Below are 55,741 nucleotides of genomic sequence, written 5' to 3'. Positions count from 1 at the left end.
CTCAGCCGCGGCACGCACGATCTCGGGCAGGCGGGAGATGATCTCCTGCGCGAGCGCCGCCTCACCGTACTTCTTGAGGGCGATCGCCTTGGCGTCGGTCGCCGCGGCATCGGCGAGGCCCTGTGCCTGCACCGCTGCGGCGCGCGCTTCGCCGTCGGCACGGATACCCGCGGCGAGGGCGACCTGTCGGTCGCGCTCGGCCTCGCCCGAGAAGCGCACGGCGGTGGCGGAGGCTTCGGCGTCTTGCACGGCCGCGACCTTGTTGGCTTCGGCGATCTTGGTGCGCTTGTACGCGTCGGCTTCGGTGGCCGCGTTCGCCGCGTCGCGCTGGGCTGTGGCGCGTTGCACCTCCGCGTACGCCTCGGCCTCAGCCGGCTTGCGGATCTCGATGTCGAGGCGCTCCTGCGTCACGAGTGCCTGCTCGGAGAGCGCGTCGCGCTCCTGCACGGCGACGAGCTTGTCTTGCTCGGCCGTGGCGAGCTGGCCGGATGCGTTGGCTTCGGCGTTGGCCCGGTCGGTCTCCGCTTTGATCGTGGCTTGCTTCAGGCTCAGCGCCTTCTGACGCTCGGCGACCTGCTCGGCCGCCTCGATGCGCGCGAACTCGCTCACCCGCGCCGCCTCGGCTTCGCTGACCTCGGCGACCTGTCGAGCACGCGCGGCTTCGGCTCGACCGAGGTTCGCGAGGTATTCGCTGCCGGGGGTGGAGATGTCGGAGATGTTCAGCAGGTCGACCTGGAGGCCCTGTTCGACGAGGTCGGTCTTCGTCTCGGACACGACTCGGTCGGAGAGGCTCTTGCGGTCGGAGATGATCTGTTCGATCGTCATGTCGCCGACGATCGAGCGGAGCGATCCTTCGAGCGACTCCTTGATGATCTCGGTCAGCAGCTCCTGCTGCGAGAGGAAGCGCTGCGCAGCACGCCGCACCCCGTCTTCGGTGCCGCTCACCTTGAAGTTGATCGAGGCCTTGATCGCGATCTTGATGCGGTTCTTGTCGACGCCCTCGACGGTGATGCCGATCTGACGCTGTTCGAGCGAGATTGCGAAGCCCTGCTGCAGGATCGGCCAGACGAAGGTGCGGCCTCCGATGACGACGCGTTGCCCCGACGACTGCTCGGGGGCTGCACGGCCGGCGCCGCGGCCGACGATCACGAGGGCTTCGTTCGGCGGCACACGCCTGATGCGGCGGGCGATGAAGGTGAGCAGTGCGAGCAGGGCGATGACGATCGCAACGACGGAGATGACCTGAATCAGCAGGGGGGAGAGCATCGGGTTCCTATCGGGAGAAGGGGTGGTGGGGCAGGGGCAGGGGGAGTGGAGGGTTGGTGCAAATTGCCACCCGAGAGCAGCCGTGAGGTCAGTCCGCGACGACCTTCACGCGGCTGCCGACGTGTTCGGTGACGCGGATGCGTGTACCTTCGCCGATCGGCTGCTCGGAATACGCGAGCCGGCGTTCGACCTCGCCCGGGCCGTCGAGACTCACCTCGCCGCCGGCGGCGGAGATGTCCGACCTCGCGACGCCCGAGAGCCCCGCGGCCGATGCCGGCGCGCCATCGGAGCTGCGGGTGAGATTGCGAATGGCGAGCACGCAGAGCCCGTAGGCGACGGCGGCGAGCACGATCGAGAGCACGTACACCCAGACCAGTTCGAGCCCCATGCTCGAGACGAGGGCGCCGGATGCACCGAAGACCACCATGCCCACTGCCAATGCAGTGCCCGAGAGTGCGCCGTCACCGATGTCGAGGTGGTCGAAGATGTCGCCGAGCACCAGTGAGATGAGCAGCAGCACGAGGCCGATGCCTCCGACGATGATGAACGGAAGGAGCATCGAGTGCCTCTCTGCGCGCGAAAACCCGGGCCGGAAGGGGCGCTCGGGTCCACTCACCCTATCGGGAGGATTGCTCGCATGCACCAACTCTTCTCGGTGGATCGCCGGGAGTATGCCGTGCCGGGCATCGTGGGCTCAGCCGGCCACCTCATGCCGGATAGACAGGGCGTCGATCGCAGCGTCGCCGCGGATGCGCCGCATGATCGCGATGACCTCGTCGACCGCGGCTATCGTGAGGCTCCGGCAGACGACGCTGTGCGCACCGAGCGGGCCCAAACCGCCCGCCCGAATTCTGATGACCTCCCAGTCGACCTCACGGAGCGCCTCGTCTTTCTCGAGGTCGGAGGCCTCTTTCAGGCCGAGATGCGCTCCCCGCGATCGACCGGGATCGTCGTACTCGACGGCGATGCGCACTTGCGGCACCAGGATGTCGGGCCAGACCTCCTGCTTGCCGTAGAACATGCGGGCGATGCGCACTGCGTTGACGCGATGGTGCAGACGGATGCGCTGGCCGAGGAGCAGTCGCAATCGCTGCTCGACGCGTGAGGTGCCGACCTTGAGCCCCGGCTTCATGAAGGCGAGACCGGCCTCGCGGAGTGCTGCCGGTGCTGCAGCGTTGGCCCGGCACTTCACACAGCTCGGACCGGTGAGCACCTCGCTCACCGTCGCCGGGTAGCGGTCGTGCCCGCGACGGCACCGCCATTCGTAGCTCGCGCCGATGCGCGTCTCGCGGGCGAGCGCGGCTCGTTGCGACGGTACGACGCGGGTGAGCAGTTCGGCGCGCGAACGCTGCGTCTCGTGCACGAGCATGCAGAGCGGGCAGACGCGAGCGAGCGACACTGATTCCGGTGCGCCGGCATCGGCACCGTGGCCGCACCCGAAGCTCACCGCGACCATGTGCACTGCCGCATCTCGTTCATGCAGACGATCCTGTCGTCGACCACCGACATCCGTCGCCGATGTCGGTTGCAACCGGGAGAATGGGACGATGCGGATCGTTGTCGGTGCGATGGGGCCAGGCCTGGTCGGTTTCGTCGATCCGTCGGTTTCGAACGAACCCTTCGACGCGGTGACGCTCGAAGAACTTCCGAGTGCGGTGCGCGCGCTCGAGTCACGACACCCGCGGTGGGTCTGGGCCGACACCCGCCGGTGGTACCCGCGCCTGCTCGCCCAGGGCGTGCGAGTCGAGCGCTGTCACGACCTCGTCCTCGCCGGGGCGATCCTCGACCACTCGACCACGACGGCCGCGGTTCGCGGCACCGGCGAGCTCGCGAGACCGGCCTGGTTGCCCGCCGGCCCCGCTGAGGCCGGGCAGTCGGTCGGCTTCGCACCTGCGGCATCCGCTGCTCGTGCAGCTCTCTTCGACCTCGGCGATTTCGAGGGCGAGACGGATGCCGCCGGGCTGACCGAACTCACCGGCCCGCGTGACGTGCTCGGCGTGCCGGTCGCAGAGATCCTCGCCGAGCACTCCAGGCAGCTCGCCCTCGTGACGGCGTCCGAACGGCCCGGCGCACTTCGGCTGTTGCTCGCGGCGGAATCGGCCGGCGCACTCATCGGCGCCGAGCTGCACGCCGCGGGCCTGCCGTGGCACCGCGGCGTGCACGAGCGCGTGCTCGAGGGTGTGCTGGGTCCGAAACCCGCTCCAGGACGCAAGCCTGTTCGCATGGAGGAGCTCGCCGTCCGGGTGCGCGCGGCGCTCGGCGCGCCATCAGTGAATCTCGACTCGCAAGCGGCGCTGCTGAAGGCACTCCGCGGGGCCGGCATCCAGGTCGAGTCGACCAGCAGATGGGAGCTCCGCGAACACGAGCATCCGGCGATCGAGCCGCTCGTCGCCTACAAGAAGCTCGCCCGACTGCTCAGCGCGAATGCCTGGGCGTGGCTCGACGAGTGGGTGATCGATGGCCGGTTCCGTCCCGACTACGTGCCGGGCGGAACGGCGACCGGCCGTTGGGCGACCGCCGGCGGGGGAGCGCTGCAGCTGCCGAAGAACGTGCGCAGCGCCGTCGTGGCCGACCCCGGCTGGGTGCTGGTCGTCGCCGACGCCGCCCAACTCGAACCGCGCGTGCTCGCCGGTCTGGCGCGTGACGAGTCGATGGCCGAGGCGGGGCGAGGCCGCGACTTCTACAGCGGCATCGTCGGGGCCGGTGTCGTCGAATCGCGCGACGAGGCGAAGGTCGCGATCCTCGGCGCCATGTACGGCGCGACCACCGGCGAGAGCGGCCGGCTCGTGCCGCGGCTCGCGCGTGCGTACCCTCTCGCCATGGCGCTCGTCGATCGTGCTGCCGCCGATGGTGAGCGCGGGTCCAGCGTCACCACACTGCTCGGCCGCTCCTCGCCGCTGCCGGGCGAAGACTGGCGATCGACGCAATCGCTGGCCAGCCAGCCCGAAGCGACAGCGGCCGACGAACGCCGGGCTCGCGCGCGCGCACGAGACTGGGGTCGCTTCACGCGCAACTTCGTAGTGCAGGGCAGCGCGGCCGAGTGGGCGCTCTGTTGGATGGCCGCCCTGCGCTCGAAACTCTCCGCGATCGCCCTCGCGGCACCCGACCCCGGCGAGAGCGCGCACCGTTCCGGCATCGCGTTCGAGAAGGTGCCACATCTCGTGTACTACCTCCACGACGAGATCATCGTGCACACTCCGCGCGAACTCGCCGACGACGTTGCCGCGGCCGTCACGGAAGCCGCGGACGCGGCGGGCCGCCTGATGTTCGGCGAGTTCCCCGTCGAGTTCCCGCTCGACCTCGCGATCGTCGACAGTTACGAACTGGCCGACGCCTGATCCCCGGCGGTCACCGACGGCGCCGTTTGCGCCGCCGGCCTGCGGCCGCGCCGAGGTCGTTCCATGCGTGGCGCGAACGCGAGCTCATGCGTTGCGAGCACCGATTCGACCTCGTCGAACCAGGCGAGTGCCGCTCCGGCGCGGGCGCGCTCGGCTGCGGCAGCGAGCGCGCCGAGCCTCGCGGCCGCGGTCGCATCGGCATCGAGTGCGCTCGCATGGCCGTCGAGCGTCGAGCGAGCGGATGCCGCAGCCCGGCGATCCTCCCAGCGGCGACGCTCTGCGGCGACGATGCTGCCGGCATCGACGCCGGGCAACGACGCGGCGATGAGCACCCGATCGATCGACTCATCCCACGGGTCGCTGCCCGAGGCATCCGTGCCGTTGAACCATGCCGTGGTGGCGGCGGTGCCGTCTGCAGTCGATCGGTACAGCGGGAGGCCGTCGTCGGTCGCGCCGGCGGATTCGACGAGCCCCTGCTTGCCGAGGCGCTCGAGGGTCGCGTAGCTCTGGCCGACGTTCACGCTCCGACGGCCGCCGGTGCGTTCAGCGAGATCGCCGTGGAGCTGGAATCCGTACCCCGGACCAGCAGTGAGCAGGGCGAGCAGTGCATCGCGTACGGCCATGGACTCTCCGATCAGATGTGAACGTCTCACTGAGTATATGGTTCCGAGTCTTGTCAATGAGGCTGATGCGGGGCATAATCGGCGGTGACGGCTCGCTCGTCGACAATCGAATACCGGTCATCCGTCCGTCAGAGGTCGTTGGGGAAGACGCACCTCAAGAACGGAGATCGAGATGACGAAGAATGCCACGCGGGCTGTGCGCGCCGCGCGAGGTGTGCTGTTCGTGCACTCCTCGCCGAGGGCGCTGTGCCCGCATGTCGAGTGGGCGGCCGGCAGTGCCTTGGGCACGCCGGTGAACTTCGACTGGAGCGAGCAACCGGTGTTCCGAGGCGCGATGCGCGCGGAATTCTACTGGGAGGGCGAGGCCGGCAGCGGTGCGAAGCTCGCGTCCGCGCTGCGCGGCTGGGAGCAACTTCGCTTCGAGGTGAGTGAAGACCCCACTCCCGGCTCCGACGGCGCCAGGTGGATGCACACGCCCGAACTCGGCGTCTTCTACGCGCAGACCGACACGGCCGGCAACACCGTCGTGCCCGAAGACCGAATCCGCTACGCGATGGAGGTCGGCGGCACCGACCCGATCGAGTTGCACCGCGAGCTGCGACTCGCGCTCGGGCAAGCGTGGGACGACGAGCTCGAGCCGTTTCGTCACGCGAGCGACTTCGCTCCGGTCGTCTGGTTGCACCAGGTGGGCTGAGCGAGCCTCGGTCCGCCGGCGGCGTGACGCGAGGTCGGAGGAACGATCCCGGCAGCGCGCGAGCGAAACCCTCGGACCGTGCACGAGAGAAGACCCCGGCGCGATGGCGCGACCGGGGTCTTCTCATTCGTGCATCGTCACGCGGGCTTTTCGCCTACGGGGTGCGGATCGCGATGACCGCGTTGTGCCCGCCGAACCCGAACGAGTTGCTGATCGCAAGCTGCGGGCCGTCGGCGAGCGGTTGCGGCTCACCGGAGACGAGCAACGGGATGTCGGGGTCCTGCGTACTGATGTTGATCGTCGGCGGAGCGACGCGGTGCTGGAGCGCGAGGATCGTGAATACCGCTTCCAACGCACCGGTACCGCCGAGCAGGTGACCGGTCGAGGCCTTCGTCGCGGAGACGGGGATCTCGCGCACGCGGTCGCCGAACACGCCCGCGAGTGCCGTGTACTCGGCGATGTCGCCGACCGGCGTGCTCGTGGCGTGCGCGTTGATGTGGGTGACCTCATCGGGAGTGGCACCGGCCTGTGCGAGCGCATCGAGCACGGCGCGGCGCGCGCCTCGGCCCTCGGGGTCGTTCGCCGTGATGTGGAACGAGTCCGCGCTCACGCCACCGCCCGCGAGCTCGGCGTAGATGCGGGCGCCGCGCGCGAGCGCGTGCTCCTCGGTCTCGAGCACGAGGCTCGCAGCACCTTCACCCATGACGAAGCCGTCACGGTCGACGCTGTACGGGCGCGATGCGTGAGCCGGATCGTCGTTGCGACGCGAGAGTGCCTGCATCGACGAGAACGATGCGAGCGTGATCGGGTGGATCGCCGACTCGGAACCGCCGGCGATGACGACGTCGGCGAGACCCAGCTGCAGGTGCTCGTAGGCGTTCGCGAGCGACTCGGTGCTCGAGGCACAAGCCGAGGCGACCGTTCGAGCGAACGCGCGCGCCTCGAAGTGCATCGAAATGGCTGCCGCCGCGGCGTTCGGCATGAGCATCGGCACGGTCATGGGCAACACTCGACGCGGGCCGCGCTCACGCAGCGTGTCCCAGGCGTCGAGTAGTGTCCAGATGCCGCCGATGCCGGTGGCGTAGTCGACGCCGAGTCGCTCGGGGGCGACCTCGGGTGCGCCGGCATCGGCCCACGCCTCCTTGGCCGAGATCAGCGCGAACTGGCTCGAGGGATCGAGCCGCTTCGCGACCGGGCGCTCGAGCACCTCTTCTGGGCGCACCTTCGCCTCGGCGGCGAAAGTGACGGGCAGTTCGAGTTCGGCGACCCACTCGTGTTCGAGCGTGCGCGTGCCGGATTCGCCGGCGAGCAGGGCATTCCAGCTTTCGGGGGCGGTGCCGCCGAGCGGCGAGGTCGCACCGATACCGGTGATGACGATCTTCTTGGTCATTCGAGAAACACTCCGATGGAGAGAACGGTCATGCTGAACGAGCGGGCCGGGCAGAGGCGCCGGCCCGCTCCACGCAGCTGCTAGGCCTGGGCCTTGACGATGAAGTCGACGGCGTTGCCGACGGTCTTCAGGTTCTTGACCTCTTCGTCGGGGATCTTCACGTCGAACTTCTCTTCGGCGTTGACGACGATGGTCATCATCGAGATCGAGTCGATGTCGAGGTCGTCGGTGAACGACTTGTCCAGCTCAACCGTGTCGGTTGCGATGCCGGTCTCGTCGTTGATGAGCTCGGCCAGGCCGGCAAGCACTTCTTCGGTGGACGATGCCATTGTTCTTCTCCTTGTGGGGGTGTCTCGTTTGACCGAGAGACAGTCTAGATGGACAAGGGGGAGGCGGTTCAGGGAAGAACCACCACTTGGGCGCCGAACACGAGTCCGGCGCCGAAGCCGATCTGGAGGGCGAGGCCTCCGGAGAGTTCAGGGTGCTCTTCGAGCAGGCGGTGCGTCGCGAGCGGGATCGACGCGGCGGAGGTGTTGCCCGTCGTCTCGATATCGCGGGCGATCGCGACCGTCTCGGGCAGCTTCAGCTGCTTGGCGAATTCGTCGATGATGCGCATGTTCGCCTGGTGCGGGATGAACGCCGCGAGATCGGCTGACGTCACGCCCGCGGCATCCAGAGCCTGCTTCGCGACCTTCGCCATGTCCCAGACGGCCCAGCGGAAGACCGTCTGGCCCTCCTGACGGAGCGTCGGCCACTCGGCGTTGCCGTCACGGAACTCGGTGAGTGTGCTGTTCATGCCGACGGCACCCGCCTTCGACCCGTCGGAGCCCCAGATGGTGGGTGCGATGCCGGGCGTGTCGCTCGGGCCGATGACGACCGCGCCGGCGCCGTCTCCGAGCAGGAACGAGATGCTGCGGTCGGTCGGGTCGACGACGTCGGAGAGCTTCTCGGCGCCGATCACGAGTGCGTAGTGCGCCGCTCCGGTACGGATGAGCGCGTCGGCCTGCGCCACGGCATATGCGTAGCCGGCGCACGCGGCGTTCGTGTCATAGGCCGCCGCAGGGTTCGCACCGACCCGGTCGGCGACCACGGCCGCCATCGACGGCGTCTGCTGCACGTTCGAGATCGTGGCGATGATCACGAGGTCGATGAGCTCGGGTGAGACCCCAGAGCGTTCGATCGCCTCGACGGCAGCATCCGTTGCGAGGTCGATGGCTGGCACGTCAGCCCCGGCGCGCGCACGGGTGACGATGCCCGTGCGTTGCTGGATCCACTCGTCAGACGAGTTGATCGGGCCGACGAGGTCGTCGTTCGGTACCGCGTTGGCGCCGCGCGCGGCACCGATCGAGTAGATGCGGGTGTACGCGGGCCCGTGGGACTGCTGCAGGGTCGGTCTCGTCATGCTCGGCTTTCTCGTGTCATTCGCCGGCTCAGGCGTGCTGCTCGATGAGCGCGATTGCCGCCGGCAGGTCGTCGGGAGTCTTCACGGCCACGGTCGGCACACCCTTGAGCGCGCGCTTGGCGAGGCCGACGAGGGCTCCTGCGGGGGCCACTTCGATGATGCCGGTGACGCCGGCGGCAGCGAAGGACTCCATGCAGCTATCCCAGCGTACGGGCGAGGAGACCTGGCCGACGAGAAGATCGAGGAAGGCTGCGCCGGATGCGACGGGGCTGCCGTCGCGATTCGTCCAGAGCGGGAGCACGGGGTCGGCCGGGGCGAGGCCGGAGGCGACGTCGGCGAGGCGCTCGACGGCCGGACGCATGTATCGCGTGTGGAAGGCCCCCGCCACCTGGAGCGGGATCACCCGCGCGCCGGTCGGCGGCTCGGCCTTCAGCGCCTCGAGGGCGTCGAGGGCGCCGGCGACCACGATCTGTCCGCCGCCGTTGAAGTTCGCGGGCTCGAGGCCCAGTTCGTCGAGCCGGGGGAGGAGGTCCGTCTCGACCGCACCGATGACCGCGCTCATGCCGGTCGGCACGAGGGCCGCGGCATCCGCCATTGCACGGCCGCGCTCGGCGACGAACCGGATCGCATCAGTGTCGCTCAACACGCCCGACCCGGCCGCGGCCGTGATCTCACCCACCGAGTGACCGGCGATACCGCCGATGCGGGCCCCGCGACCATCTGCCAGGAGTGTTTCAAGCGTGAGGATGCCGGCCGCGACGATGAGCGGCTGGGCGATCGAAGTGTCGCGGATCGTGTCGGCGTCGGCTTCGGTGCCGTAGTGGGCGAGGTCGAGCCCCGCGGCATCCGACAGCGCCGACAGTCGCTCGGCGTAAGCCGGTTCTCCGAGCCAAGGGGAGAGGAAACCAGGGGTCTGGGAGCCCTGTCCAGGGCAGACGACGACGATCACCACACCAGTCTGCCAAGATGACGACCCGCTCGGGTGTGCACACGCGACAAGCTCTTCGCGAAAGCCTTGTACAGACGGTACAGAAGTCGTGTCAGCTCTGCGTGCGGCGACGAGGCGGATGCTCGTGATCGCTCATCGAACCGATGATGAGCGCCGACTGCAGGATGAGCGCCTCGCGCGCGCCCGTGGCATCCCAACCGATGACGTCGGAGACTCGCTTCAGGCGGTACCGCACGGTGTTGGGGTGCACGAAGAGCTCGCGCGCGGTCGCCTCGAGCGAACGGCCGTTGTCGAGGTAGCTCCACAGGGTCGTCAGCAGCTCGGTGGAGTGCGCCTGCAGCGGCCGGTAGATGCGGTGCACGAGCGTCGCCCGCGCGAGCGGGTCGCCGGCCAGTGCGCGCTCGGGAAGGAGGTCGTCGGCGTGAACCGGGCGCGGGGCGTGCCGCCAAGAGCGCGCAACCGCGAATCCCGCAAGCGCCGCCTTCGCACTCTTCGATGCGTCGACGAGGTTCGGCACCGCATGACCGAGCACGAGGTGCCCGGGCCCGAAGTGCGGTTCGAGTTGGTCGGCGATCTCCATGAAGGTGAGGGCAGGGGCGGTGCCGATCGACTCGTCGGCCTCGCGGGCGAGCGGATCGGCGCGCCCGATGACGAGCACGAGCCGGTTGCCCTGCACCCCGATGAGCACATCGGCGTGCATGTGACGTGAGGCTCGACGCACATGGTCGACATCGAGTTGCTTCGGCGCGGTGCCGACGAGCACCGACACCTCGCCGTGACCGTGCCAGCCCAGCGCGGCGATGCGGCTCGGCAGCTCGTCATCGGCCTCGCCCGAGAGGATCGAGTCGACGACGAGCGCCTCGAGCCTCGCGTCCCAGAGCCCTCGGGCTTCCGCCGCGCGCGCATACACGTCGGCCGCCGCGAACGCGATCTCGCGCGAATAGAGGAGAATCGCCTCGCGGAGCAGCTCGCCGCCGTCTTTGACGCGGTCTTCGACGACCTCCACCGTCACGCGGATGAGCTGCAGCGTCTGCTGCAGGCTCACCGAGCGCAGGAGCTCACGTGGGGCGGCCCCGAAGACATCGGCTGCGATCCACGGGGTCGACCGCGGGTCTTCGAACCAGGCGATGAACGAGGAGATGCCGGCTTGGGCGACGAGGCCCACCGCGGAGCGGCGACTCGGCGGCATGTCGCCGTACCACGGCAAGGTGTCTTCGAGTCGTTTGAGCGTCGCAGTGGCGAGCTCGCCCGCGATGGTCCGCAACCACGCGAGCGTCTCCGCCTTCGTCTTGGGCTTCGTCGCCACCTCGTCGACCGCTAGCTCTCTCCGCCGGCCGATCCGGTGGTGCCGGCATTGACCTCGTGCAGCCGGTACTTCGCGATCGCCTGGGCCGGGAGTGAGCGGTCGACCTCGCCGCGGTCGGCGAGCAGCTCGAGCGTGCGCACGACGACCGACGGGCCGTCGATCTTGAAGAAGCGTCGCGCTGCGGGCCGTGTGTCGGAGAAGCCGAAGTCGTCAGCACCGAGCGTCGCGAACGGGCCGGGCACGTAGGCACGGATCTGGTCGGGCACCGCGTGCATGAAGTCGGAGACCGCGACGAACGGGCCGCGCGCCCCGGCGAGCTTCTGCGTGAGGTACGAGACGCGACGCTCGGCATCGGGGTTCAGGAAGTTGTGCTCGTCGGCCGCGAGGCCGTCGCGGCGCAGCTCGGCCCAGCTGGTGACCGACCACACGTCGGCCGACACACCCCAGTCTTCGGCGAGCAGCCTCTGCGCTTCGAGGATCCATGGCACCGAGACGCCGGAGGCGAGCAGTTGGGCCTTGGGCCCGGCGGCGTCGGACTCACCGAGACGGTGGATACCGCGCACGATGCCGTCGACGTCGACACCCTCGGGTTCGACCGGCTGCACGAGCGGCTCGTTGTAGACGGTGATGTAGTACATGACGTTCGGGTCGGCGTGGTTGCCGCCGTACATGCGCTCGAGGCCCGAGCGCACGATGTGCCCGATCTCGTACCCGTAGGCGGGGTCGTACGAGACGACGGCCGGGTTGGTCGACGCGAGCAGCGGCGAGTGCCCGTCGGCGTGCTGCAGTCCTTCGCCGGTGAGCGTCGTGCGGCCTGCGGTGGCGCCGATGATGAACCCGCGGGCCATCTGGTCGCCGGCCGCCCACATGGCGTCGCCCGTGCGCTGGAAACCGAACATGGAGTAGAAGACGTAGACCGGGATCAGCGGCTCGCCCTGGGTCGAGTACGAGGTGCCGACGTTCGTGAAGGCCGCCATCGCGCCGGCCTCGTTGATGCCGACGTGCAGGATCTGACCCTGCGGGCTCTCTTTGTAGGCGAGCAGGAGTTCGCGGTCGACCGAGGTGTAGTGCTGGCCGTTCGGGTTGTAGATCTTCGCGGTCGGGAAGAACGCGTCGATGCCGAAGGTGCGAGCCTCGTCGGGGATGATCGGCACGATGCGGTGACCGAAGTCCTTCGAGCGGATGAGGTCTTTCAGCAGTCGGACGAACGCCATGGTCGTGGCGATCTCTTGAGTACCGGAGCCCTTCTTCGCGATCGCGTAGGCCGAGTCGTCGGGCAGCGAGATCGCGGTGTGGTTCGACCGGCGCTCGGGCAGATACCCGCCGAGTTCGCGACGACGCTCGTGCAGGTACTGGATCGCCTCGTCGCCCTCGCCCGGGTGGTAGTACGGCGGGAGGTACGGGTTCTCCTCGAGCTGCGCGTCCGTGATCGGAATGCGCATCTGGTCGCGGAAGGTCTTCAGGTTGTCGAGGGTCATCTTCTTCATCTGGTGGGTCGCGTTGCGACCCTCGAAGGCAGGACCCAGGCCGTAGCCCTTGATCGTCTTCGCCAGGATGACCGTCGGCTGGCCCTTGTGCTCGCTCGCGGCCTTGAATGCGGCGTAGACCTTGCGGTAGTCGTGACCGCCGCGCTTGAGACCCCACACCTCGTCATCCGAAAGGTGGGAGACGAGCTCGAGGGCGCGCGGGTCGCGACCGAAGAAGTTCTCGCGCACGTATGCACCCGACTCGGCCTTGTACGTCTGGTAGTCGCCGTCGGGGGTGACGTTCATGAGGTTGCGCAGTGCGCCGTCGTGGTCGCGGGCGAGCAGGTCGTCCCACTCGCGGCCCCAGACGACCTTGATGACGTTCCAGCCCGCACCGCGGAAGAAGCTCTCGAGCTCCTGAATGATCTTGCCGTTGCCGCGTACCGGGCCGTCGAGTCGCTGCAGGTTGCAGTTGACGATGAAGTTCAGGTTGTCGAGGCCTTCGTTGGCGGCGACCTGCAATTGGCCGCGGCTCTCGACCTCGTCCATCTCGCCATCGCCGAGGAACGCCCAGACCTGCTGGTCGCCGGCATCTTTGATGCCGCGGTTGGTGAGGTACTTGTTCGTCTGCGCCTGGTAGATCGCGTTGATCGGTCCAAGACCCATCGACACGGTCGGGAACTGCCAGAACTCGGGCATGAGGCGCGGGTGCGGGTACGACGAGAGACCGTTGGGCGCGTGCGACTTCTCTTGGCGGAAGCCGTCGAGCTGGTCGCCCGTGAGGCGCCCCTCGAGGAAGGCACGGGCGTACGGCCCGGGGGAGGCGTGGCCCTGGATGAAGATCTGGTCGCCACCCGACGGGTGGTCTTGACCGCGGAAGAAGTGGTTGAAGCCGACCTCGTACAGCGAGGCGCTCGAGGCGTACGTCGAGATGTGCCCGCCGACGGCGATGCCCGGGCGCTGCGCGCGGTGCACGAGCACGGCGGCGTTCCAGCGGATCCACGCGCGGTAGCGGCGCTCGATCTCTTCATCGCCGGGGAACTCGGGCTCGTTCTCGGGGGCGATCGTGTTGAGGTAGTCGGTGGTCGGCACCATCGGCACGCCGAGGTGCAGCTCTTTCGAGCGCTTCAGGAGGCTCAGCATGATCTCTCGCGCACGCTGGTGTCCCTTCTCAGCGACAAGCGCATCGAGGGACTCGGCCCATTCGGAAGTCTCTTCCGGATCGGCGTCCATCGCCTCGACCGAGTAAGGATCCTGGTCGTTGACAGTCACACTCGACCTCTCTCTTCAGCAGATCATGCCTGCGGGTGTGGGACGTGCGCACGCCGAATGGGCCGGTTCGCGGCCGGGTGGCACCACGCCATCCTAGTGATTCTATGCCTGCAACGTGGAGGCTAGGCTGAGGCCTCGATTCGACCGAACGTCCTGGGAGGGAACCCGTCTCGTGATCCTCGCCACCGGCGCCGCAGCGCCTGATTTCACCCTTCCGAACCAGTTCGGCCAGCCCGTGAGCCTCGCCGGGTTTCGCGGCCGAGCGGTCGCCGTGGTGTTCTTCCCGCTCGCGTTCTCGGGCCTCTGTCGCAGCGAGCTCTGCGAGTTGCGCGAGAACATCGCCATGTTCGAAGAATCGGATGTCGCACTCCTCGCCGTCTCGGTGGATTCGAAGCACACGCTGCGGGCGTGGGCAGAACGCGAGGAGTACGGCTTCGCGTTGCTCTCCGACTTCTGGCCGCACGGAGCTGTTGCGGCATCCTTCGGTGCCTTCGACGACGCCACGGGCCTGGCCGACCGGGCGACGTTCGTGCTCGGTGCCGACGGCGTCATCGCGGCGAGCTTCGCGACGCCCCGGGGCGAGGCGCGCTCCCTCGAGCAGTATCGGCACGCACTCGCTTCGCTCTGAGCCGAGCTCGGTGCATCCGCTCGATTCTCGCGTTCGCACTCACGCGAGGATGTTGACCGATCGGGCGATGACGAGGGCGAGGATCAGGAAGCCGCCGAACGCCTGCAGCGCCATCAGGAGCTTGAACCGCGGCGACAACGGCATCGCGTCCGTCGCACTGAACGCCATCGAGTTCGACAGTGCCGAGTAGAAGTAGTCGACGAACCGCGGCATCCAGTCGTGCACGACGGACGATCGGGCTGCGACCTCGCTGACGGCGTCGTCGTCTTCGTCTTGGGGGAACCGGAAGTCGGCGGGCGGGAGGTCGGCGCGAGCCTCCATGGTGCGCATGACCGGGCCGCCGCGGTCGAGCTCCCAGTAGAGCAGCGTGAACCCGATGACGTTCGCGACCCAGACCTGTACCGCAGCAAGGAGCAGACCGTGCGCGTCGTCGACCCCGCCCGCAGCAAGCGTGACGAGCAGGAGCACGATGGTGAGCTGGTTCGCGATCACGAGCCCGCCGGCGAGGGCGATCGAGACCCACTTCGTGAACGCAGAGCGCCGGGTGAGCCGGTGCGGATTCGTGACCACGAGCGGCACCAGGAGCGCCACGCCGAAGACGACGACGATGAAGCGCTGCGCACCGAGGAATTCGTTCGGCAGCGCCGCGTACAGAGCCAAGGCGATGACGAGCGCGACGACGGAAGGCCAGCGGTGCTCGGTCGGCGTGCTCCGGCTCGGATGCTGCAGCATCGGCTCCATGGCCGTGAGTCTAGGCAGCCCGCGATAACATGGCTGTGCGCCGCGCGCAGCACGCGGGCCTTTAGCTCAGTTGGTAGAGCGCCACGTTTACACCGTGGATGTCGTCGGTTCGAGCCCGGCAGGGCCCACCCAAGCGTCGTTGTTCACACCAACGACGTTCCCGGGCCGAGTCCCCGATTCCGTGTCTTGCCCGATCATCCCTCTTCGTCGCACTCGTCTCGTTGAGAATTGGGAGGACGCAGCCAGCTGAGCTCGCCTGGCGGCATCGGCGCACCCGCGGCGCCATTGGTCTCCTCTCGGCGTCCGAACGCCACTACACCGGGATGTCGTTGAGCGCCTTCTCGATGGCGGCCAGGCGCGAATCGATGCGGTCGAGGCGCTCGGCGATCGCCGTGTTCGCGGCTGCGCTCGCTGCGAGAGCCTCGGTGAGTTCCGAGCTGCCCTGCGCGATCCGTTCCTTCGACTTCCAGGAAGTACGGACGAGTATGTAGACGAAACCGAACACCAGCACGATGAACGGGATCAGGAGGTAGATGGTCGGAAGATCCTCGTTCATGGTCGGATGTTCTCGCTTTCCTGTTGTGCGGCGACGGCTTCTGCGAGCGTCTCCGCGGTGAGTGTGAGTGTGAACGGCAGCAGTTCGAAGAGCTTGAGCGCTTTGCCGTCGTCGGACATCTCGAGATGCCCGGTCACGAATCCGGTCTCTTCGAGCTTGGTGAGGTGCATATAGAGGAGTGCGCGTGACATTCCCATCCGCCTGGCGAGCTCACTGACGTGGAGCGTCTCCGTCGAGAGGATCGCAATGATGCGCATGCGCTGCGGACTCGCGATCGCTGCGAGCGTGGCACTCAGCTTCTCGGTGTTCACGCGTGAATCCTGCACATGTCATTAAAATATTGCATGTGCAGGATTTATGCAAGTTGTCGATCGCGTATTGAGTGCATTCCTGCTACGACCGAGGTCGAGGCATCCGGATGCCTCGGCGTGAGCGAGACCCACCGGAGCACCTCGGCCGCGATCGACTCAAAGGCGAACACGATCCGTGGGTCAGCGCGGTTCGTTAGCGTGGTGCGTCGGCCACGAGTCGCACGCAGCAATACCCGTCGCGAGGCGCGGGGTCCACCCGGCGCATCTCCCCGGCGCCCTCGGCTGCGCCGCGCAGGAGGGCCGCGTTCGCGCTGCAGATCGTCGAGGTGTGATTCCGGGCCACTCGGCGGAAGGGACAGTTCGTCAGCAGCATCCCGCCATCGCCGTCGTCGACAGGCCCGTAGCCGAGGCGCTGCAGCACTTCGGTCATCGAGTCGGAAGCGGCTCCGAGCGCCCGGCCGAGCTTGGCAGAGACGCGATCGAGGGTCGGGCGGATGGGCTCGCCGGTGCGGTCCGACTCTTCGACAGCCCTGGTCAGGAGCTCGGCCGCGAGGTCGTAGTGACGCTCGGGCACCGAGACCACGAGTTCGCCGGGGACGGGTCGATAGAGCTTGGCCGGCCGACCGGCCCCAGGGCCCGACCTGCCGTTGCGTCGCTGGAACTCCGCGACGAGCAGGCCCGCCTCGACGAGTCGGTCGAGATGGAATGCGGCGGTTCCGCGCGTCATGCCGAGAGCGGTCGCCGCATCGTCGCGACCGACGGGCTCTGGATGCCGCGCCACGAACTCGAGCAGGGCCCGTCGCTGCGGGTCTGCGATCGCGGCGACGGCGACCAAGTCGTCGAGACGCGTGGAGTCATCCATGAGACACATGGTACCTCTAAAACAGTGCTTCTCGACAGAAGAAGCGAACTCTAAAACGGCGACGATTGACTTAAGAAAACCGCACTCCTACAGTCGGAACGAGAGGTGCGATCGAGTCGCACGAGAGACGGGTGATCGTGACCACGACGCCGAAGTTCGTGATCGTCGGTGCCGGCCTCGCCGGAGCCACGGCGGCCAAGACCTTGCGAGACGAGGGATTCACCGGCCACATCGACCTGATCGGTGCGGAGGCGCACCACCCGTACATCAGACCGCCGCTGTCGAAGGACTACCTCGCCGGCGACGCCGCCCGCGACTCGGTGTTCGTCGAGCCATCCGCGTGGTACCCGGAGCACGACATCGAGCTGCACCTCGGCACCTCGGTCATCCGACTCGATGCATCCGCACAGAGGGTGGAGCTCGATTCCGGCGACGTGATCGACTACGACGCACTGCTGCTCGCAACGGGGTCGCACGCCCGCCGCCTCGATGCTCCGGGCGCCGACCTCGAGGGTGTGCGCACCTTGCGCACGCTCGACGACTCGGAGGCGCTGCATGTCGAGCTCGCCGGCGGCGGCAGAAGACTCGTGCTGATCGGCTCGGGCTGGATCGGCATGGAGGTCGCGGCGACGGCGCGAACCCTCGGCAATGAGGTGACCGTGCTCGAACGCGACCCGATTCCGCTCGCGAATGCACTCGGCGACGAGCTCGGCAGCATGTTCGCCGAATTGCACTTCTCGCACGGCGTCGGCCTCAGGCCGTCCGTCATCGTCGACTCGATCATCGGGGAGGCCGGCCGGGTCACCGGAGTGCGCCTCGAAGGCGGTGAGGTGATCGATGCCGAACTCGTGCTGGTCGGTATCGGCGCGATCCCGAACCTCGATCTCGCCCGGGGTGCCGGGGCCACGATCGGCTCCGGTGTGCTCACCGACGCGGCGCTCCGCACCGACGTGCCGAACGTCTACGCAGCAGGCGACATCGCCGAGGCCTACCACCCGCTCGTCGACCTGCGCCTCCGAAGCGCGCACTGGGCGAACGCATTGCACGGCGCCGTTGCCGCCGCAAGATCCATGCTCGGGCAGCCGGTCTCCTACGACGACATCCCGTACTTCTACACCGATCAGTACGACCTCGGCATGGAGTACTCGGGGTTCGGGCCGCTCACGCGCGGCGCCGACATCGTCTACCGGGGCGACCGGGCTCGCCGCGAGTTCATCGCGTTCTGGCTCGCGGAGGGTCGTGTCGTCGCGGGCATGAATGTCAACGTGTGGGACGTCAACGAGGCCGTGCAGGGCATCATCAGGCGCGGCGATCGGATCGATCCGCAGCGTCTTGCCGACGAGCGAGTGCCGTTGGAGGAGCTGTGAACGCGAGAGGCGACCGCGACACCAGCACCGAGGCAAGCGCCGTGCCGCCGCACCTCTCGCCGACCGCGGCACTGGTCGCCGCGGGCATCAGCATCTGGCTCGACGATCTCCCGTGAGCGGATCCTCAGCGGCGGCCTGCAGCGCCCCATCGCCGAACGGAACGTCGTGCCAACCGCGAAGGTAGGCTGAACGGGTGACCGCCAGCCTCGCCGACCTCCTGACGACGACCGATCGTCTCTGGCCGATCACAGGCGCCGAGTCATGGGATGCCCCAGGCCTCGTGACCGGCGATCCCGCTGCAGCGGTGCGCCGTGTCGTCCTGACCGTCGACGCGGTCGCCGAGACCATCGACGAGGCCCTCGCCGAGCGAGCAGACCTCATCATCGCCCACCACCCGCTGCTCCTGCGCGGGGTGACGTCGGTCGCCGAAGACCGCTACAAGGGTTCGCTGCTCGCGAGGCTGATCCGGGCCGACTGCGCGCTCGTCACCGCGCACACGAACGCCGATGTCGTCGACGAGGGCACCTCGGCGGTGCTCGCCGAACGCTTGGGCCTCGTCGGGGCGACCCCCATCGTGCCGTCGGCCGATCCGGGCACTGGACTCGGCCGTGTCGGGCGGCTGCCCGAACCCACGACCGTCGGCCGACTGGCCAGACGACTCGCCGAGATCCTCCCGCCGACGGCGACCGGTGTGCGCGTCGCCGGCGGATTCGATGATCGGGTCGAGACCGTCGCCGTGTGCGGTGGCGCCGGCGATTCGTTGCTCGGCGATCCCGCGGTGCGAACGGCCGACGCCTACATCACCGCCGACTTGCGCCACCATCCGGCCTCAGAAGCGCGGGAGCAGGCGAAGCTCACGGGCGGGCCGGCCCTGATCGACGTCTCCCACTGGGCGAGCGAGTGGCTCTGGCTCGACACTGCTGCCGAGCAGCTCCGCGCCGTGCATCCCGAGCTCACCGTCATCGTCTCCGAAACTCGCACCGACCCCTGGGACTTCCAGATCGTGCAGTAAATCAGCACCACCGACCACCGTCCTCACCGACGACCCGATCCCACGAGGAGCACTACGTGAAGGCCAGCCCCGCCGAACAAGAACAGTTGCTGCGGCTCCAATCCATCGACACCAGGTTGACGCAACTCGCTCACCGGCTCGGCACGTTGCCGCAGGCGGGCCCGCTCGCCGAGCTCGCCGCTCGTGACCAGGCGGTGCGGGGCAAGCGGGCCGAAGCGATCGGCGCCCTCGAAGACGCGCAGGTGGAGCTGAAGCGCCTCGAGTCCGACGTCACCGTTGTCGAGGCGCGCATCGTGCGCGACGGCGATCGCCTGCAGCACACCTCATCGGTGAAGGATGTCTCGGCGCTCGAATCCGAACTCGCATCGCTGCGGCGGCGCTTGAGCGACCTCGAAGAGCAGGAACTCGTCGTGATGGAGCGGGTCGAAGAGGCCGAGGTGGCCGTCTCCAGCATCGATCTGCAGCGCGCGGCGATCGACGCCGACGTAGCGAAGCTCGAAGCCGAACGTGACGAGGCCGCCGGAGGGCTCGGCGTCGAACGCGAGCAGACCGAGCGTGATCGCGGGGTCGTCGCCGGCGGCATCGCCGAGCCGCTGCTCGCCTTCTACGAACAGCGTCGAGTGCGCGGCGGGGGAGTCGGAGCCGCCTTGCTCCAGGCGCGCACCTGCGGTGGCTGCGGCATCACGCTGACCGGCTCCGATCTCGAGTCGGTGCGCCGTGCGGCCCCCGATGATGTCGTGCAGTGCCCCGAGTGCGACCGCATCCTGGTGCGCACCGAAGAGTCGGGTCTCTGACCGCGCACAGTCCGAGACGGCGTGCGACGGGGGCGGATGCCTCGGCGATCCGCCAGCGTCCGCGGCCGGTAGACTCATGGTGCGAGTGGGTCGGCAAGACGGTCGCGTCGCACGGTTTCGATCGTGCGCCGAGGAACGTCCGGGCTCCACAGGGCAGGATGGTGGGTAACACCCACCCGGGGCAACCCGCGAGACAGTGCCACAGAAAGCAGACCGCCCGGTGCGCAAGCACCGGGTAAGGGTGAAACGGTGGGGTAAGAGCCCACCAGCGGCCGCGGTGACGTGGTCGGCTCGGTAAACCTCGTCCGGAGCAAGGTCAGACAGGGAACGATGGGGCTGCCCGTCCCGTTCCCGGGTAGACCGCTGGAGGGCTGCGGCAACGTAGTCCCGAGAGAGATGGCCGTCCAGCCGGTGTCGCGCAAGCGCCCGGTGAACAGAACCCGGCGTATCAGCCGGCCCACTCACACCGCGGCATCGTCGAACGGTGAATGCGAGCGCCGAGACTCAGTGCGCGGCGAGCGACGCGGCCCCGAGGATGCCCGCGTTGTTGCGGTGCATCGCGGGAACAATCGGCGTCTGCAGTTCGAGCAACGGCAGGAACTGCGGGTGGTGCTTCGAGACACCGCCCCCGACGACGAAGAGGTCGGGCGAGAACAGGAACTCGACGGCTGCGTAGAACCGTTGCAGTCGGGCCGCCCAGTCCTGCCAGCCGAGCGATTCCCGTTCCATGGCGGAGTACGCGGCGCGCTTCTCGGCCTGCACGCCGTCGACCTCCATGTGGCCGAGTTCGGTGTTCGGCACGAGCACGCCGTCGTAGAGGAATGCCGAGCCGATGCCGGTACCGAGGGTCGTCAGGATCACGAGACCCTCGGCGTCGACCGCGGCGCCGTACCGGGATTCGGCGTACCCCGCGGCATCCGCGTCGTTGATGAAGTGGATCTCGCGACCGAAGGTGTCTTCGAACAGCTGCTCGGCCGGCAGGCCGATCCACTCGCGTGAGATGTTGGCCGCCGACAGCGTGCGCCCGTGCTTGACGACCGCCGGGAAGCACACGCCGAGGGGGAGCGCATCGCCGAACTCGTTCGAGAGTGCGTCGAGCAGCTCGCCGGTCGCGGTCAGGATGTCGGCAGGGCGACCGCCCTCGGGAGTGGCCACCTTGCGGCGCTCGGAGACGAGCTCTCCGCTGGCGAGGTCGACGACCGCGCCCTTGATACCCGTGCCGCCGATGTCGATGCCGATCGCGTGCTCAGTCGCCATATTTGTCACACTATCGCGGGTCGTTCGGGTGGTGTTCAGGGAAGTGTCAGGATCTCGGCGCCGTGCTCCGTGACGACGAGGGTGTGCTCGAACTGAGCGGTGAGGGAACGGTCGCGCGTGACGACGGTCCAATCGTCGGCCCAGACATCCCATTCGGTGCCGCCGAGGGTGAGCATCGGCTCGATCGTGAAGACCATGCCCACCTCGATGACGGTGTCGTATTCGGGCGCGTCGTAGTGGGGGATGATGAGCCCCGAATGGAATGCCCTGCCGACGCCGTGGCCCGTGTAGTCGCGCACCACCCCGTAGCCGAACCGTTTCGCGTACGCCTCGATCGCGCGACCGACGACGTTGATCTGCCGACCGGGTGCGACGGCACGGATGCCTCGGCGGAGCGCTTCCCTCGTGCGCTCGACGAGTTGCGCGGCCTCCTCGCTCGCCTCGCCCACCAGGAAGGTGTGATTGAGGTCGCCGTGCATGCCGTCGAGGTAGGCGGTGACGTCGATGTTGACGAGGTCGCCGTCGGCCAGCACGGTGTCGTCGGGGATGCCGTGGCAGATGACCTCGTTGACCGACGTGCAAGAGGACTTCGGGAAGCCGCGGTAGCCGAGCGTCGACGGATAGGCGCCGTGGGCGACCACGTGCTCGTGCACGATGCGGTCGAGCTCGTCGGTCGTCACGCCGGGCCGGATCGCGGCCGACGCCGCCTCGATCGCGCCTGCGGCGACCCGCCCCGCCGCACGAATGCGGTCGACTTCCTCGGGGGAGTAACGGTCGCCGCCACTGTAGGGCGCCGGCGCCCGCTTGCCGACGTACTCGGGGCGTGCGATCGAGGCGGGCACGGTTCGCGTCGGCGACAAGCGGCCGGGAATCAGGTGGCCGGAGGCGTCCTTGGGCATAGGATCAGCCTATGGCCGAGGATGTCGAACACATGTTCTGGTACAACCTGCGCACCGGTGAGGTGGAGCAGGGATTCGAGTCGCCCTCGACCGACCGGGTTGGCCCGTTCGAGACACGCGCCGAGGCGGAGCGGGCACTGGACATCCTGCGTGCGAACAGCGCGAAGTGGGCCGAAGAAGAAGCCGCCGAAGACTGAGCCTTACTCGTAGGAGTGCTCGGCGTTCGGGTAGACGCCTGACTCCACGTCGGCTCGCCACTCCTTCGCGGCCGCGCTGAGGATTCCGGACAGGTCGGCGTACTGCTTCACGAACTTCGGCACGCGTCCGATGGTGAGCCCGGCCCAGTCGGTCCAGACGAGCAGTTGGCCGTCGGTGTGCGGCCCGCCGCCCACGCTGATGGTCGGGATCTCGAGGAGTTCGGTGACTTGTCGCGCGGCATCCGCGGGCACCATTTCGAGCACGACGGCGAACGCGCCGGCCTCTTGCACGGCCTTCGCATCGGCGAGCAGTTGCTTGACGCCCTCACCGCGACCCTGGATGACGTGGCCGCCGAGGCCGTGCTCGCTCTGCGGTGTGTAGCCGATGTGCGCCATGACCGGGATGCCGGCACCGACGATGCGACGGATCTGCTTGTGACTGCGCTCACCGCCCTCGAGCTTCACGGCGTGCGCGCCCGCCTCTTTCATGAACCGCACCGCGGTGTGCAGCGCGTCTTCAGGGCCGTTCTCGTAGGAGCCGAACGGCATGTCGGCCACGACGAAGGCTCGCTTGACGGCGCCCGCGACGGCGCGAGTGAGGGGGATGAGTTCGTCGACCGTGACGGGCAGCGTCGTCTCGTAGCCGAACACGTTGTTGCCGGCCGAGTCGCCGACGAGCAGGAAGTCGATGCCGGCCTCGTCGAAGATGCGCGCCGTGAGCTGGTCGTAACTCGTCAGGCCCGTGATCTTGATGCCGTCGCGCTTCGCGTTCTGGAAATGTCGCGTGCGAACGCGCTTCGGCCCACCGGTTGCGGCGGCGCCGCCGTAGGGGTTCTGCTCGGCGCCGGCCGAGGAGTCGGATGCTGCGGTCTGGGGCTCGCCTGACATGGGGCAAGTCTGGCACACGCGGCATCCGCTCTCGGCCTTGCGGGCGCGTGCGAGCCAGTACGCTGAGAGGTGCGAGAGAGGGTGTGGATGGATAAGCAGCGCGACTTCGTACTTCGCACGATCGAGGAGCGAGGGGTCAAGTTCGTCAGGCTCTGGTTCACCGACGTCGTCGGCACCCTGAAGTCGGTGGCGATTGCTCCCGCCGAGGTCGAGGGGGCGTTCACCGAGGGCATCGGGTTCGACGGTTCGGCCATCGAAGGGCTCAGCCGCACGTTCGAGTCCGACCTGCTCGCTTACCCCGATCCCACGACGTTCCAGACGCTGCCGTGGCGCGGTGACATCGACCCGACCGCGCGCATGTTCTGCGACATCACCACGCCCGACGGCGAACCGGCCGTGTCTGACCCGCGCAATGTGCTGAAGCGCACGCTCGCGCGTGCTGCCGACCGCGGGTTCACGTTCTACACGCATCCCGAGATCGAGTTCTACCTGCTGAAGTCGTCCAAGTACGGCGGGGCGGGCCCCAAGCCGGTCGACTCGGCCGGCTACTTCGACAACGTTCCGGGCGGCACGGCCCACGACTTCCGTCGCCGTTCGGTGCGCATGCTCGAAGACCTCGGCATCTCGGTCGAATTCAGCCACCACGAGGCCGGTCCCGGTCAGAACGAGATCGACCTGCGCTACGCCGACGCGCTCACCACCGCCGACAACATCATGACGTTCCGCACCGTGATCAAAGAGGTTGCGATCGAGCAGGGCGTCTACGCGACGTTCATGCCGAAGCCCTTCTCGCAGTACCCCGGCTCCGGCATGCACACGCACCTCTCGCTCTTCGAGGGCGACGCGAACGCCTTCTACGAAGCCGGCTCGCAGTACCAGCTGTCGAAGATCGGCCGGCAGTTCATCGCGGGCCTCCTTCGCCACTCCGGCGAGATCTCCGCCGTCACCAACCAGTTCGTGAACTCCTACAAGCGGCTCTGGGGCGGCGACGAGGCGCCGAGCTTCGTGTGCTGGGGGCACAACAACCGATCCGCGCTCGTGCGGGTTCCCCTCTACAAGCCGAACAAGGGCCAGAGCGCAAGGGTCGAGTACCGTGCGATCGACTCGGCGGCCAACCCCTACCTCGCGTTCTCGCTGCTGCTCGCTGCGGGCATGAAGGGCATCGAAGAGGGGTACGAGCTTCCTCCCGAGGCCGAAGACGACGTATGGGCTCTCACCGACCGCGAGCGCAGGGCGCTCGGCTACGACTCCCTTCCGGCGAGCCTCGATCACGCGATCCAGCGCATGGAGGAGTCCGAACTCGTCGCCGAGACGCTGGGGGAGCAGGTCTTCAACTACGTGCTGGCGAACAAGCGCGCCGAGTGGCGCGACTACCGTTCTCAGGTCACGCCGTTCGAGTTGCAGCGCAACCTCGAGATCCTCTGACCTCGCAGCGGATGTCTCGGCAGACTCCCACGCTCGGAAGAGTCGCCCGTGCGGGCTTCGCCGACCTCGAGGGCGCTGCGACCGCACTCGCGGGGCTCTCGCTCGAGACCGGGTTCGACGTCGAGCGACTGCTCGACGTCTTCGCGCAGGCCGCCGATCCCGACGAGGCGCTCGCGGTCGTACAACGGCTCCATGAACAGGCGCCGGTCGAGCTGGCGCCAGTGCTCGCGCATGAGAGCGCTGCCGCGCGCCTGACCAGGCTCGTCGGCGCGTCGCGCGGGTTCGCCGAGTTCATGTTGCGACACCCGTTGGAGCTCACCGTCTTCGAACAGGTGCCCAGCGCACCGCCGAGCGTCGGCGAGGCACGCGGGTCGTTGCTCGCCGCGCTCGACGAGGTCTCGATCGCACCCGGCGACTCCGAGGCCGCCGCCAGGGCCATCCGCATCCGGTATCGCCGATTGCTCGCCCACATCGCCGTGTTCGACCTCACACGGAGCGACCCGGTCGACGTCGTCGACGTCGTTGCGGCGGGGCTCGCCGATCTCGCCGGAGCGACTCTCGACGCCGCGCTCGAAGCCGCTCGGCGCGTGGTCACCCGCGATCCCGGTGCGGCTGCGGCGCCCGGCCGATATCCAGCCGCCGAAGTGGAGGCGACACGGCTCGCGATCATCGGCATGGGTAAAGCTGGGGCCCGCGAGCTCAACTATGTCAGCGATGTCGACGTGATCTTCGTCGCCGAATCCACCGACGAGACCGTCGTCTCCACGCCGCGAGCCCTCGAGATCGCGACGCGTCTCGCGATGCTCACGATGCGCATCATCGGTGAGCCCGGCGTCGAACCGCCGCTGTGGGAGGTCGACCCGAACCTCCGGCCCGAAGGCAAGGACGGTGCGCTCGTGCGCACGCTCGAGTCGCATCTGCAGTACTACGAGCGCTGGGCGAAGAGCTGGGAGTTCCAAGCCCTCTTGAAGGCCCGCCCGCTCGCCGGCGACCGCGAGCTCGGACGCCGCTACACCGATGGCGTTTCGCCGAAGGTGTGGACGAGTTCCAGCCGCGAGGGCTTCGTCGAGTCGGTGCAGGCCATGCGCGAGCGGGTCACCCAGCACATCCCGGCCGATGAGGTCGACGTGCAGATCAAGCTCGGGCCCGGTGGCATCCGCGACATCGAGTTCACCGTGCAGTTGCTGCAACTCGTGCACGGCGCGAGCGACGACGGCATCCGTCAGGGCGGGACCCTGCCCGCCCTCGCTGCACTCGCGGAGCGCGGCTACGTGGGTCGTGAAGAGGCTGCCGAGTTCGCCCGCGACTATCGGGTGCTGCGGGTGCTCGAGCACCGAATGCAGCTCGAGCGGCTTCGTCGCACGCACCTGATGCCACGCGACGAGCATCGCCTGCGGGTGCTCGCGCGCGCCTCCGGCCTGGGGCGCACCGCCGAACAGATCACGGCGGTGTGGCAGAGCACACGCCAACGGGTGCGCGGCCTGCACGAACGCCTTTTCTACCGTCCGCTGCTCTCTGCGGTCGCGGCGTTGCCCGCATCCGGCCTCGGGCTCACGAGCGACCAGGCCGAGGCGCGCCTGGCGGCGATCGGCTTCCGCGACCCGAGGGGAGCGCTCGCGCACATCGCCGCACTGACCACCGGTGTGTCGAGGCGCGCGCAGATCCAGCGGCACTTGATGCCGGTGCTGATCTCGTGGTTCGCCGATGGTACGGACCCCGACTTCGGGCTGTTGTCGTTCCGTCGCCTGAGCGACACCCTCGGCACCACGCACTGGTATCTGCGGCTGCTCCGCGACTCGTCAGACGCCGCACTCCGATTGACGAGGGTGCTGACCGGTTCCCGTTTCGCGGCAGAACTGCTCGAACGCAGCCCCGAGGCGGTCGCCTGGCTCGAAGACCTCGACGAGTTGCGCCCTCGATCGCTCTCAGCGCTCGAAGACGAGACTCGCGCAGTGCTCCGACGGCACGAGCAGCCCGATGCCGCTGCGAAGATCTTCCGCGCCATCCGCCGCCGTGAGGTGCTGCGGTTGGCGCTGTCGGCCATCCTCGACGTCTGCACCGTCGAGGAGCTCGGGCATGGGTTGAGCGACGTGACCGAGAACCACATCGCCGCGCTCGTCGCGGCGATCAGGGCGCCCGAGCCCGACGGCATCGAGTTCGCCGTCATCGGCATGGGGCGATTCGGCGGTCGCGAACTGGGCATCGGCTCGGACGCCGACATCATCTACGTCTATCGGGCGGCCGACGCCGCGCATTCGCGGGCGTTGCGCATCGTCGCCGAGCTCGTGCGTCTCAGCGAAGACGCTCGCCTGCCGTTCGAACTCGACGCAGACCTCCGCCCTGAAGGACGAAACGGGGTCGTCGCTCGCTCACTCGACGCGTACCGCGCGTACTACGCGAGGTGGTCGCTGACGTGGGAGGCGCAAGCGCTGCTGCGGGCCAGAGGCGTCGCTGGCGACCGTGCGCTGGTCGCTGCGTTCACGCAACTCGCCGACACCGTGCGATACCCGATTTCGATCAGCGAGCGCGATGTGCGAGAGGTGAAGCGCATCAAGGCGCGCGTCGAGAACGAGCGCTTGCCGCAGGGCGCCGACCCGACCCGGCACCTCAAGCTCGGGCGAGGCTCGCTCTCCGATGTGGAGTGGTTCGTGCAGCTTGTGCAGTTGCAGCACGCTGCTGATGTGCCCGCGCTTCGCACGACCTCGACGCTTGACGCATTGGCGGCCGCTGTCGAGTACGACCTCGTCGAGGCATCCGACGCTGAAACGCTTCGCGCAGCCTGGGTGTTCGCCTCGCGAGCGCGCTCGGCGCTCACCTTGTGGCTCGATCGCACGACCGACGTTCTGCCGGTCGAGCGGTCGCAGCTCGAGGGCGTCGCCCGCATCATGGGCTACCCGCCCGGTTCGGCCACGCAACTCGAGCAGGATTACCTGCACGTCACCCGTCGCGCGCGCGCCGTGTTCGATCGTGGCTTCTATGGCATCGAGGTACGGCGCGAGCCCACTTCCGGTTGAGGTGTTCGGCGGATGCATCAACCGTGGCTGTGAACGGCGAATGGGCCCGCCCCGCCGAAGCGGTGCGGGCCCATTCAGTTGCTGCTGGGGGGATGCAGCGTACAGATTCTGGGGACTGCAGAGGGGGCTGCCGTGAATCAGACGCCGTCGTAGAGCTCGAACTCTACCGCTGTGAATGGCGATGGTTGGGAGTGCCCGACATCCCCGTGATGTCGGGCTCCAGAATGTTGTCCGTGATAGGGCGGCATGGTTACATTTCCCCGTTCTTGCGGACTAGCGGCGGACTAGACCATGAAGTGGTGGTGGCACTCCACACAAGACGCATTGGTGCCTGATGTAAGCCTTGCGTCATGCATCAGCTCGCCCCCGCAGTCAGGACACTTCGTCAGGATCGGCGCAGCCACCGATCAGCCCTTCGGTGGATGGTCGTCGTTGCCGTAGGAGTTCCTCTGGCCGATCGTGCCGTCCAACTTGGAGATGGTGTGCTCGACGCCGCGGTCCTGAGCCATCTGCCGGCCAGTGGCCTGCTGCTCCGCCTTCGTGCCGCCCACGTGCGCAGCCCTCGTGCTGCCCTCTACCTTGCTCTTCCAGACGCCGTGGTCGTTATACGTCCTGATGTCGCCTTTGGCCATAATTGGAGCCTTGCTTCCTTGTCGGGAATCGACTCAAAGTGAGCCGCCCTCAATCATCTCAGGAGCCGCCGACACGTCCCGAGTATGCTCGCGCTCATGAGCCCATCCCGTGTTGATCCCCATCTCGCTCAGACCGCGGCGGAAGTTGCCCGCGTCGTCGCGACGGTGTCACCTATCCAGCTCACGACAAGACCGCTGGGGACGGGAACGCGAACGCACCGGTCGGGCAGCTACTACGCGATGGCCTCCGAGTTTCCGAACCCGGCGCTCAGAGCTTGTCTCGTGGACCACACCGATCTCGGCCCGTTCCGGTGCCCAGACTGCGCTGACTTTGGCCGCTGGCGTGAGGCGTACGCGCAACGGTGTGCCGAGCTCGGCCTGGATCCGCTTCCGCCGATGGTCGGCGCCGCCGAACTCGTGCGTTCTGGGGTCGCATTCCCGGAGTATGACGCGCCACCGCGCGCGTATCTCAGCTTCATCGCGGCGATGATCGAAACCGCCCGCCAGTAGCTAACTGCACCCGCCCCTGACTGGGGGATGCACCGCCACCATCCTTGGTGCACGCTCGAACCCATGAGCGTTCCCGACGAACACCGACCCACGGCAAGCACGATCAACGAGGCGCTGCAAAACATTTCGAGCTTCTACGCACTCAGCACCAGCGGGCGCCTTCCTCACTGGTACGGGCGCATGCTCACAGAACTCGTACTGCTCACGATCGACGAGAACATCACGCATGTCACCGCGGGCGCGGCCGACGGCCGCGCTCGCGTGGTCATCTTTACGGATCGCAGCATCGTCACCGTGAGTATTGCGAACATCAACGCTGACGACGCCGACGTCATCACGACTGTCCTGTCGCGGGGCCGGCTTCGCGCGCTCGAGGTCAGCGCATCTGAGGGTGTGTTCTCGGATGCCGCATTCTCGTCGTGGCCTGGGCACCTGGAGATCACGGCCCACTATGACGGCCTCGACGAACCGATCGTGGCGCCGCTTGATTCGCCGATGAACGGCAACTGGGGGGCACCCCTTGGGACGCTGCTCACATCGCTGCGAGCGGACCTCAATTAGAGGGTCGCCGCTTCGCCGGTCTGCACCTGGATACCCTGGGCAGGAAGCCGGCGAGTACGCTCAATGCAATTCCGTGAGGAATCATGGACTAGCCCGCGTTTCCCGTCGCTACAGCGCTCCAGTTCGATCGTTGCGTTCACTCATCTCGGCGTCGGGCGGATCGATGCGATAGCCGAGCCGAACGAGCTCACGGGCAGCCGCTGCAGGGTTATCTGAGACAGCAGCTGCGAGCTGCTTCTCACGCCATTCTCGACGCCCCTCCGCTATGAGCTTCAGGCCGCCAGGGCGGGAGTCAACGCCGAACTCGAGAATGAGCATCTCGAGAACGTCCTCTACGCACGGACGGAATCGATGCCCACCCACCGGAAAATGCACCTGTCCGAGCCTCGTCGGCTTGCCCGCTACGGAATTCTTGCGGTGCTGCTTGCCGCGGTGCTTGTTTCCTGCCGATCGGAGCGCATGCTCAACGTCCTCGCGTTTTGCGTGGACGTTCCAGTGAGCGGATGGAATGTTGGAGCCGCTGTCGCGAAGGTAATCCATCGTGAAGACCGGTGCGTTGCTCTCATCGACGAACAGCTTGAAGGTCGACGAACGCACCGTCATGAACTTGCTGACCGAGCTCACGACGAAGGTGTACTCGACGATCAGTCTGAACAGACTGCGACCATCCACACATAGCTCCAGCCCAAGATCCTCGGCTTGCGCAACGACTACATGAGTCGTGTCGTCCTTCTGCGGGGCGAGCGCACTCGTAAAGCCGAGATTCCCCGTCGGGATGACCAGAGCGAGCCTCTCCATGAGGTCAAGCGCGAAGTCGTATGCTTGCGCTTCGATGGAGCCGGTCTGAAACGTGTGGTCAGGCGCGACCGGCAAGGAACTCTAGCTCCTCCAAACGACGCAGCACTGCCTGCTCCTCCTGAGTGAGCTCGTACGACGTCGCAAGCTGGCGGAGCTCGTCGAGGTTCTTGTCGGTGCGAGAGAGCAGCTCGGCTTCGCGCGATCGGATCTCATCCTTGTCCATGACCAGTAGCGTCGGAGCCATCGAGGTTCCCTCCTGAGGTTCGGCGTTCTACGCATCATGGCACCGACTTCTGACAATGTGGTGCTGCATCACCGCGACGAAGAGATCCGGCCAGTGATCATGGGCGCTTCGTCGGCCGCTTGAACCGCGTGGCTCGCCGGATACGCGGGGAAGAAGCCCTCGACGTATCGTCAGGCGACCGTGCACGTGAAGCGCATCGACGCGAAGTTTGGCGGACGCATACTCTCGAGTATCCGACCATCCGAGGTGAAAGCGTGGATGGGCGAGCTGAACGACGATGGGCGGTCTGACACCTTCGTCTACGCCATCCACTCGCGACTGTCGCAGCTGTTCTCCGATGCCGTACATGACCTCGTGTTTACCCGCTCACCGGTCTCTAGGCGCACGTCACCCGGCGCCGCGAAACAGCGACCTTACGTTGTCGCGACAGCGCAGGTGGGCGCTCCACGGCGCCCTGCCTGAGCACTTCCGACCTGTCGCGCTACTCGGTACGTTCGCAGGCATGAGGGTCGCTGAGATCACCGCACTGCGCGTCTCCGACCGTCGACCTCACGCGCGGGATCATCGCGCCGGCTCGAGCTGAACCGGAATCCAGCGAAGTGGGGGAGTGACGTCGTCGTCGTCGGTGCGGTCGGGCGGCCGGTGGTGCCGTACACGATCGAGACTGCGTGGCGCGGCATCCGCGACCAGATCGGCGGGCTCCCCGCGGGCTTCCGCATTCACGATCTACGGCAATATTGCGCCTCGCTGCTCATCGCCTCAGGCCTCGATATCAAGACCGTGCAGGCCCGACTGAGCCACGCTTCGGCGAAGACCACGCTCGACACCTACGGCCGCATGTGGCCGGACAAAGACGAGTCCGCCCGAGATGCCATCGCTGATGTTCTGACGGCCCGAGCGGACTCTTTGCGGACTATGGGAGAGGGGGACAGAAAGCCCGATCAGGGGTATTTTCTGAACTAGACGCCGTAGTAGAGCTCGAACTCGAACGGGTGCGGACGCTGGGCCAGCGGCTTCAGCTCCTTCTCGCGCTTGTAGTCGATCCACGTCTCGATGAGCTCCTTGGTGAACACCCCGCCCTCGAGGAGGAAGTCGTGGTCGGCCTCGAGCGCTGCGAGAGCTTCGCCGAGCGAACCGGGAACCTGCGGGATCGACTTGGCCTCCTCGGGCGGGAGTTCGTAGAGGTCCTTGTCGACGGGCTCGTGCGGCTCGATGCGGTTCTTGATTCCGTCGAGACCGGCCATGAGCTGCGCGGCGAATGCGAGATACGGGTTGCCCGAGGCATCCGGAGCGCGGAACTCGATGCGCTTGGCCTTCGGGTTCGTGCCCGTGATCGGAATGCGGATCGACGCCGAGCGGTTACCGGCCGAGTAGACCAAGTTGACGGGAGCCTCGAAGCCGGGCACCAGGCGGTGGTACGAGTTCACCGTGGGGTTCGTGAACGCGAGCACTGCCGGCGCGTGCTTGAGCAGACCGCCGATGTACCAGCGTGCGAGGTCGGAGAGCCCGCCATAACCGGCTTCATCGTAGAAGAGCGGCTTGCCCTCGCTCCAGAGCGACTGGTGGGTGTGCATACCCGAGCCGTTGTCACCGAAGAGCGGCTTCGGCATGAACGTCGCCGTTTTGCCCCACTGCTCGGCGGTGTTCTTGACGATGTACTTGAACTTCAGGATGTCGTCGGCCGCGTGCACCATCGTGTCGAAGCGGTAGTTGATCTCGGCCTGGCCGCCTGAACCGACCTCGTGGTGGCTGCGCTCGAGGATCAGGCCGGCGTCGATGAGCTTCAAGCAGATGTCGTCGCGCAGGTCGGCCTGCTTGTCGACGGGGGAGACCGGGAAGTATCCGCCCTTGTAGGGGGTCTTGTTGGCGAGGTTGCCGCCCTCTTCGGTGCGGCCCGAGTTCCAGGCACCCTCTTCGGAGTCGACCGAGTAGAAGCTCGAGTGCTGGTTCACTTCGTAGCGCACGTCGTCGAAGACGTAGAACTCGGCCTCGGGGGCGAAGAACGCGGTGTCGGCGATGCCCGTCGAGGCGAGGTACTTCTCGGCCTTCTTGGCGACCTGGCGAGGGTCTTTCGCATAGATCTCGCCGTTGCGGGGGTTGTAGATGTCGAACACCATGATGAGGGTGCGCTCGGCGCGGAAGGCGTCGACGTATGCGGTCGTCACGTCGGGGATGAGCTGCATGTCCGACTCGTGGATGTTCGCGAAGCCGCGGATCGAGGAGCCGTCGAAGAGCTGGCCGACGGTGAAGAACTCCTCATCGACGGTGGATGCCGGGATGTTGAAGTGCTGCTGCACGCCCGGAAGATCGGTGAAGCGGATGTCGAGGAACTTGACATCCGTCTCTTTGATGAACTTGAGCACTTCGGACGAATCACTGAACATGTGACGGAATCTCCAAGGGGGCGGGTGGACCGGAGTGGACCGGACGGACTTTTCACAGCCGGTAGTGACGCTAGCCGGGTGCCGTTTCCCTGCCGTGACCGGAATGTTTCGGCCATGTTACGCCGAGACCGGCTCGGTAGACTCATCGGGTGCCTGACGCGAAACCCCCGACTTCCAGAGATCTCGAGCCGAATCGGTGGCCCGGAGAACGACTCGGACTTCCGGCCGAAGGCCGAGGCTCAGTCGCCCGCGCAGGCCGGCGCATCGCTGCACTCGCGATCGATTGGGCGACCGCGATGCTCACCGCCCTGCTCTTCACGCCGTACGAATCTTCCGTTTACACGTGGGTGACGACGCTGGCGTTCGCAGTGCTGCAGATCGTCTTCATCCCGACACTCGGCGGAAGCCTCGGCCACCGTCTGCTCGGCATCTACGTCGTGCCGCTCTCGGGCGGTTGGGTCGGTCTCTGGCGCCCGCTCGTGCGCACCGCGCTGCTCCTACTGGTCGTGCCCGCGCTCATCTGGGACGCCGATCAACGCGGCTTCCACGACAAGCTCGCCGGAACGGTGCTCATCCGGTCTTGACAGTGCGCACCCGGTCTGAGTGATCCTGACTTGAGTCGATGAACGTGGCCGACGGTCGGATCAGCGCATCTTGCCGCGCTGCGGGCGGGCCTTCATCGGGTCGATGCCCTTGGGGATCGGAAGCGACGTCTGCAGCGAGTTCAGCCGGTTCGAGACGGCGAGCACTTCGGGCTTGGTGAGCGAACGCTTCGTCTTGCGCAGCGCGGCGGGAAGCTTGTGGAGCTCGATCGAGCCTTCGTCGTTCCCCACCGAGATGAGGGTGATCGGCACGTTGGGCAGAATTCGAGTCACCTTGCGTTGCTCGTCGTCGAGCATGCGCTTCGTGCGCGACGTCGGACCCTCGCTGATGAGCGCGACACCGCCTCGGCCGACCGCGCGATAGACCGCATCCTGCGTCTTGCCGTTCACGGCGACGGGCATCTCGTTGCCCAGCCAGCCTCCGCGGAGCCCGCTGCGAAGCACAGCTCCGACGGCACCGGGCTGGCCCTCGATCTGGGAGTACGCGGCACGCTCCGCGCGGCGGCCGAGGATGACGAGGGCGATGAGCAGGCCGGCGAGCACGCCCGCGACGACCCAGAGGGCGATCGTGAGACCGTTGCCTTCGCCGAGCCAGAGGGCCAGACCGAGGCTGACGAGCACGGGAGCGAGGAAGCCGAGGAGCATGAGCCACTGCGCGGTGGGGTCGTAGCGGCGGGTCATCTGGAAGACCTGCCACATCTGCTTCATGCGGCCGGGCTCCTTCTGAGCCTTCGATGCGTCCTTGGTGCGTGCCATGTTCTCAAGGATACCGGCGCAGCGAGCCGTCTCGGACCGCAATATTCGAGCGGCCCGAGACGGCGGATGTCGCTAGCCGACCGCCTGCGCGAATCCGAGAGACGTGTCTGCGAGATGCGCGAGCGTTGGCGGCAGTTCCCTGCCCTTGGCGTTCATGGACTGCGCCCAGAGTCGGCCCGCCCGGTACGACGAGCGCACCAGCGGTCCGGCGAGCACGCCGAGGAATCCGATCTCCTCGGCCTCCTCCTTGATCTCGACGAACTCTTCGGGTCGCACCCATCGTGCAACCGGCAGATGTCGGGGACTCGGGCGCAGGTACTGGGTCAAGGTGATGATTTCTGTGCCGGCGTCGTGCAGGTCGCGGAGCGCCTGCGAGACCTCCGCTCGTTCTTCTCCCATGCCGAGGATGAGGTTGGACTTCGTGATCAGACCCGCCTCGCGGCCCGCGGTGAGCACGCCGAGCGAGCGGTCGTAGCGGAACGCCGGTCGAATGCGCTTGAAGATGCGCGGCACCGTCTCGACGTTGTGGGCGCACACCTCGGGCCTCGCCGAGAACACCTCGGCGAGGTGCACCGGGTTGCCCGAGAAGTCGGGGACGAGGATCTCGACCCCGGTGCCGGGTGTGCGGTCGTGGATCTGACGGATCGTCTCCGCGTAGAGCCAGGCGCCCTCGTCGGATAGATCGTCGCGCGCCACGCCGGTCACCGTCGCGTACCGCAGGCGCATCCGCTCGACCGACTCGGCGACTCGACGCGGCTCGTCGATGTCGTAGTCGGCCGGCTTGCCCGTGTCGATCTGACAGAAGTCGCATCGACGAGTGCACTGCGAGCCTCCGATGAGGAACGTCGCCTCGCGGTCCTCCCAGCACTCGTAGATGTTCGGGCAGCCGGCCTCTTGGCACACGGTGTGCAGGTCTTCGCTCTTGACCAGCGCCTGCAGTTCCCGATACTCGGGTCCCATCTTCGCGCGCGTCTTGATCCACTCGGGCTTGCGCTCGATCGGCGTCTGGGCATTGCGGACTTCGAGGCGCAGCATGCGGCGCCCATCTGGTGCTGTGCTCATGCGGCGACCGCCGCCTCGGCGCGGAACCGTTCGGTGATCGGGTCCACGAGATCGGCCGGGGTCACGGTGCGACCCAGTTCACGGCTGATCGTCGTCACCCCGGCGTCACGGATGCCGCAGGCCACGATCCTGCCGTACGGTTCGAGGGAGTTGTTCGCATTCAGGGCGAAGCCGTGCATCGTCACGCCTCCCTCGACCCGGATGCCGATGGCGGCGATCTTGTTCTCTGCTCCCGGGGGTCCGACCCAGACACCCGATCGGCCGTCGACACGACGACCGTCGACGTCGAATGCGCGGAGCAAGTCGATGAGGATGCCCTCGAGTCGGCGCACGTAGCCGACCACGTCGGTGGGCTCGGGCAATCGAAGGATCGGGTATCCGACGAGTTGGCCCGGGCCGTGCCACGTGATCTTGCCGCCTCGATCGACGTCGATGACGGGAGTACCGTCGGTCGGTCGTTCGTCGGGCGCTGTGCGCTTGCCGGCGGTGTAGACGGACGGGTGCTCCAGGAGGAGTACGGTGTCGGGGCGTTCGCCCCTGACGACCGCGCGATGGACGGCGCGCTGAAGGTCGAGACCCTCGATGTACGGCACGGAGTTGGCGCTTAGCCCCGCGACGACGAAGTCGAGCATGGTGTTCAGCCTAGGTCACTCGTCCTCAACACCCGGCGCTCCGCGCCCGGGGCCACAATCGACGGGCGATCGCGATTCGCAGGGTCTCTGCAGATGCAGGCTGTCTCCATGGTTCGACATGGCAGAGAAGTTCCCGCCGAGACGGTGCCCGAAGGGCCGCCGCCAACGTCTTCGACGCTCGCGGGCTATCGTCTGCTGCGCCGCATCGCCTCCGGTGACCGAGCCGACGTGTTCCTCGCCACCGTCGATCGGCCCGCCGATACCGACGACGCCGAGCCTGCGCCCTTGGTTGCCGTACGGGTCTACGGCCCGGAGGTGCCCGGCGTCTCGATCGCGACCGAGATCGAGGCGATGTCGACGGATGCCTCGGGTTCACTGCCCGAGCTCTTCGATATCGCCTCCCTCGACGACGGCCGCTGCGCGGTCGCAGTCGAGCGGCTGAGCGGGCCTTCGGTGGCTCGGATCATCGGCGAACGAACCCTCACGCCCGGCGAAGCGGTCACGATTCTCGCGCCGATCGTGGTCACCGTCGCCGAGCTCGCGCGACTCGGCTTCGTGCATACACGGCTCTCACCCGGTGACGTGGTGCTCGACGACCTGGGGCGGCCCCGCCTGATCGGTCTCGGGAGTCTCGAGCGTCTGCCCGCCGCGGCGCACGTGCGCACTCCCGTCGTTCGAGCCGGGCACGTCGCCCTGTCGGCGTTCGTCGACGAGGTGGTCGATGCGACTCGGCCGTCCGACGAACTCGCTGCGGCGGCCGAGCTCCTGCGCAGCCGGCTGGCCGCGCGGCCGTTCACACCGTGCGAAGCCGAGCTCGAGCGCGCGCTGTTCGCCGCCGCCGCACCGACTCCGATCGGCGGTCACGTCATCCGTGCTCGCCGTCAGAGTCTGCCGGCGCGGATGACTGCGCCGCTCGAGGCGCCGCCGACTGCGACAGACCTCGACGACGGCACCCCGGTCGATCCTGCCGGGCCCCAACGTCGGAGGGGCATCCAGACGCTGCTCGAGCTGGCCCAGTTGCCGGGCTTCCTCGCCCGCAACGCAGAAGGTGCTCAGCGTGGCGCCGACCGCGATGGCCGGTCCGGCGGTCGGGGTCGCGTCCGTGACGCCGTGCGTCGTCGTCGGCCCGCGTTCCTCGTCGGCGGGCTCGTCGGTGGGGGAGTGCTCGTGCTGTTACTGACTCTCGTTCCACCCGCGACGGCCGGCTCGGCCGAGGCTCCAGTCGCCGGAAGCGGCGCCAGCACTGCCCCCGCTCCACCAGCGGCGGGTGGCGACACCGGTGCCGCGAACATCGACGTCGCGCCCAGTGCAGACCCCTCGACCGATCCCGAGTCACCGCCATCCGACGCACTCACCGGCGACGACGTCGTCGCGGCCGCCGTCTCCCTGCTCGATCGTCGTGCTGAATGCTTTGCCGCCCTCGACCTGGCGTGCCTGTCGGAGGTGCTGCAACCGGCGTCAGCGATCGAGGCGGAAGATGTCGCCGACATGGCCGTCGCCCGAGACGGAGGCGGCACCCCGCCGGCATTCGACTCGAGTCGCATCACGGTCGCTGCGGAGATGGGCTCAGCGGTACTGCTGACGGTTCCTTATGCGGTCGACGAACGAGAACCGGCCTCGCTCCTCGTGATGAGGGGCGAGGCCGGCTGGCGACTGCGTGAGATCTTCGACTAGATACCGAGATCGGCTTCGAAGGCTCCCTCTTCGAGGCGATTCTTGACCGCCGTGAGGAAGCGGGCAGCGTCGGCGCCGTCGATGATGCGGTGATCGTACGAGAGGGCCAGGTAGACCATCGAGCGCACGGAAATCGCGTCGGCGCCATCGGTCGAGACGACAACCGGCCGCTTGACCACGATGCCGGTGCCGAGAATCGCCGACTGCGGCAGGAACACGACAGGTGTGTCGAAGAGCGCCCCGCGCGATCCCGTGTTCGTCAGGGTGAACGTGCCACCCGAGAGCTCATCGGGCTTCAGCTGGTTGTTGCGCGTCCGGTCGGCGAGGTCTGCGATCTGCGCGGCGAGCCCCGCGAGGTCGAGTTCGGCGGAGTCTCGGATGACCGGAGTCAGGAGGCCACGCTCGGTGTCGACCGCGATGCTCATGTTCTCTTGCGCCGGGTAGACGATGGTGTCGCCATCGACGGTGGAGTTGATGATCGGGTAGGCCCGGAGCGCCTCGGCGGCGGCCATGGCGAAGAACGGCAGGAAAGAGAGCTTGTTGCCGGTCTTGGCGAGGAAGTCGCCTTTCACCTTGTCGCGCAAGCGCGCGACGCGAGTCACGTCGACCTCGACCACCGTCGTCAGCTGCGCGGTCGACGTCATCGACACGACGGCGCGTTCGGCCACGACCTTGCGCAGTCGCGTCATCGGCACCGTGGTGCCGCGCAACGGCGAGATCTCGAGCGGCTGATGGGTCGCGACCGGTGCAGCGGATGCCGGGGGTGCGGTGTTCGCCGAGATGACATCCTGCTTGCGGATGCGCCCGCCGACACCGGTTCCGGTGACGCTCGCGAGGTCGACGCCCTGCTCGTTCGCCAGCTTGCGCACGATCGGCGTCACGTATCCGGCGGAGCCGGCGTGGGCACCGCCCGACGGAGCAGTCTCGGGCACAGGTGCGGCAGATGGGGCAGCGGGTGCAGCCACGGCTGCCGGAGCTACGGGCGCCGCCGCGGGTGCGGGCGCTTCGACCGGCGCGGCGGGAGTGGGTACGGGCTGCTGGGCAACCGGTGCAACCGGCTCAGCGACAGGGGTCGGTGCAGGAGCAGCCTGCTCGGCCACAGGGGCAGGTGCCGGCGCAACAGGCTGGGCCGGGGGCGCGGGGGCCAACGGCTCTGCAGCCGGTGCCGGCGCAACGGGTTCGGCCGGCGCTATTGGCGCAGCCGCGGGCTCCGGCGCAGCCGCGGGTGCCTCTGCCTCAGGAGCAGCGGGCGCTGCACCCGACCCGGAACCATCGCCGATGGTCACGAGTGCGGTGCCGACCTCGACGGTCTCGTCCTCTTGGACGAGGATCGCCTCGATGACACCCGCGACGGGTGACGGGATCTCGGTATCGACCTTGTCGGTCGAGACCTCGAGCAGCGGCTCGTCGACCTCGACACGGTCGCCGACATTCTTCAGCCAGCGGGTGACCGTGCCCTCAGTGACACTCTCTCCGAGTGCCGGGAGGCTGACGGATTCGCTCATGCGCTTGTCTCCTTCACAGCGTGGGAACGCTTTCTAGCTTATTGCAGTCGTTGATTCGTACGACGTGGTTCAGATGGCGTGAAGCGGCTTGCCGGCCAGCTTCAGCACTGCCTCGCCGAACGCTTCACCCTGGGTCGGGTGGGCGTGGATGAACGGGGCGATGTCTTCAGGGTAGGCCTCCCAGTTCACGGCGAGCTGGGCCTCGGCGATCAGCTCGCCGACTCGGCCGCCGATCATGTGCACGCCGACGATCGGACCGTCGTTGACGCGCACGACCTTGACGGAACCGGTGGTGCCGAGGATGCTGCTCTTACCGTTGCCTGCGAGGTTGTACTCGTAGGCCGACACCTGGTCGGCGCCGAACTTCTCGGCCGCCCTCGCTTCGGTGTAGCCGACGGAGGCCACCTCGGGTTCGCAGTAGGTGATCTTCGGAATGTTGACATCCTCGACGATGATCGGGGCGAGGCCTGCGATCTCTTCGGCGATGAAGATGCCCTGCTGGTAGCTGCGGTGCGCGAGTTGGAGGCCGGGCACGATGTCGCCGGCAGCGTAGACGCCGGGCACACTCGTCTCGAGACGATCGTTCGTGATCACGAAGCCGCGATCGATCGTGACGCCCGCCTCTTCATAGCCGAGGTTCTGGGTGACAGGACCGCGCCCGACGGCTACGAGCAGCAGCTCGGCCTCGTACGTGGTGCCGTTCTCGAGCGTCACGACGACGCCGTCGTCGTTCTGGGTCACGCCCTGGAAGCGCACCCCGAGCGAGTATTCGATGCCGCGCTTGCGGAAGGCGCGCTCGAGCTGCTTCGAGATCGACCCCTCTTCGTTGGGCACGAGGTGGGGGAGCGCTTCGACGATGGTGACCTCGGCGCCGAAGGAGTTCCACACGCTCGCGAACTCGACGCCGATGACGCCGCCGCCGAGCACTGCGACCTTCTTCGGGATGAAGTCGAGCTCGAGCGCCTGTTCGCTCGTGATGACCCGGCCGCCGATCTCGAGGCCGGGCAGCGAGCGCGAGTACGAGCCGGTCGCGAGCACGACGTTCTTGCCGACGTAGCGGTCGTCGCCGACGGCCACGGTGTTGGCGCCGACGAGTCGGCCCTCACCGGCGACGACGGGGATGCCGCGGGCCTTCAGCAGACCCTGCAGGCCCTTGAACTTGCTCGCGACGATGCCCTCGCGGTACGCGGAGACCCCGGCGATGTCGATGCCCTCGAACGCGGTCTTCACTCCGTACTTCGCGGACTCTCGCGAAACCTCGGCGACCTCGGCCGAGTGCAGCAGTGCCTTCGTGGGGATGCAGCCGCGGTGCAGACATGTGCCGCCGAGTTTGTCCTTCTCGATCACCACGGCCGTGAGGCCGAGTTCAACGGCGCGGATAGCAGCCGCGTAGCCCGCGCTGCCTCCGCCCAGGACGACAATGTCAAAGTTCTGCTCGGACAACCGCAATCTCCCTTGCGCACCAGATCTGCGACACGGACTGTCTCCGGTTGGTTGCCGGGACAGGCTGTATGGGCGACGTTCTCGCCCATATGACCTTACTACTTGGCGGCGAGCCGCTCGCCCAGCCGAACGAGGGTGCGAACCGCGACGCCGGTGGCGCCCGTGCCGGTGAATCCGTAGCCGCCACCGGTGTTGTTCGACGGCCCCGCGATGTCGATGTGCGCCCACGGAATGCGTTCGTCGGTGCCCTCACGCATACCCACGAACTCGCGCAGGAACACGCCGGCGAGGAGCATCCCGGGCACCGTCATGCCCAGCTTGGTGTTCGTCAGGTCGGCGACATCCGACTTCAAGTACTGCATGAGATCACGGGGAAGGGGCATCGGCCAGGTGCGTTCGTCGACCTGTTCCGCTGCGTCGCGCACCTGCTCGACGAGGTCGTCGTCGCCCATGAGGCCGGCGATGCGATGTCCGAGCGCGACGACCTGCGCGCCGGTGAGCGTCGCGACGTCGACGATCGCGTCAGGCTGTTCTTCGCTCGCCGCGACCAGGCCGTCGGCGAGCACGAGACGGCCCTCGGCGTCGGTGTTGATCACCTCGACCGTCTTGCCGCCACGGATGCGCAGCACGTCGTTCGGCCGCAGCGCGGTCGAGGACGGCAGGTTCTCGGCGAGGCAGAGCCATCCGGTGATGCGGATCGGCGCCTCGAGTTCGGCCAGTGCCACCATGGCCGCCAGGATCGCCGCGGCCCCGGCCATGTCGGTCTTCATGCCGACCAGCGAGCCCATGGGCTTGAGCGAGATGCCGCCCGAATCGTAGGTGATGCCCTTGCCGACGAGTGCCAGGTGAACGGATGCCCCGACCGGTCCATACTCGAGGCGTACGAGCCGTGGGCCACGGCTCGACCCCCGGCCCACCGCGAGGATTCCGGAGAAGCCGTCGGCGGCGAGCGCCTCTTCGTCCCACACCTTGGAGGTGATGCCGACGGTGGCCGCCGCCTCCACGGCGAGCTCGGCGAGACGCGCCGGGAACAGGTCGGCAGGCGGCATGTTGACGAGGTCCTTGGTGCGGGCGACCGCAGTGACGACCGCGCGCACCCGGTCGATGCCGACTGCGCGCTCATCGAAGGCGGTGTGAAGCGTGATCTGCGTCGGACGCGGCTTCGGGTCGGAGCGGTATTCGCCGTAGCCGTAGGCACCGAGCGCCGCGCCTTCGAGCAGAGCTGCAGCCGCATCGGCGTCGTCGGTCGGGATGGCGATCGCCACGGAGAGCGGGCCGTTGAGCTGGCGCAGCGCGCTGCCGGCGGCGAGACGGAGGCTCGCGGCATCCGCTCGGTCGCCGATGCCTGCCACGACCACGATCCGCGGTCCGCCCTCGGGAGCGGGCAGCCGCACGAACTCGTCGGGTGCACCGCCGATGTCGAACACGCCGAGCAGCGGTGTCACCCACTCGAATCCGGGCGCAGCGAGGAGCTCTGGGCCCTCCGCGCCCTTGCGTGCGGCGAGCACGACGACGTCGGCGTCGGAAGATGCTGCGGGGGAGTCGGTCACGGAAAGGGTCGGAACGGGCATGCAGCCGATCGTACGTGTTCGCTCTCGGCATCACGCCGACGGAGCCGATCCGGAGGAGGTCTCCGTCGACCTCAGTAGGCTGAAGACATGCGCGAACCTCGTTCCCTCTACGAGCTGAACCCCGATGTTGTGGTGCCCTCGGGTCTGCCGCTCGTCGCGGGCCTCACGGGCTTCGCCGACGCCGGGGCGGCCGTCGCGCAGACGGCCGAGTACCTGCTCGCAACCCTCGACAGCACCGTGGTCGCGACGTTCGACGCCGACGAGCTGCTCGACTATCGCGCGCGCCGCCCGATCATCCTCTTCGAGGGCGACCACCTGTCCGACTACACGCCGCCGCGACTCAGTATCGACCTCGCGACCGACGAGCTGGGGCAGCCGTTCCTGCTCCTCACCGGCTACGAGCCCGACTTCCAGTGGAAGCGGTTCAGCGCCGCTCTGCTCGGCCTGATCGAGCAGTTCGAGGTGTCGTCGACGACCTGGATCAACTCGATCCCCATGCCGGTGCCGCACACGCGCGCGATCGGTGTCACCGTCAGCGGCAACCGTGCAGAGCTCATCGAGGCGATGTCGATCTGGCGGCCCACGACGCAAGTGCCCGCGAACGCGCTGCACCTCGTGGAATACCGACTGCAGGAGCTCGAGCACCCGACGACCGGATTCGTCCTGCTCATCCCGCACTACCTTTCCGACGCCGAATACCCATCGGCGGCGATCGCCGCCCTCGAGGCGATCAGCGCGGCGACCGGCCGCATCTTCCCGACCGATGCGCTCCGCGAACAAGGGCGTGATTTCGTCGCGCGCATCGATGAACAGGTCTCCGAGAACCCTGAACTCGCCAAGCTCGTGGGCACCCTCGAGCAGCGGCATGATTCCTACATGGAGGGCACGACGCTGCGCTCACCGCTCACCGACGAAGACGGCGAACTGCCCTCCGCCGATGAGATCGCGGCGGAGCTCGAGAAGTTCCTCGCGTTCCGGCGCACGAACGACGGCGACACGCCGCGCGGGGTCTGAGCGACCAGGGAATTCCCGTCACGTCGCCGATGTTGACATTGAAGAGGGCGCGGGCTGCCTGCATCGGGCGCGATGCGGTGTGTCGGTCTGTATAATGGTGATCAGGACCCGTTCTGGTCCGCCGGCGTGACATCCTCGCACCGAACAAGCGGACTTGACATGGGTCCTCATAGTGTCCGAAAACGACATGATGTCCGAAAACGACCGGCCGAGTGCACGAGCCGCGCCTCCAAAGGGCACACGCCGCACGACGGTAGGAGAGGTTCAACGAATGGCAACGACGAAAGCCCCGACGAAGGCTGCGAGCGAGGCGGACAAGCCTGCTGTGAAGCGCGCGCCGGCCGCGAAGTCGACCGCCGCGAAGACGACGGCGAAGGCGGCGGCAACGCCCGTGGCGAAGACGCCGCGCACGGCCACCGCGAAGGCACCGGCCAAGCCGAGAGGCAAGGCCAAGGCCGGCGAAGAAGAGACTGAAGAACTCGAGGCGGTCGACGTCGAGGCCGAAGCGGCCGACGACGACGACACGAAGCCCGTTGCGGTCGAGCCGCACCCGACGGGTGCGCTCGTGCTGCGAGCGGTCGACGACGAAGACGAGGTCCCGGTCTACTCGAGCGCCATCACCGGTGCGACGGCCGACCCCGTCAAGGACTACCTGAAGCAGATCGGCAAGGTCGCGCTCCTGAATGCGGCCGAAGAGGTCGAGCTCGCGATGCGCATCGAGGCGGGCCTGTTCGCCGAAGAGAAGCTCTCGCACATGTCCGACGCCGAGAAGCGCTCGCAACTCGGTCGTGAGCTGCAGTGGGTCGCGAAAGACGGCCAACGCGCGAAGAGTCACCTGCTGGGTGCGAACCTGCGCCTCGTCGTCTCGCTCGCGAAGCGCTACACCGGCCGCGGCATGCAGTTCCTCGACCTCATCCAAGAGGGCAACCTGGGTCTCATTCGTGCGGTCGAGAAGTTCGACTACACCAAGGGCTTCAAGTTCTCGACCTACGCGACGTGGTGGATCCGCCAGGCGATCACGCGCGCCATGGCCGACCAGGCGCGTACCATCCGCATCCCGGTGCACATGGTCGAGGTGATCAACAAGCTCGCCCGCGTGCAGCGCCAGATGCTGCAAGACCTGGGTCGCGAGCCCACGCCCGAAGAGCTGAGCCGCGAGCTCGACATGACCCCCGAGAAGGTCATCGAGGTGCAGAAGTACGGCCGCGAGCCGATCTCGCTGCACACACCGCTCGGTGAAGACGGCGACAGCGAGTTCGGTGACCTCATCGAAGACACCGAGGCGGTCGTCCCGGCCGACGCGGTCGGCTTCACGATGCTGCAGAAGCAGCTCGAGTCGCTCCTCGACTCGTTGAGCGAGCGCGAGGCCGGCGTCATCCGTATGCGCTTCGGCCTGGGTGACGGCATGCCGAAGACCCTCGACCAGATCGGCGACACGTTCGGGGTCACCCGCGAGCGCATCCGCCAGATCGAGTCGAAGACGATGGCCAAACTCCGCCACCCTTCGCGCTCGCAGTCGCTCCGCGACTACCTGGAGTAGGCCGCCAGTGCGCTACGCCCCGGCGATCCTCGTCGGCAGGCTCACGCGATTCGCCGCTCGGCTGCGCAAGCCGGGCGGCGGATCGGCTGTTCCGGGCCTCGTCGTCAACCGCATCGCGCCCGGCTACCTGAAACGCACCCTCTCGGGGTTTCCCCGAGGACTCGTCGTCGTTTCGGGATCGAGTGGCAAGTCGACGACGACGAAGATGCTCGTTGCGATCCTTCGCGCCCACGGCGTCGACGTGTTCACGAATCCGTCGACCGCCAATATCAGCCAGGGGCTGACGTCGGCACTGCTCGAGCGGGCCGACTGGCGTGGGCGGGTACCCGGCGACGTCGCGGTACTCGAGATGGACGAGGGCCATGGCGCCCTCGTCATGCAGGGTGTCGATGCGCGCGTCGTCACGCTCATGAACGTCATGGTCGACCAGATCGACCGATTCCACGACTCGGAGATGGTCGCGGCGATGCTCGAGCGCATCGCCGCACGGGCCGGTGAGGCGGTCATCGTGAACGCTGACGACGCCTACCTCGAGCGCATCGCCAACCGCGTGCCGCCGAATGTCGCCGTCCATCGATTCGGGGTCGCACCCGAAGTGCTGGCTGCCGCACCTCGTGGGCTCGGCTACACCGAGACGAGTGCCGCGCGACTGCCGACTGGCTCCGGCGTGCGCGTCGACTCGGTCGACGGCGCGGCCGCGGTGCTCGACGATGCCGGGTCATCCGTGGCGATCGGGCTTCCAGCGCGTGGCATCCACTACGCGGTCGATGCTGCCGCCGCGTACGCGACGGCCAAGGCGGTCCTCACCGACCGGTTCGCGCCCGAGACGGCGTCGGCCGCGCTCAGCGCGATTCCTGCGGTGTTCGGGCGAGGCGAGCGCACACGTGTGCGTGGCCACGAGGTCGAGTTCGTGCTCGTGCAGAACCCCGCAAGCTATCAACTCAACGTCGACAGCATCGCGCCGGGCACCGAGCAGGTGCTGTTCGCGATCGGCTCCGACGTGCGCGACCCGTCGTACTTCTGGCCGACGGATGCCTCGTCGCTCGGCCGCGTCTCGATCGTGAGCGGGTCGAAGGCGGCCGAGGCTGCGCTGATGCTCGCCTACGACGGCGTCGACATCGACCGCGTCGAGCCCGACCTTTCACGTGCGCTCGACGACTTCCTCGCGATGCCGGAGCCCGACGTCGGGGTGAAGACCATCGTCTTCACGGCTGATGCGATGCGCCGCACACGCGCCCATCTCGGACTCGCGGGAGCAGAATGACCCTCACCATCGTCTCGCTCCTGCCCGGGCTGGCGAACACCAACGGCGACGCGGAGAACGCGCGAGTGCTCGCATCCCGTGCGAACTGGGCCGGCGTGGCTGCTCAGGTCGTCGACGTCGAGGGGCCCGACGACCTGCCCGAACGAGTCGATGCGGTCGTACTCGGTTCCGGCAGCGACGCCGCGCTCGATCGGAGCCGAGCCGCGCTCATCACGATGCACGACGAGCTGCGCCGTTGGGGCACCGAAGGTCTGCCCATCCTCTCGATCGGCACCGGATGGGAGCTCTTGAGCTGGGGCATCGAGCTGGCTGACGGCCGCACTGTCGAGGGGCTCGGCATCCTCCCCGGCAGGGCCGTGCCTCGCGCGGGCCGAGTCACCGGCGACCTCGTGGTGAAGATGCCTCGCTTGGGAACCCTCGTCGGCTTCGAGAACCACGCCCGCGACTACCTCGGCGCGGAGGGCTCTCCGCTCGGCCGCGTGCAAGCCGGCCACGGCAACGGACGCGAGTCCGGTCAAGAGGGTGTGGCCATGGGCGGCGTCTACGGCACGCACCTGCACGGACCAGTACTCGCGAAGAATCCAGTGTTCGCCGACCATCTGCTCGGCATCATGGCCTCTCGTGCCGGCCTCGAGTACACCCCCGGAGAGCGGACCCGAACCGTCGACGGGTACGCTTCGGCGGCTCGGGCGGCGCAGCTCGCCGCGGCTGGAGTACCCGTCCCCGCGTCCTGACGGCGGTTGGCCGGGTCAGTGTGGTCGGACGCGAGCGAGGTCGGACACTCAGCGCCGATCAGTGCCGGTAAACGACGAACGCCCCGGGTGAGCCCGGGGCGTTCGCGAGTTCGTATCAGTTGCGGTCGTCGGCCTGCAGCTTGCTCGACTCGTCGTGCCAGCTGTGGGCGATCTGCGAGAGCTTCTCCTGGTGCTTGCGGCCGTGGTGGGCGCAGAACAACAGTTCGCCGCTCGCGACGACGACGCGGATGTACGCCTGCGCGCCGCACGCGTCGCATCGATCAAGCGCGGTGAGCTCGTAAGGGGTCTCGAGTTCATCGACCGCACCGGTGGTCTCGGTGTATTGGGTCATGGCTCCTCCTTCGTCGCTCATGCTCGGTGTTCCGTTCATCAATGAAAACACGGGTGAGGCCTCGTTCCTTCCGTTGGGCCGGGCATTTCGCTCAGCGCGTAGCGCCTGACCGGATGTGTCGGTGCGGCTCAGTAGGCTTGACCGACGTGAGCTCCGACTATTCCGCCCGCCATCTCTCCGTGCTCGAAGGCCTCGAGGCCGTGCGCAAGCGACCCGGCATGTACATCGGTTCGACCGACTCGCGCGGCCTCATGCACTGTCTCTGGGAGATCATCGACAACTCCGTCGACGAGGCGCTCGCAGGCCATGGCACCGACATCGGCGTGACGCTGCACCCCGATGGCAGCGTCGAGGTGCGTGACCGTGCACGCGGCATCCCGGTCGACATCGAACCCAAGACCGGGCTCTCGGGTGTCGAGGTCGTCTTCACCAAGCTGCACGCGGGCGGCAAGTTCGGCTCGGGCTCCTATGCGGCCTCGGGCGGTCTGCACGGTGTCGGCGCCTCAGTCGTCAACGCGCTCTCCGAGCGGCTCGATGTCGAGGTCGATCGCGACGGCAAGACCTGGGCGATGTCGTTCCACCGCGGGGAACCCGGCAACTTCGCCGATACGGGAGCCCCGTCACCCGACGCGCCGTTCACGCCGTTCGAACAGCGCAGCGAGCTTCGGGTGGCAGGCAAGGTCGCAAAGGGCGTCACCGGCACGCGCATCCGCTACTGGGCCGACCGGCAGATCTTCACCAAAGGCGCAGAGTTCCAGACCGAGGAACTGCTCGGACGCGCGCGACAGACGGCATTTCTCGTGCCCGGCCTCGCGCTCGACGTCACCGACGAACGAGGCGAGGCACCGAAGACCACCTCGTTCCAGTTCGACGGCGGCATCTCCGAGTTCGTCGAGCACCTGGCATCCGATGCTCCGCTCACCGATGTCTGGCGTCTGACCGGCACCGGCCACTTCACCGAGACCGTTCCCGTGCTCACCGACGGCGGCGCCATGGTGCCTACCGAGCTGAAGCGCGAGTGTGCGGTCGACATCGCATTGCGATGGGGCACCGGTTACGACACCGTCATCCGCTCGTTCGTGAACATCATCGCGACGCCGAAGGGCGGCACCCATCAGGCGGGCTTCGACCAGGGTCTCCTGAAGTTCCTGCGTCAGCAGGTCGAGCAGAACGCACGACGTCTGAAGGCCGGCAACGACAAGCTCGAGAAAGACGACGTGCTCGCGGGGCTCACTGCGGTCGTCACCGTGCGCCTGCCCGAGCCGCAGTTCGAAGGCCAGACGAAAGAGGTGCTCGGCACGCCGGCCGCGCGTGCCATCGTCTCCGGTGTGCTCACGAAAGAGCTCGGCGCGCGCTTCACCTCCACGAAGCGCGACGACAAGGCGCAGTCGGCGCTGCTGCTCGACAAGGTCGTGGCCGAAATGAAGTCGCGCATCTCCGCGCGAGCCCACAAAGAAACGCAGCGCCGAAAGAACGCACTCGAGAGCTCGTCGTTGCCGGCGAAGCTCGTCGATTGCCGATCGAACGACGTTGCCCACAGTGAGCTGTTCATCGTCGAGGGCGACTCCGCGCTCGGCACGGCGAAGCTCGCTCGGGACAGCGAGCACCAGGCGCTGCTGCCGATTCGCGGCAAGATCTTGAACGTGCAGAAGGCCAGCGTCGCCGACATGCTCGGCAACGCCGAGTGCGCCTCGATCATCCAGGTGATCGGTGCCGGGTCCGGTCGCAGCTTCGATCTCTCAACGGCGCGATACGGCAAGGTCATCCTGATGGCCGACGCCGACGTCGACGGTGCGCACATCCGCACATTGCTCCTGACTCTCTTCTTCCGCTACATGCGACCGATGATCGAGAACGGCCGTGTTTTCGCCGCGGTGCCGCCGTTGCATCGCGTCGTGGTCATGAATCCGGGCTCGAAGCCCAATGAGACCATCTACACGTACTCCGAGGCCGAGTTGCAGGGGGTGCTCAAGACGCTCGACAAGCAGAAGAAGCGATACCAAGACCCGATCCAGCGCTACAAGGGCCTCGGCGAGATGGACGCCGATCAGCTGGCCACGACCACGATGGATCGTCGGCACCGGACCCTCCGCCGTGTCGGTATCGGAGATGCCGAGAATGCAGGACGCGTGTTCGAGCTGCTCATGGGCAATGAGGTCGCCCCTCGCAAGGAGTTCATCATCGAGAGTTCCGACACGCTCGAGCGTGACCGCATCGACGTCTAAGAACCCGCCGCGACTCGCGCGACGGCCGACTCCAGCATCGCAGCGCCCGGAGCCCATGCCTGCGATGAGGGCCCGGGTCGCATCACCGTAGAAGTCAGTCGCCGGAACGTCGAGGCGCGCCATGGCATTGACCACCGCGTCCGCATCGGCGGTCAACCGCCGCACGTCGGCGACATCGGTGATGTCGCCCTCGACCGCATCCAATCCAGGGCGTGCGCCCGGATCTCGCACGACCGCTCGCACATCATGTCGTCGTCTGCGCGCCACCTCGAGTGTCGGCTGAGCGCACGGCGAACCGGGCCTCAACCGATGCGCACGCCGATCGTGCTGACGACGGCGTCGAGCGGCTGGCCCGACGCATCGCGTTTGGCACCGACATCTGGCAAGGTGCGCGTCGAACCATCGGGCCCGACGGCGAGCGCAGGGGAGCGGCCGACCCACGCGAGATGCAGCGCGTCTTCACCTTTCAAGAAGCGTTGAGCTCGCACACCTCCCGTCGCACGGCCCTTCGCCGGGAACTCTGCGAACTCGCTCACCTTCGCGCTGCCGGGGTCTGCGCCGAGCAGCGTGTCGGTACTGGCCGCGATCGTCACGACAACCGATTCAGCTGCAGCATCCGCTGCGAGGCTCGTGAAGTGAATGACGTGCGCACCGCCGCCGAGGTTGATGCCGGCCATGCCGCCCGCGGCGCAGCCCTGGGGGCGAACCGTGGAGGCCGCGAACCGCAGCAACTGCGCATCGGATGCCACGAACACGAGCTCATCGCTCTCATCGCCCTGCACTGCGCCGATGACCTCGTCGCCCGCCTTGAGCCCGATCACCTCGAACTCGGGCTTGCTGGGGTACGCGCCCGTCGCCACGCGCTTGACCACCCCTTGCTTGGTACCGAGCGCGATCGAGCGGTCGGAGTCGAGTGAGACGATCGCGAGCACCTTCTCGTCGCGGTTGGGGAGCGTGAGGTAGTCGCCGATCTTCACGCCGGCTCCCAGCTGCACCGACGTCGGCGGCAGCATCGGCAGGTCGACGGGCGTGAAGCGGATGAGCCTGCCGAGACTCGTCACGGCGCCGATCTCGGCACGGCTCGTCGTGTCGAGCGTCGACCGAATGGCATCGTGCTTGCTGCGGCGCGCCGGCGCAGTGATCACCGGCGGGCCGTCGTCGCCGACGGGGAGGTCGACCCGCGCGATGCGCCCGGTCGCGGAGAGGAAGACCCGGCACGGGACATCCGCGACTTCGAGCACTGCGGCGGCGCGCTTCGCCGCCGCGCCCGCGATGCTGGGCCGCGCATCGGTGAGCAAGGTGCGTCGCGGCGTGCCGAAGCGCTCGGCGATCTCGGCCAATTCGTCGGAGACGAGGGCCTCGATGCGATGCCGGCTCGAGAGCAGGGCCTCCAGCTCGGCGATCTCGGCGCGGAGCTTGTCGCGTTCGGTTTCGAGGTCGATGCGCGAGAACTTCGTGAGTCGCCGCAACTGCAGTTCGAGGATGTAGTCGGCCTGCACCACGCTGAGGTCGAAGACCTCGATCAGGCGCGCTCGGGCGGCGGCGGTGTCGTCGCTCGAACGGATCAGTTGGATGACCTCGTCGATGTCGAGGATCGCGATGAGCAGGCCGTCGACCAGGTGGAGGCGCTCGCGCTTGCGGGCGAGCCGGTATTCGGAGCGGCGAGTCACCACCGAGATGCGGTGCGCAACGTAGACCTGCAGGAGTTCGCGGAGCCCGAGGGTCTGCGGGCCGCCGTCGACGAGCGCGACGTTGTTGATGTTGAAGGAGTCTTCGAGCGGTGTGAGTCGGTAGAGCTGTTCGAGCACGGCGTCAGGACTGAACCCGGTCTTGATGCCGATGACGAGTCGCAGGCCGTTGGTGCGGTCCGTCAGGTCGGTGACATCCGAGATGCCGCTGATCTTCTTCGCGTTGACGCCGTCTTTGATCTTCTCGATGACCTTCTCGGGGCCGACGAGGTAGGGCAGCTCGGTGACGACGAGCCCGGTCTTGCGGGCCGTGATGGATTCGACGCTGACCTTCGCGCGGGTCTTGAAGCTGCCGCGGCCTGTGGCATAGGCATCTGCGATGCCGGCGAGCCCCACAATCGTGCCGCCCGTGGGCAGGTCGGGGCCGGGAACGAACTCCATGAGCTCTTCGAGCGTCGCGTTGGGATGGGCGATGAGGTGCCGGGCCGCCCCGACCACCTCGATGAGGTTGTGCGGCGCCATGTTCGTGGCCATGCCGACGGCGATGCCGCTCGCACCGTTGACCAGCAGGTTGGGGTACGCGGCGGGCAGCACCTCGGGCTGCGTGAGCTGGTTGTCGTAATTCGGCACGAAGTCGACGACATCCTCGTCGAGGCCGTCGGTCATCGCGAGGGCGGGGGATGCGAGCCGCGCCTCGGTGTACCGCGGCGCGGCGGGGCCGTCGTCGAGTGAGCCGAAATTGCCGTGGCCGTCGATCAGCGGCACCCGCAGCGTGAAGGCCTGTGCCATGCGCACGAGTGCGTCGTAGATCGCCGTGTCGCCATGGGGGTGCAGCTTGCCCATGACCTCGCCCACGACGCGGGCCGATTTCACGTGCCCGCGGTCGGGCCGCAGGCCCATCTCGGTCATCTGGTAGAGGATGCGCCGCTGCACGGGCTTCAGCCCGTCACGTGCGTCTGGGAGCGCTCGTGAGTAGATGACCGAGTACGCGTATTCGAGGAACGAACCCTGCATCTCGGTGGCGACGTCGACGTCTTCGATGCGTTCGACGATCGTCTCTTCAGCGGGCTGATTCTTGGCTCGGCTCATCCGTCGTCTCTATGGCAAGCGTGCGAACACGCAGGAACAGGGGCGCGCCCGGCCTGTGCCAGACTGGGCGCGATGTCTGCCATGCTACCCGTGCCCGCCGACACCGTTCCGCGCCTTGCCGGGGTGCTCGGCAGTTCGATCTCGAGCCTCCGAGCTGCTCCGAACGACTTGGGGCTGCCCGTGGCGTCGAGCGTCGTCGTCGTGGTCGTCGACGGACTGGGCGCATCGAACCTGCAGGCGCGCGCCGGCCATGCGAGATTCCTCGCCTCCCGCATGGGCAAGCGCGACGTCATCCGCACGGTGTTCCCCTCGACGACGGCTGCGGCCCTTGCGACATTTGCCACCGGGAAGGCGCCGGGCGAGCACGGACTCGTCGGCTACCGAGTGCTCGACGCCGCGCACGACCGCGTCGTCAACCAGTTGAGCGGCTGGGATGACGACATGCGGCCCGAGAGCTGGCAACGCGTTCCCACCGTCTTCGAGACCGCACGTGCGGCCGGAACCGCCAGCTACGCGATCGGCGCTGCACGCTACGCCGACTCGGGCTTCACGCGCGCGGTGCTCCGCGGGGCGGAATATCGCCCCGCAGCATCCGTCGTCGACCGCTTCGCCGAGGCCGCGCGTCTCATCTCGTCCGGCGAGCCGGCCCTGGTCTACCTGTATGTGCCCGAACTCGACCAGGCGGCGCACTCGCACGGCTGGCAGTCCGACCGGTGGCTCGGCCTACTGGAAGAACTCGACGCCGAACTCGCTGCATTCGAGGGTCGGATGCCTCGTGGGGCGGGGCTCCTCGTCACCGCCGACCACGGGGTCATCGACGTTCCATCGCACCGGCACGTGTACATCGACGCCGATCTCGCCCTGCTCGACGGTATCCGGCACGTCGGCGGTGAGCCGCGCTGTCTCTCGCTCTATTTCGAGCCCGAGTTCGATGCGAGCTCCCGGGCGGCGCTCCTCGAGTCCTGGCGCGCCGCCGAGGCGTCTCGGGCCTGGGTGCTGGGTCGCGACGAGGCGATCGACGCCGGACTCTACGGAACGGTCGACCCTGCGGTGCGCGAGCGGATCGGCGACATCGTCATCGCGGCTCGTGCAGGCATCGCCTACTACGACCGGCGCGAAGCCAACCGGCAGGCCGAATCGATGATCGGCCAGCACGGCTCGCTGAGCGACGAGGAGACGCGAGTGCCGCTCATCCGCGGGGGAGTGTTCGCACGCGCGTGATTCCGCGGCGCGGCGAGCGCGGCCGAGGGGTCATGGGTGTCGTCACCGGACAACGCCCGCGCCGCGACATCCGTCTCAGGAGGGGTACTGTCCGCGCTTGACCTGCGGCTTCGGAAGGCGCAGCGGGCGAAGCTGCAGCGCCCGCATCGCGGCGTACCAGCGCACCCGCTCCACCTTGTCGGCTCCGAACTTCGCACCGAGCTTCTTGGTCAGGATGAAGCCGAGCACGACCGAGTCGATGACCGCGACGAGGAAGAACGCCCAGAGCGAGAGGATGCCGATCGATTGCACCTCGGGGCTCGGCACGAACGTCAGCAGGATGACGGCGAACATCACCGGGATGAGGATCTCACCGATGCTGAACCGCGCGTCGACATAGTCGCGCACGTACCGCTTCTGCGGGCCGCGGTCGCGGGCGGGCAGGTAGCGCTCGTCGCCGACGGCCATGCCGACCCGAGCGCGCTCTCGCGACTCGGCGGCCTTCGCGCGCGCCTGCTTCGCTGCTTCTTTGCGGTCGTTCGGCACGAGCGGCCGCTTGCGGGCCGCCTCCTGCTGCGCACGACTCGGCGTGGGCGCGCCCTTGCCCTTCAGGCGAGCCTGGGTCTCTTCGAGCGTCTCGGCGCTCGGTTCATCGGTGTTGTTCGGCTGCTTGGCCACGGGAGTCCTCGAATCGGTTCCCCTTAAGATTACCGGCATGACCGAGACTTCTCCCGCTTCCGGCGGAACCTCCGACACCCCGACGACGAGCGACGCCCTGCGCGGTGCCGTCGAAGCCGCCTTCCCGACCACCATCGCAGACCTCACACGTCTCGTGAAGATCCCGTCAGTCTCATGGGCCGCGTTCGATCCGGCCCACGTCGACACGAGTGCAGAGGCGGTGGCGGAGCTCGTGCGCGGGCTCGGCGTCTTCGACCTCGTCGAGATCCGTCGCGCGGCGATCGGAGAAGGCGACGCCCCGGATACCCCGCTGGGCAAGCCGGCCGTCGTGGCACGCCGGGCGGCGCGCAACGGGCGACCCGCCGTGCTGCTCTACGCCCACCACGACGTGCAGCCGCCCGGCCAAGACGAGGACTGGGAGACCGCCCCGTTCGAACCGACGCTTCGCGGAGATCGCCTCTACGGGCGCGGCGCCGCCGACGACAAGGCCGGGGTGATGGCGCACATCGGTGCCATCCGTGCGCTGACCGAAGTGCTCGGCACGGAGTTCGATCTCGGCATCGCACTGTTCATCGAAGGGGAGGAGGAGTCCGGATCGCTCTCGTTCGCCAACTTCCTCCGCGAGAACCGCGACGTGCTCGCCGCCGACGCGATCGTGGTCGCGGACTCCGGCAACTGGGATCTCGAGACGCCGGCGCTCACGGTCGCGCTCCGGGGTGCCGTCGCCTTCCGTCTGCGCGTGTCGACGCTGGCACACGCATCGCACTCGGGCATGTTCGGCGGCGCGGTGCCCGACGCGATGCTCGCGGCCATCCAGCTGCTCGCGACGCTGCACGACGCCGACGGGGCCGTCGCCGTCGAGGGCCTCACCTCGGCCGATCTCGAGACGCCCGCCTACGACGAGGCGCAGTTGCGTTCCGAGACGGGACTCCTCGACGGTGTGACGCCGATCGGACGCGGAGAGATCCTCTCGCGCATCTGGGCGCAGCCATCGATCACGATCACGGGCATCGACGCCCCGACGGTCGCGAACGCCTCCAACACCCTGGTGCCGAGTGTCGCGGTGCGGATCAGTGCACGCGTGGCGCCGGGGCAGAGCGATGTCGACGCACTCGCGGTGATCCGCGGCCACCTCGAGCGTCATGCGCCGTTCGGTGCGCACCTCGAGTTCGATGCGTTCGAGCTCGGCAACCCCTTCCTCGTCGACACCTCGGGCTGGGCGGTCGCCGAGTCCAATGCGGCGATGGCCGAAGGATGGGGCAAGGAGCCCGTCGAGATCGGCGTCGGCGGCTCCATTCCGTTCATCGCGGAACTCGTCGCCGAGTTCCCGTCGGCGCAGATCCTCGTCACCGGCGTCGAGGACCCGGACTCTCGAGCTCACAGCCCGAACGAGTCGCTGCACCTCGGCGTCTTCCAGCGTGCGCTGCTGAGCGAGGCGCTGTTCCTCGCCCGCCTCGACGCCCGCACTGAAGATTCCTGAGAGCGCGCCGGACGCACTCTCCGTTTCGGGAGTTACCATGGAGACAGGTTCCGTTTGACGCACCGAGGAGAGACATGAGCGACACGATCATCGAGACCACGCACGGCGTGAAGCTGAGCGACCCCGCCGCCGACAAGGTGCGCAATCTCCTCGCACAAGAGGGGCGAGACGATCTCCGCCTCCGGGTGGCCGTGCAGCCCGGTGGCTGTTCGGGACTCATTTACCAGCTCTACTTCGACGAGCGCCTCCTCGACGGCGATGCCGTCGTCGATTTCGAGGGTGTCGAGGTCGTCGTCGACAAGATGAGCGTGCCCTACCTCGATGGCGCCGCGATCGACTTCGAAGACACCATCCAGAAGCAGGGTTTCACGATCGACAACCCCAACGCAGAGGGCAGCTGTGCATGCGGTGACTCGTTCCACTGAGTCACTGACGTCTACTCCGAA

The 55,741-nt window shown here is 67.7% G+C and carries 52 protein-coding genes, 1 tRNA gene, 1 other RNA gene and 1 pseudogene (1 of these 55 running past the window's edge); 24 read left to right on the top strand and 31 right to left on the bottom strand.

Annotated elements, in window-relative coordinates; genetic code table 11:
• From AC1C2S_RS18730 to AC1C2S_RS18720, 3 genes are all read right to left on the bottom strand, one after another.
• Positions 1-1,266, bottom strand: partial view of a flotillin family protein gene (locus AC1C2S_RS18730; RefSeq protein ID WP_495354106.1) — the 5' portion only. The gene continues 195 nt to the left of window position 1, outside the view; only the first 1,266 of its 1,461 coding nucleotides appear in the window; the start codon lies at positions 1,264-1,266; its stop codon lies off the left edge, out of view.
• Positions 1,267-1,354: 88 nt separating this feature from the next.
• Positions 1,355-1,825 (bottom strand): NfeD family protein, encoded by a 471-nt coding sequence (locus AC1C2S_RS18725; RefSeq protein ID WP_495354105.1) that lies wholly within the window; start codon positions 1,823-1,825, stop codon positions 1,355-1,357.
• Positions 1,826-1,960: 135 nt separating this feature from the next.
• Entirely contained in the window at positions 1,961-2,728 is a 768-nt protein-coding gene (locus AC1C2S_RS18720; protein ID WP_495354104.1) for a hypothetical protein, read from the bottom strand.
• A gap of 85 nt (positions 2,729-2,813) precedes the next feature.
• Here AC1C2S_RS18720 and AC1C2S_RS18715 point away from each other — a divergent pair, with 85 nt between their 5' ends.
• Positions 2,814-4,604 (top strand): bifunctional 3'-5' exonuclease/DNA polymerase, encoded by a 1,791-nt coding sequence (locus tag AC1C2S_RS18715; RefSeq protein ID WP_495354103.1) that lies wholly within the window; start codon positions 2,814-2,816, stop codon positions 4,602-4,604.
• Here AC1C2S_RS18715 and AC1C2S_RS18710 read toward each other — a convergent pair.
• The gene (locus AC1C2S_RS18710; protein WP_495354102.1) at positions 4,583-5,227 is read right to left on the bottom strand and encodes a PadR family transcriptional regulator; all 645 of its coding nucleotides are present in this window, start codon (positions 5,225-5,227) and stop codon (positions 4,583-4,585) included. The two genes, AC1C2S_RS18715 and AC1C2S_RS18710, sit on opposite strands and share 22 nt — an antisense overlap.
• A 172-nt stretch (positions 5,228-5,399) precedes the next feature.
• Between AC1C2S_RS18710 and AC1C2S_RS18705 the strand changes: the two genes are divergently transcribed.
• On the top strand, positions 5,400-5,921 hold the full coding sequence (locus AC1C2S_RS18705; protein ID WP_495354101.1) for a DUF3145 domain-containing protein: 522 nt from the start codon (positions 5,400-5,402) through the stop codon (positions 5,919-5,921).
• A 154-nt stretch (positions 5,922-6,075) separates the two neighbouring features.
• On the opposite strand, the gene AC1C2S_RS18700 is transcribed toward AC1C2S_RS18705, so the two are convergent.
• From AC1C2S_RS18700 to aceE, 6 genes are all read right to left on the bottom strand, one after another.
• A complete protein-coding gene (locus tag AC1C2S_RS18700) occupies positions 6,076-7,311 on the bottom strand; it encodes a beta-ketoacyl-[acyl-carrier-protein] synthase family protein (RefSeq protein WP_495354100.1) in 1,236 nt (411 codons plus the stop codon).
• Between the two features lie 80 nt (positions 7,312-7,391).
• A complete protein-coding gene (locus AC1C2S_RS18695; protein WP_495354099.1) occupies positions 7,392-7,640 on the bottom strand; it encodes an acyl carrier protein in 249 nt (82 codons plus the stop codon).
• A 68-nt stretch (positions 7,641-7,708) separates the two neighbouring features.
• Positions 7,709-8,713, bottom strand: coding sequence for a beta-ketoacyl-ACP synthase III (locus AC1C2S_RS18690; protein ID WP_495354098.1), 1,005 nt, complete (start codon positions 8,711-8,713; stop codon positions 7,709-7,711).
• A 28-nt stretch (positions 8,714-8,741) separates the two neighbouring features.
• On the bottom strand, positions 8,742-9,662 hold the full coding sequence (locus tag AC1C2S_RS18685; RefSeq protein WP_495354097.1) for an ACP S-malonyltransferase: 921 nt from the start codon (positions 9,660-9,662) through the stop codon (positions 8,742-8,744).
• Positions 9,663-9,753: 91 nt separating this feature from the next.
• A complete protein-coding gene (locus AC1C2S_RS18680) occupies positions 9,754-10,968 on the bottom strand; it encodes a PucR family transcriptional regulator (RefSeq protein ID WP_495354096.1) in 1,215 nt (404 codons plus the stop codon).
• An 11-nt stretch (positions 10,969-10,979) separates the two neighbouring features.
• The gene (aceE, locus tag AC1C2S_RS18675; protein ID WP_495354095.1) at positions 10,980-13,706 is read right to left on the bottom strand and encodes a pyruvate dehydrogenase (acetyl-transferring), homodimeric type; all 2,727 of its coding nucleotides are present in this window, start codon (positions 13,704-13,706) and stop codon (positions 10,980-10,982) included.
• 172 nt (positions 13,707-13,878) lie between these two features.
• Here aceE and AC1C2S_RS18670 point away from each other — a divergent pair, with 172 nt between their 5' ends.
• Positions 13,879-14,334 carry a peroxiredoxin gene (locus AC1C2S_RS18670; RefSeq protein WP_495354094.1) on the top strand — a complete coding sequence of 152 codons (456 nt, stop codon included), beginning with the start codon at positions 13,879-13,881 and terminating at the stop codon, positions 14,332-14,334.
• A 39-nt stretch (positions 14,335-14,373) separates the two neighbouring features.
• Here the strand turns inward: AC1C2S_RS18670 and AC1C2S_RS18665 are convergent, their stop codons facing one another.
• The gene (locus AC1C2S_RS18665) at positions 14,374-15,075 is read right to left on the bottom strand and encodes a hypothetical protein (RefSeq protein WP_495354093.1); all 702 of its coding nucleotides are present in this window, start codon (positions 15,073-15,075) and stop codon (positions 14,374-14,376) included.
• A gap of 55 nt (positions 15,076-15,130) precedes the next feature.
• Here AC1C2S_RS18665 and AC1C2S_RS18660 point away from each other — a divergent pair.
• A tRNA-Val gene (locus AC1C2S_RS18660) sits at positions 15,131-15,203 on the top strand.
• A 185-nt stretch (positions 15,204-15,388) separates the two neighbouring features.
• Here AC1C2S_RS18660 and AC1C2S_RS18655 read toward each other — a convergent pair.
• The 3 genes from AC1C2S_RS18655 to AC1C2S_RS18645 form a co-directional block, all read right to left on the bottom strand.
• Positions 15,389-15,631, bottom strand: a complete 243-nt coding sequence (locus AC1C2S_RS18655) for a hypothetical protein (RefSeq protein ID WP_495354092.1) — start codon at positions 15,629-15,631, stop codon at positions 15,389-15,391.
• The gene (locus AC1C2S_RS18650) at positions 15,628-15,942 is read right to left on the bottom strand and encodes an ArsR/SmtB family transcription factor (RefSeq protein WP_495354091.1); all 315 of its coding nucleotides are present in this window, start codon (positions 15,940-15,942) and stop codon (positions 15,628-15,630) included. Before AC1C2S_RS18650 ends, AC1C2S_RS18655 begins: the two co-directional genes overlap by 4 nt.
• Positions 15,943-16,135: 193 nt before the next feature.
• The gene (locus AC1C2S_RS18645; protein ID WP_495354090.1) at positions 16,136-16,804 is read right to left on the bottom strand and encodes a helix-turn-helix transcriptional regulator; all 669 of its coding nucleotides are present in this window, start codon (positions 16,802-16,804) and stop codon (positions 16,136-16,138) included.
• 137 nt (positions 16,805-16,941) lie between these two features.
• Between AC1C2S_RS18645 and AC1C2S_RS18640 the strand changes: the two genes are divergently transcribed.
• The 4 genes from AC1C2S_RS18640 to rnpB all read left to right on the top strand — a co-directional run bounded on the left by AC1C2S_RS18640 (position 16,942) and on the right by rnpB (position 20,441).
• The gene (locus AC1C2S_RS18640) at positions 16,942-18,171 is read left to right on the top strand and encodes an NAD(P)/FAD-dependent oxidoreductase (protein WP_495354089.1); all 1,230 of its coding nucleotides are present in this window, start codon (positions 16,942-16,944) and stop codon (positions 18,169-18,171) included.
• 193 nt (positions 18,172-18,364) lie between these two features.
• The gene (locus AC1C2S_RS18635) at positions 18,365-19,183 is read left to right on the top strand and encodes a Nif3-like dinuclear metal center hexameric protein (protein ID WP_495354088.1); all 819 of its coding nucleotides are present in this window, start codon (positions 18,365-18,367) and stop codon (positions 19,181-19,183) included.
• A gap of 56 nt (positions 19,184-19,239) precedes the next feature.
• Complete coding sequence (locus tag AC1C2S_RS18630) at positions 19,240-19,977, top strand: zinc ribbon domain-containing protein (protein WP_495354087.1); 738 nt, start codon at positions 19,240-19,242, stop codon at positions 19,975-19,977.
• Between the two features lie 86 nt (positions 19,978-20,063).
• An RNA gene (rnpB, locus tag AC1C2S_RS18625) (RNase P RNA component class A) lies at positions 20,064-20,441 on the top strand.
• Positions 20,442-20,481: 40 nt separating this feature from the next.
• Here rnpB and ppgK read toward each other — a convergent pair.
• Both ppgK and map read right to left on the bottom strand, forming a co-directional pair.
• Positions 20,482-21,234, bottom strand: coding sequence for a polyphosphate--glucose phosphotransferase (gene ppgK, locus AC1C2S_RS18620; RefSeq protein WP_495354086.1), 753 nt, complete (start codon positions 21,232-21,234; stop codon positions 20,482-20,484).
• A gap of 35 nt (positions 21,235-21,269) precedes the next feature.
• Entirely contained in the window at positions 21,270-22,133 is an 864-nt protein-coding gene (gene map, locus AC1C2S_RS18615) for a type I methionyl aminopeptidase (RefSeq protein WP_495354085.1), read from the bottom strand.
• An 11-nt stretch (positions 22,134-22,144) separates the two neighbouring features.
• Here map and AC1C2S_RS18610 point away from each other — a divergent pair, with 11 nt between their 5' ends.
• Positions 22,145-22,330, top strand: a complete 186-nt coding sequence (locus AC1C2S_RS18610; protein ID WP_022894454.1) for an SPOR domain-containing protein — start codon at positions 22,145-22,147, stop codon at positions 22,328-22,330.
• Between the two features lie 3 nt (positions 22,331-22,333).
• Here the strand turns inward: AC1C2S_RS18610 and panB are convergent, their stop codons facing one another.
• Entirely contained in the window at positions 22,334-23,218 is an 885-nt protein-coding gene (gene panB, locus AC1C2S_RS18605) for a 3-methyl-2-oxobutanoate hydroxymethyltransferase (protein ID WP_495354084.1), read from the bottom strand.
• A gap of 87 nt (positions 23,219-23,305) precedes the next feature.
• On the opposite strand from panB, the gene AC1C2S_RS18600 reads away from it, so the two are divergent.
• Both AC1C2S_RS18600 and AC1C2S_RS18595 read left to right on the top strand, forming a co-directional pair.
• On the top strand, positions 23,306-24,643 hold the full coding sequence (locus AC1C2S_RS18600) for a glutamine synthetase family protein (protein WP_495354083.1): 1,338 nt from the start codon (positions 23,306-23,308) through the stop codon (positions 24,641-24,643).
• An 11-nt stretch (positions 24,644-24,654) separates the two neighbouring features.
• A complete protein-coding gene (locus AC1C2S_RS18595; protein ID WP_495354082.1) occupies positions 24,655-27,657 on the top strand; it encodes a bifunctional [glutamine synthetase] adenylyltransferase/[glutamine synthetase]-adenylyl-L-tyrosine phosphorylase in 3,003 nt (1,000 codons plus the stop codon).
• A gap of 407 nt (positions 27,658-28,064) precedes the next feature.
• On the opposite strand, the gene AC1C2S_RS18590 is transcribed toward AC1C2S_RS18595, so the two are convergent.
• Positions 28,065-28,289, bottom strand: a complete 225-nt coding sequence (locus AC1C2S_RS18590; RefSeq protein WP_495354081.1) for a DUF2188 domain-containing protein — start codon at positions 28,287-28,289, stop codon at positions 28,065-28,067.
• A 282-nt stretch (positions 28,290-28,571) separates the two neighbouring features.
• Here AC1C2S_RS18590 and AC1C2S_RS18585 point away from each other — a divergent pair, with 282 nt between their 5' ends.
• Together AC1C2S_RS18585 and AC1C2S_RS18580 are read left to right on the top strand one after the other, a co-directional pair.
• Positions 28,572-28,799, top strand: coding sequence for a hypothetical protein (locus AC1C2S_RS18585; RefSeq protein ID WP_495354080.1), 228 nt, complete (start codon positions 28,572-28,574; stop codon positions 28,797-28,799).
• A 63-nt stretch (positions 28,800-28,862) separates the two neighbouring features.
• The gene (locus AC1C2S_RS18580) at positions 28,863-29,360 is read left to right on the top strand and encodes a hypothetical protein (RefSeq protein WP_495354079.1); all 498 of its coding nucleotides are present in this window, start codon (positions 28,863-28,865) and stop codon (positions 29,358-29,360) included.
• Positions 29,361-29,468: 108 nt separating this feature from the next.
• On the opposite strand, the gene AC1C2S_RS18575 is transcribed toward AC1C2S_RS18580, so the two are convergent.
• Together AC1C2S_RS18575 and AC1C2S_RS18570 are read right to left on the bottom strand one after the other, a co-directional pair.
• Positions 29,469-30,233 (bottom strand): hypothetical protein, encoded by a 765-nt coding sequence (locus AC1C2S_RS18575; protein ID WP_495354078.1) that lies wholly within the window; start codon positions 30,231-30,233, stop codon positions 29,469-29,471.
• On the bottom strand, positions 30,217-30,381 hold the full coding sequence (locus AC1C2S_RS18570) for a hypothetical protein (protein ID WP_495354077.1): 165 nt from the start codon (positions 30,379-30,381) through the stop codon (positions 30,217-30,219). Before AC1C2S_RS18570 ends, AC1C2S_RS18575 begins: the two co-directional genes overlap by 17 nt.
• 600 nt (positions 30,382-30,981) lie before the next feature.
• On the opposite strand from AC1C2S_RS18570, the gene AC1C2S_RS18565 reads away from it, so the two are divergent.
• The gene (locus AC1C2S_RS18565; protein WP_495354423.1) at positions 30,982-31,365 is read left to right on the top strand and encodes a tyrosine-type recombinase/integrase; all 384 of its coding nucleotides are present in this window, start codon (positions 30,982-30,984) and stop codon (positions 31,363-31,365) included.
• Here the strand turns inward: AC1C2S_RS18565 and glnA are convergent.
• Positions 31,362-32,786 (bottom strand): type I glutamate--ammonia ligase, encoded by a 1,425-nt coding sequence (glnA, locus tag AC1C2S_RS18560; RefSeq protein ID WP_495354076.1) that lies wholly within the window; start codon positions 32,784-32,786, stop codon positions 31,362-31,364. The genes AC1C2S_RS18565 and glnA overlap by 4 nt on opposite strands.
• 149 nt (positions 32,787-32,935) lie before the next feature.
• On the opposite strand from glnA, the gene AC1C2S_RS18555 reads away from it, so the two are divergent.
• A complete protein-coding gene (locus AC1C2S_RS18555; protein WP_495354075.1) occupies positions 32,936-33,370 on the top strand; it encodes an RDD family protein in 435 nt (144 codons plus the stop codon).
• A gap of 60 nt (positions 33,371-33,430) precedes the next feature.
• Here the strand turns inward: AC1C2S_RS18555 and AC1C2S_RS18550 are convergent, their stop codons facing one another.
• The 3 genes from AC1C2S_RS18550 to lipB form a co-directional block, all read right to left on the bottom strand.
• On the bottom strand, positions 33,431-34,144 hold the full coding sequence (locus AC1C2S_RS18550) for a DUF4191 domain-containing protein (RefSeq protein WP_495354074.1): 714 nt from the start codon (positions 34,142-34,144) through the stop codon (positions 33,431-33,433).
• A gap of 72 nt (positions 34,145-34,216) precedes the next feature.
• Positions 34,217-35,206 carry a lipoyl synthase gene (gene lipA / locus AC1C2S_RS18545; protein ID WP_495354073.1) on the bottom strand — a complete coding sequence of 330 codons (990 nt, stop codon included), beginning with the start codon at positions 35,204-35,206 and terminating at the stop codon, positions 34,217-34,219.
• Complete coding sequence (lipB, locus tag AC1C2S_RS18540; RefSeq protein ID WP_495354072.1) at positions 35,203-35,838, bottom strand: lipoyl(octanoyl) transferase LipB; 636 nt, start codon at positions 35,836-35,838, stop codon at positions 35,203-35,205. Before lipB ends, lipA begins: the two co-directional genes overlap by 4 nt.
• Positions 35,839-35,946: 108 nt before the next feature.
• On the opposite strand from lipB, the gene AC1C2S_RS18535 reads away from it, so the two are divergent.
• Complete coding sequence (locus AC1C2S_RS18535; protein WP_495354071.1) at positions 35,947-37,512, top strand: serine/threonine-protein kinase; 1,566 nt, start codon at positions 35,947-35,949, stop codon at positions 37,510-37,512.
• Here AC1C2S_RS18535 and AC1C2S_RS18530 read toward each other — a convergent pair.
• From AC1C2S_RS18530 to AC1C2S_RS18520, 3 genes are all read right to left on the bottom strand, one after another.
• Entirely contained in the window at positions 37,509-39,017 is a 1,509-nt protein-coding gene (locus AC1C2S_RS18530) for a 2-oxo acid dehydrogenase subunit E2 (RefSeq protein WP_495354070.1), read from the bottom strand. The two genes, AC1C2S_RS18535 and AC1C2S_RS18530, sit on opposite strands and share 4 nt — an antisense overlap.
• Positions 39,018-39,086: 69 nt before the next feature.
• Positions 39,087-40,460: a dihydrolipoyl dehydrogenase gene (lpdA, locus tag AC1C2S_RS18525; RefSeq protein ID WP_495354069.1), complete on the bottom strand. Its 1,374-nt coding sequence runs from the start codon at positions 40,458-40,460 to the stop codon at positions 39,087-39,089.
• Positions 40,461-40,558: 98 nt separating this feature from the next.
• Positions 40,559-42,031 (bottom strand): leucyl aminopeptidase, encoded by a 1,473-nt coding sequence (locus tag AC1C2S_RS18520; protein ID WP_495354068.1) that lies wholly within the window; start codon positions 42,029-42,031, stop codon positions 40,559-40,561.
• Positions 42,032-42,118: 87 nt separating this feature from the next.
• On the opposite strand from AC1C2S_RS18520, the gene AC1C2S_RS18515 reads away from it, so the two are divergent.
• From AC1C2S_RS18515 to AC1C2S_RS18500, 4 genes are all read left to right on the top strand, one after another.
• Positions 42,119-43,045 carry a proteasome assembly chaperone family protein gene (locus tag AC1C2S_RS18515; protein ID WP_495354067.1) on the top strand — a complete coding sequence of 309 codons (927 nt, stop codon included), beginning with the start codon at positions 42,119-42,121 and terminating at the stop codon, positions 43,043-43,045.
• A 190-nt stretch (positions 43,046-43,235) separates the two neighbouring features.
• Positions 43,236-44,585, top strand: coding sequence for an RNA polymerase sigma factor (locus AC1C2S_RS18510; RefSeq protein WP_495354066.1), 1,350 nt, complete (start codon positions 43,236-43,238; stop codon positions 44,583-44,585).
• A gap of 7 nt (positions 44,586-44,592) precedes the next feature.
• A complete protein-coding gene (locus AC1C2S_RS18505) occupies positions 44,593-45,849 on the top strand; it encodes a Mur ligase family protein (protein ID WP_495354065.1) in 1,257 nt (418 codons plus the stop codon).
• Positions 45,846-46,583: a type 1 glutamine amidotransferase gene (locus AC1C2S_RS18500; RefSeq protein WP_495354064.1), complete on the top strand. Its 738-nt coding sequence runs from the start codon at positions 45,846-45,848 to the stop codon at positions 46,581-46,583. Before AC1C2S_RS18505 ends, AC1C2S_RS18500 begins: the two co-directional genes overlap by 4 nt.
• 115 nt (positions 46,584-46,698) lie before the next feature.
• On the opposite strand, the gene AC1C2S_RS18495 is transcribed toward AC1C2S_RS18500, so the two are convergent.
• Positions 46,699-46,935, bottom strand: a complete 237-nt coding sequence (locus AC1C2S_RS18495) for a DUF7455 domain-containing protein (protein ID WP_495354063.1) — start codon at positions 46,933-46,935, stop codon at positions 46,699-46,701.
• A 146-nt stretch (positions 46,936-47,081) separates the two neighbouring features.
• On the opposite strand from AC1C2S_RS18495, the gene AC1C2S_RS18490 reads away from it, so the two are divergent.
• Positions 47,082-49,160, top strand: a complete 2,079-nt coding sequence (locus AC1C2S_RS18490) for a DNA gyrase/topoisomerase IV subunit B (protein ID WP_495354062.1) — start codon at positions 47,082-47,084, stop codon at positions 49,158-49,160.
• 66 nt (positions 49,161-49,226) lie between these two features.
• Here AC1C2S_RS18490 and AC1C2S_RS18485 read toward each other — a convergent pair.
• Both AC1C2S_RS18485 and AC1C2S_RS18480 read right to left on the bottom strand, forming a co-directional pair.
• Positions 49,227-49,427 (bottom strand): annotated as a pseudogene (locus tag AC1C2S_RS18485) (NAD(P)H-binding protein); the annotation flags it as partial.
• A 35-nt stretch (positions 49,428-49,462) separates the two neighbouring features.
• Positions 49,463-51,937, bottom strand: coding sequence for a DNA gyrase/topoisomerase IV subunit A (locus tag AC1C2S_RS18480; protein ID WP_495354061.1), 2,475 nt, complete (start codon positions 51,935-51,937; stop codon positions 49,463-49,465).
• 72 nt (positions 51,938-52,009) lie between these two features.
• Between AC1C2S_RS18480 and AC1C2S_RS18475 the strand changes: the two genes are divergently transcribed.
• Positions 52,010-53,158: an alkaline phosphatase family protein gene (locus AC1C2S_RS18475; RefSeq protein WP_495354060.1), complete on the top strand. Its 1,149-nt coding sequence runs from the start codon at positions 52,010-52,012 to the stop codon at positions 53,156-53,158.
• A 75-nt stretch (positions 53,159-53,233) separates the two neighbouring features.
• On the opposite strand, the gene AC1C2S_RS18470 is transcribed toward AC1C2S_RS18475, so the two are convergent.
• On the bottom strand, positions 53,234-53,815 hold the full coding sequence (locus tag AC1C2S_RS18470; RefSeq protein WP_495354059.1) for a DUF3043 domain-containing protein: 582 nt from the start codon (positions 53,813-53,815) through the stop codon (positions 53,234-53,236).
• Positions 53,816-53,852: 37 nt separating this feature from the next.
• Here AC1C2S_RS18470 and AC1C2S_RS18465 point away from each other — a divergent pair, with 37 nt between their 5' ends.
• Together AC1C2S_RS18465 and erpA are read left to right on the top strand one after the other, a co-directional pair.
• Complete coding sequence (locus AC1C2S_RS18465; RefSeq protein ID WP_495354058.1) at positions 53,853-55,295, top strand: dipeptidase; 1,443 nt, start codon at positions 53,853-53,855, stop codon at positions 55,293-55,295.
• Between the two features lie 74 nt (positions 55,296-55,369).
• Complete coding sequence (gene erpA / locus AC1C2S_RS18460; RefSeq protein WP_495354057.1) at positions 55,370-55,720, top strand: iron-sulfur cluster insertion protein ErpA; 351 nt, start codon at positions 55,370-55,372, stop codon at positions 55,718-55,720.
• Positions 55,721-55,741 lie beyond the last annotated feature (21 nt).

It is taken from the genome of Agromyces sp. Y782, assembly GCF_059445405.1.
Note: the sequence above shows the minus strand (reverse complement) of the source record. Positions and strands in the feature narration are given on the sequence as shown.

Coding starts and splice junctions, on each gene's coding strand:
- AC1C2S_RS18725 (WP_495354105.1), bottom strand. CDS start 1,825: ATGCTCCTTCCGTTCATCATCGTCGGAGGCATCGGCCTCGTGCTGCTG.
- AC1C2S_RS18715 (WP_495354103.1), top strand. CDS start 2,814: ATGCGGATCGTTGTCGGTGCGATGGGGCCAGGCCTGGTCGGTTTCGTC.
- AC1C2S_RS18710 (WP_495354102.1), bottom strand. CDS start 5,227: ATGGCCGTACGCGATGCACTGCTCGCCCTGCTCACTGCTGGTCCGGGG.
- AC1C2S_RS18705 (WP_495354101.1), top strand. CDS start 5,400: ATGACGAAGAATGCCACGCGGGCTGTGCGCGCCGCGCGAGGTGTGCTG.
- AC1C2S_RS18700 (WP_495354100.1), bottom strand. CDS start 7,311: ATGACCAAGAAGATCGTCATCACCGGTATCGGTGCGACCTCGCCGCTC.
- AC1C2S_RS18695 (WP_495354099.1), bottom strand. CDS start 7,640: ATGGCATCGTCCACCGAAGAAGTGCTTGCCGGCCTGGCCGAGCTCATC.
- AC1C2S_RS18690 (WP_495354098.1), bottom strand. CDS start 8,713: ATGACGAGACCGACCCTGCAGCAGTCCCACGGGCCCGCGTACACCCGC.
- AC1C2S_RS18665 (WP_495354093.1), bottom strand. CDS start 15,075: ATGGAGCCGATGCTGCAGCATCCGAGCCGGAGCACGCCGACCGAGCAC.
- AC1C2S_RS18655 (WP_495354092.1), bottom strand. CDS start 15,631: ATGAACGAGGATCTTCCGACCATCTACCTCCTGATCCCGTTCATCGTG.
- AC1C2S_RS18645 (WP_495354090.1), bottom strand. CDS start 16,804: ATGGATGACTCCACGCGTCTCGACGACTTGGTCGCCGTCGCCGCGATC.
- ppgK (WP_495354086.1), bottom strand. CDS start 21,234: ATGGCGACTGAGCACGCGATCGGCATCGACATCGGCGGCACGGGTATC.
- map (WP_495354085.1), bottom strand. CDS start 22,133: ATGCCCAAGGACGCCTCCGGCCACCTGATTCCCGGCCGCTTGTCGCCG.
- AC1C2S_RS18610 (WP_022894454.1), top strand. CDS start 22,145: ATGGCCGAGGATGTCGAACACATGTTCTGGTACAACCTGCGCACCGGT.
- panB (WP_495354084.1), bottom strand. CDS start 23,218: ATGTCAGGCGAGCCCCAGACCGCAGCATCCGACTCCTCGGCCGGCGCC.
- AC1C2S_RS18600 (WP_495354083.1), top strand. CDS start 23,306: ATGGATAAGCAGCGCGACTTCGTACTTCGCACGATCGAGGAGCGAGGG.
- AC1C2S_RS18595 (WP_495354082.1), top strand. CDS start 24,655: ATGTCTCGGCAGACTCCCACGCTCGGAAGAGTCGCCCGTGCGGGCTTC.
- AC1C2S_RS18590 (WP_495354081.1), bottom strand. CDS start 28,289: ATGGCCAAAGGCGACATCAGGACGTATAACGACCACGGCGTCTGGAAG.
- AC1C2S_RS18580 (WP_495354079.1), top strand. CDS start 28,863: ATGAGCGTTCCCGACGAACACCGACCCACGGCAAGCACGATCAACGAG.
- AC1C2S_RS18570 (WP_495354077.1), bottom strand. CDS start 30,381: ATGGACAAGGATGAGATCCGATCGCGCGAAGCCGAGCTGCTCTCTCGC.
- glnA (WP_495354076.1), bottom strand. CDS start 32,786: ATGTTCAGTGATTCGTCCGAAGTGCTCAAGTTCATCAAAGAGACGGAT.
- AC1C2S_RS18550 (WP_495354074.1), bottom strand. CDS start 34,144: ATGGCACGCACCAAGGACGCATCGAAGGCTCAGAAGGAGCCCGGCCGC.
- lipA (WP_495354073.1), bottom strand. CDS start 35,206: ATGAGCACAGCACCAGATGGGCGCCGCATGCTGCGCCTCGAAGTCCGC.
- lipB (WP_495354072.1), bottom strand. CDS start 35,838: ATGCTCGACTTCGTCGTCGCGGGGCTAAGCGCCAACTCCGTGCCGTAC.
- AC1C2S_RS18535 (WP_495354071.1), top strand. CDS start 35,947: ATGGTTCGACATGGCAGAGAAGTTCCCGCCGAGACGGTGCCCGAAGGG.
- AC1C2S_RS18530 (WP_495354070.1), bottom strand. CDS start 39,017: ATGAGCGAATCCGTCAGCCTCCCGGCACTCGGAGAGAGTGTCACTGAG.
- AC1C2S_RS18520 (WP_495354068.1), bottom strand. CDS start 42,031: ATGCCCGTTCCGACCCTTTCCGTGACCGACTCCCCCGCAGCATCTTCC.
- AC1C2S_RS18515 (WP_495354067.1), top strand. CDS start 42,119: ATGCGCGAACCTCGTTCCCTCTACGAGCTGAACCCCGATGTTGTGGTG.
- AC1C2S_RS18510 (WP_495354066.1), top strand. CDS start 43,236: ATGTCCGAAAACGACCGGCCGAGTGCACGAGCCGCGCCTCCAAAGGGC.
- AC1C2S_RS18500 (WP_495354064.1), top strand. CDS start 45,846: ATGACCCTCACCATCGTCTCGCTCCTGCCCGGGCTGGCGAACACCAAC.
- AC1C2S_RS18495 (WP_495354063.1), bottom strand. CDS start 46,935: ATGACCCAATACACCGAGACCACCGGTGCGGTCGATGAACTCGAGACC.
- AC1C2S_RS18480 (WP_495354061.1), bottom strand. CDS start 51,937: ATGAGCCGAGCCAAGAATCAGCCCGCTGAAGAGACGATCGTCGAACGC.
- AC1C2S_RS18475 (WP_495354060.1), top strand. CDS start 52,010: ATGTCTGCCATGCTACCCGTGCCCGCCGACACCGTTCCGCGCCTTGCC.
- AC1C2S_RS18465 (WP_495354058.1), top strand. CDS start 53,853: ATGACCGAGACTTCTCCCGCTTCCGGCGGAACCTCCGACACCCCGACG.
- erpA (WP_495354057.1), top strand. CDS start 55,370: ATGAGCGACACGATCATCGAGACCACGCACGGCGTGAAGCTGAGCGAC.